54 protein-coding genes, 1 tRNA gene and 4 pseudogenes (1 of these 59 only partly in view) are annotated in these 56583 nt (G+C 60.6%); 34 read left to right on the forward strand and 25 right to left on the reverse strand.

What is annotated here, in order from left to right; translation table 11 throughout:
- Positions 1 to 94: 94 nt before the first annotated feature.
- From istA (B0G83_RS35300) to B0G83_RS35320, 4 genes and pseudogenes are all read left to right on the forward strand, one after another.
- Positions 95 to 1138, forward strand: a pseudogene (gene istA, locus B0G83_RS35300) (IS21 family transposase); the annotation flags it as partial.
- Positions 1139 to 1143: 5 nt separating this feature from the next.
- The gene (istB, locus tag B0G83_RS35305) at positions 1144 to 1932 is read left to right on the forward strand and encodes an IS21-like element helper ATPase IstB (RefSeq protein WP_105511933.1); all 789 of its coding nucleotides are present in this window, start codon (positions 1144 to 1146) and stop codon (positions 1930 to 1932) included.
- A 672-nt stretch (positions 1933 to 2604) separates the two neighbouring features.
- Positions 2605 to 2916, forward strand: a complete 312-nt coding sequence (locus B0G83_RS35310) for a high-potential iron-sulfur protein (RefSeq protein WP_105511934.1) — start codon at positions 2605 to 2607, stop codon at positions 2914 to 2916.
- A gap of 835 nt (positions 2917 to 3751) precedes the next feature.
- A complete protein-coding gene (locus B0G83_RS35320; RefSeq protein WP_146120349.1) occupies positions 3752 to 4036 on the forward strand; it encodes a hypothetical protein in 285 nt (94 codons plus the stop codon).
- Positions 4037 to 4737: 701 nt separating this feature from the next.
- Here B0G83_RS35320 and B0G83_RS35325 read toward each other — a convergent pair.
- The gene (locus B0G83_RS35325; protein ID WP_093642470.1) at positions 4738 to 5073 is read right to left on the reverse strand and encodes an HdeA/HdeB family chaperone; all 336 of its coding nucleotides are present in this window, start codon (positions 5071 to 5073) and stop codon (positions 4738 to 4740) included.
- Positions 5074 to 5737: 664 nt separating this feature from the next.
- Between B0G83_RS35325 and B0G83_RS38385 the strand changes: the two genes are divergently transcribed.
- Positions 5738 to 6118 carry a hypothetical protein gene (locus B0G83_RS38385; RefSeq protein WP_146120350.1) on the forward strand — a complete coding sequence of 127 codons (381 nt, stop codon included), beginning with the start codon at positions 5738 to 5740 and terminating at the stop codon, positions 6116 to 6118.
- Between the two features lie 321 nt (positions 6119 to 6439).
- The gene (gene pal, locus B0G83_RS35335) at positions 6440 to 6943 is read left to right on the forward strand and encodes a peptidoglycan-associated lipoprotein Pal (RefSeq protein ID WP_374954972.1); all 504 of its coding nucleotides are present in this window, start codon (positions 6440 to 6442) and stop codon (positions 6941 to 6943) included.
- Positions 6944 to 7040: 97 nt separating this feature from the next.
- Here the strand turns inward: pal and B0G83_RS35340 are convergent, their stop codons facing one another.
- The 3 genes from B0G83_RS35340 to B0G83_RS35350 form a co-directional block, all read right to left on the reverse strand.
- Positions 7041 to 7280 carry a hypothetical protein gene (locus tag B0G83_RS35340; RefSeq protein ID WP_105511984.1) on the reverse strand — a complete coding sequence of 80 codons (240 nt, stop codon included), beginning with the start codon at positions 7278 to 7280 and terminating at the stop codon, positions 7041 to 7043.
- A gap of 35 nt (positions 7281 to 7315) precedes the next feature.
- Positions 7316 to 9181: a chloride channel protein gene (locus B0G83_RS35345; RefSeq protein ID WP_105511939.1), complete on the reverse strand. Its 1866-nt coding sequence runs from the start codon at positions 9179 to 9181 to the stop codon at positions 7316 to 7318.
- 168 nt (positions 9182 to 9349) lie between these two features.
- On the reverse strand, positions 9350 to 10948 hold the full coding sequence (locus B0G83_RS35350) for an APC family permease (protein ID WP_105511940.1): 1599 nt from the start codon (positions 10946 to 10948) through the stop codon (positions 9350 to 9352).
- Positions 10949 to 11248: 300 nt separating this feature from the next.
- Between B0G83_RS35350 and B0G83_RS35355 the strand changes: the two genes are divergently transcribed.
- From B0G83_RS35355 to B0G83_RS35375, 5 genes and pseudogenes are all read left to right on the forward strand, one after another.
- The gene (locus tag B0G83_RS35355; protein WP_258168468.1) at positions 11249 to 12508 is read left to right on the forward strand and encodes a S1C family serine protease; all 1260 of its coding nucleotides are present in this window, start codon (positions 11249 to 11251) and stop codon (positions 12506 to 12508) included.
- Positions 12509 to 12582: 74 nt separating this feature from the next.
- Entirely contained in the window at positions 12583 to 14211 is a 1629-nt protein-coding gene (gene istA / locus B0G83_RS35360; protein WP_105511941.1) for an IS21 family transposase, read from the forward strand.
- A pseudogene (gene istB, locus B0G83_RS35365) lies at positions 14208 to 14978 on the forward strand (IS21-like element helper ATPase IstB). Before istA (B0G83_RS35360) ends, istB (B0G83_RS35365) begins: the two are co-directional and overlap by 4 nt.
- A 102-nt stretch (positions 14979 to 15080) precedes the next feature.
- Positions 15081 to 15326 carry a PDZ domain-containing protein gene (locus tag B0G83_RS39660; protein ID WP_374954973.1) on the forward strand — a complete coding sequence of 82 codons (246 nt, stop codon included), beginning with the start codon at positions 15081 to 15083 and terminating at the stop codon, positions 15324 to 15326.
- An 86-nt stretch (positions 15327 to 15412) separates the two neighbouring features.
- Positions 15413 to 15811: a carboxypeptidase-like regulatory domain-containing protein gene (locus tag B0G83_RS35375; RefSeq protein WP_258168470.1), complete on the forward strand. Its 399-nt coding sequence runs from the start codon at positions 15413 to 15415 to the stop codon at positions 15809 to 15811.
- 93 nt (positions 15812 to 15904) lie between these two features.
- On the opposite strand, the gene B0G83_RS35380 is transcribed toward B0G83_RS35375, so the two are convergent.
- On the reverse strand, positions 15905 to 16330 hold the full coding sequence (locus tag B0G83_RS35380) for a MarR family winged helix-turn-helix transcriptional regulator (protein ID WP_105511943.1): 426 nt from the start codon (positions 16328 to 16330) through the stop codon (positions 15905 to 15907).
- 254 nt (positions 16331 to 16584) lie between these two features.
- Here B0G83_RS35380 and B0G83_RS38390 point away from each other — a divergent pair, with 254 nt between their 5' ends.
- The 8 genes from B0G83_RS38390 to B0G83_RS35415 all read left to right on the forward strand — a co-directional run bounded on the left by B0G83_RS38390 (position 16585) and on the right by B0G83_RS35415 (position 24089).
- Positions 16585 to 16896 (forward strand): hypothetical protein, encoded by a 312-nt coding sequence (locus B0G83_RS38390; RefSeq protein WP_146120351.1) that lies wholly within the window; start codon positions 16585 to 16587, stop codon positions 16894 to 16896.
- Positions 16897 to 17171: 275 nt separating this feature from the next.
- Positions 17172 to 17792 (forward strand): ubiquinol-cytochrome c reductase iron-sulfur subunit, encoded by a 621-nt coding sequence (gene petA, locus B0G83_RS35385; RefSeq protein WP_105511987.1) that lies wholly within the window; start codon positions 17172 to 17174, stop codon positions 17790 to 17792.
- 440 nt (positions 17793 to 18232) lie between these two features.
- Entirely contained in the window at positions 18233 to 19486 is a 1254-nt protein-coding gene (locus B0G83_RS35390; RefSeq protein WP_105511988.1) for an ABC transporter substrate-binding protein, read from the forward strand.
- Positions 19487 to 19650: 164 nt separating this feature from the next.
- Positions 19651 to 20520, forward strand: coding sequence for a branched-chain amino acid ABC transporter permease (locus tag B0G83_RS35395; RefSeq protein ID WP_105511944.1), 870 nt, complete (start codon positions 19651 to 19653; stop codon positions 20518 to 20520).
- 56 nt (positions 20521 to 20576) lie between these two features.
- Complete coding sequence (locus B0G83_RS35400; protein WP_105511945.1) at positions 20577 to 21470, forward strand: branched-chain amino acid ABC transporter permease; 894 nt, start codon at positions 20577 to 20579, stop codon at positions 21468 to 21470.
- On the forward strand, positions 21467 to 22216 hold the full coding sequence (locus B0G83_RS35405) for an ABC transporter ATP-binding protein (RefSeq protein ID WP_105511946.1): 750 nt from the start codon (positions 21467 to 21469) through the stop codon (positions 22214 to 22216). The genes B0G83_RS35400 and B0G83_RS35405 overlap by 4 nt, the downstream gene beginning before the upstream one ends.
- Positions 22213 to 22983: an ABC transporter ATP-binding protein gene (locus B0G83_RS35410; protein ID WP_105511947.1), complete on the forward strand. Its 771-nt coding sequence runs from the start codon at positions 22213 to 22215 to the stop codon at positions 22981 to 22983. Before B0G83_RS35405 ends, B0G83_RS35410 begins: the two co-directional genes overlap by 4 nt.
- Before the next feature lie 776 nt (positions 22984 to 23759).
- On the forward strand, positions 23760 to 24089 hold the full coding sequence (locus tag B0G83_RS35415) for a DUF1840 domain-containing protein (protein WP_105511948.1): 330 nt from the start codon (positions 23760 to 23762) through the stop codon (positions 24087 to 24089).
- A gap of 764 nt (positions 24090 to 24853) precedes the next feature.
- On the opposite strand, the gene B0G83_RS35420 is transcribed toward B0G83_RS35415, so the two are convergent.
- The gene (locus B0G83_RS35420; RefSeq protein ID WP_105511949.1) at positions 24854 to 26869 is read right to left on the reverse strand and encodes a bifunctional DedA family/phosphatase PAP2 family protein; all 2016 of its coding nucleotides are present in this window, start codon (positions 26867 to 26869) and stop codon (positions 24854 to 24856) included.
- A 325-nt stretch (positions 26870 to 27194) separates the two neighbouring features.
- Positions 27195 to 28007, reverse strand: a pseudogene (locus tag B0G83_RS35425) (GGDEF domain-containing protein); the annotation flags it as partial.
- A gap of 125 nt (positions 28008 to 28132) precedes the next feature.
- Between B0G83_RS35425 and B0G83_RS35430 the strand changes: the two are divergent.
- Both B0G83_RS35430 and B0G83_RS35435 read left to right on the forward strand, forming a co-directional pair.
- Complete coding sequence (locus B0G83_RS35430; protein WP_258168475.1) at positions 28133 to 28870, forward strand: divalent metal cation transporter; 738 nt, start codon at positions 28133 to 28135, stop codon at positions 28868 to 28870.
- Positions 28871 to 29271: 401 nt separating this feature from the next.
- Entirely contained in the window at positions 29272 to 29538 is a 267-nt protein-coding gene (locus tag B0G83_RS35435) for a hypothetical protein (protein WP_374954970.1), read from the forward strand.
- Here B0G83_RS35435 and B0G83_RS35440 read toward each other — a convergent pair.
- On the reverse strand, positions 29513 to 29758 hold the full coding sequence (locus B0G83_RS35440) for a hypothetical protein (RefSeq protein WP_105511952.1): 246 nt from the start codon (positions 29756 to 29758) through the stop codon (positions 29513 to 29515). The genes B0G83_RS35435 and B0G83_RS35440 overlap by 26 nt on opposite strands.
- Before the next feature lie 58 nt (positions 29759 to 29816).
- Here B0G83_RS35440 and B0G83_RS35445 point away from each other — a divergent pair, with 58 nt between their 5' ends.
- Complete coding sequence (locus tag B0G83_RS35445) at positions 29817 to 30119, forward strand: response regulator (protein WP_105511953.1); 303 nt, start codon at positions 29817 to 29819, stop codon at positions 30117 to 30119.
- Positions 30120 to 30428: 309 nt separating this feature from the next.
- On the opposite strand, the gene B0G83_RS35450 is transcribed toward B0G83_RS35445, so the two are convergent.
- The 3 genes from B0G83_RS35450 to B0G83_RS35460 are packed head-to-tail and all read right to left on the reverse strand — an operon-like array spanning position 30429 to position 32905.
- Positions 30429 to 32009, reverse strand: coding sequence for an IS66 family transposase (locus tag B0G83_RS35450; protein WP_105511954.1), 1581 nt, complete (start codon positions 32007 to 32009; stop codon positions 30429 to 30431).
- A gap of 30 nt (positions 32010 to 32039) precedes the next feature.
- Entirely contained in the window at positions 32040 to 32396 is a 357-nt protein-coding gene (tnpB, locus tag B0G83_RS35455; RefSeq protein ID WP_167368694.1) for an IS66 family insertion sequence element accessory protein TnpB, read from the reverse strand.
- Positions 32372 to 32905 (reverse strand): transposase, encoded by a 534-nt coding sequence (locus tag B0G83_RS35460; protein ID WP_105511989.1) that lies wholly within the window; start codon positions 32903 to 32905, stop codon positions 32372 to 32374. Before B0G83_RS35460 ends, tnpB begins: the two co-directional genes overlap by 25 nt.
- Positions 32906 to 33084: 179 nt before the next feature.
- Here B0G83_RS35460 and B0G83_RS35465 point away from each other — a divergent pair, with 179 nt between their 5' ends.
- Positions 33085 to 34620, forward strand: a complete 1536-nt coding sequence (locus B0G83_RS35465) for a diguanylate cyclase (RefSeq protein ID WP_374954974.1) — start codon at positions 33085 to 33087, stop codon at positions 34618 to 34620.
- Between the two features lie 625 nt (positions 34621 to 35245).
- A complete protein-coding gene (locus tag B0G83_RS38395; RefSeq protein ID WP_146120352.1) occupies positions 35246 to 35710 on the forward strand; it encodes a helix-turn-helix domain-containing protein in 465 nt (154 codons plus the stop codon).
- A gap of 144 nt (positions 35711 to 35854) precedes the next feature.
- Here B0G83_RS38395 and B0G83_RS35480 read toward each other — a convergent pair.
- Both B0G83_RS35480 and B0G83_RS35485 read right to left on the reverse strand, forming a co-directional pair.
- Positions 35855 to 36435: pseudogene (locus B0G83_RS35480) on the reverse strand (IS6 family transposase); the annotation flags it as partial.
- Between the two features lie 66 nt (positions 36436 to 36501).
- Positions 36502 to 36587, reverse strand: a tRNA-Thr gene (locus tag B0G83_RS35485).
- Between the two features lie 577 nt (positions 36588 to 37164).
- Here B0G83_RS35485 and B0G83_RS35490 point away from each other — a divergent pair.
- Together B0G83_RS35490 and B0G83_RS35495 are read left to right on the forward strand one after the other, a co-directional pair.
- Positions 37165 to 38724, forward strand: a complete 1560-nt coding sequence (locus B0G83_RS35490; RefSeq protein ID WP_105511957.1) for an AarF/ABC1/UbiB kinase family protein — start codon at positions 37165 to 37167, stop codon at positions 38722 to 38724.
- 161 nt (positions 38725 to 38885) lie between these two features.
- Positions 38886 to 39758 carry a DMT family transporter gene (locus B0G83_RS35495; protein ID WP_105511958.1) on the forward strand — a complete coding sequence of 291 codons (873 nt, stop codon included), beginning with the start codon at positions 38886 to 38888 and terminating at the stop codon, positions 39756 to 39758.
- A 45-nt stretch (positions 39759 to 39803) separates the two neighbouring features.
- On the opposite strand, the gene B0G83_RS35500 is transcribed toward B0G83_RS35495, so the two are convergent.
- On the reverse strand, positions 39804 to 40889 hold the full coding sequence (locus tag B0G83_RS35500) for a L,D-transpeptidase (protein ID WP_374954971.1): 1086 nt from the start codon (positions 40887 to 40889) through the stop codon (positions 39804 to 39806).
- A gap of 283 nt (positions 40890 to 41172) precedes the next feature.
- On the opposite strand from B0G83_RS35500, the gene nadE reads away from it, so the two are divergent.
- Positions 41173 to 42045, forward strand: coding sequence for an ammonia-dependent NAD(+) synthetase (gene nadE, locus B0G83_RS35505; RefSeq protein ID WP_105511960.1), 873 nt, complete (start codon positions 41173 to 41175; stop codon positions 42043 to 42045).
- Between the two features lie 208 nt (positions 42046 to 42253).
- Here the strand turns inward: nadE and B0G83_RS35510 are convergent, their stop codons facing one another.
- The 6 genes from B0G83_RS35510 to B0G83_RS35530 all read right to left on the reverse strand — a co-directional run bounded on the left by B0G83_RS35510 (position 42254) and on the right by B0G83_RS35530 (position 47533).
- The gene (locus tag B0G83_RS35510; RefSeq protein ID WP_105511961.1) at positions 42254 to 42520 is read right to left on the reverse strand and encodes an RNA-binding protein; all 267 of its coding nucleotides are present in this window, start codon (positions 42518 to 42520) and stop codon (positions 42254 to 42256) included.
- A gap of 5 nt (positions 42521 to 42525) precedes the next feature.
- Positions 42526 to 42684 carry a hypothetical protein gene (locus B0G83_RS38820; RefSeq protein WP_181157170.1) on the reverse strand — a complete coding sequence of 53 codons (159 nt, stop codon included), beginning with the start codon at positions 42682 to 42684 and terminating at the stop codon, positions 42526 to 42528.
- Between the two features lie 285 nt (positions 42685 to 42969).
- Complete coding sequence (locus tag B0G83_RS35515) at positions 42970 to 43320, reverse strand: hypothetical protein (protein ID WP_105511962.1); 351 nt, start codon at positions 43318 to 43320, stop codon at positions 42970 to 42972.
- A gap of 111 nt (positions 43321 to 43431) precedes the next feature.
- Positions 43432 to 44088, reverse strand: coding sequence for a hypothetical protein (locus B0G83_RS35520; protein WP_105511992.1), 657 nt, complete (start codon positions 44086 to 44088; stop codon positions 43432 to 43434).
- A gap of 178 nt (positions 44089 to 44266) precedes the next feature.
- Positions 44267 to 45922 carry a S10 family peptidase gene (locus B0G83_RS35525; RefSeq protein ID WP_105511963.1) on the reverse strand — a complete coding sequence of 552 codons (1656 nt, stop codon included), beginning with the start codon at positions 45920 to 45922 and terminating at the stop codon, positions 44267 to 44269.
- A 51-nt stretch (positions 45923 to 45973) separates the two neighbouring features.
- Complete coding sequence (locus tag B0G83_RS35530; RefSeq protein WP_105511964.1) at positions 45974 to 47533, reverse strand: protease pro-enzyme activation domain-containing protein; 1560 nt, start codon at positions 47531 to 47533, stop codon at positions 45974 to 45976.
- 314 nt (positions 47534 to 47847) lie between these two features.
- Here B0G83_RS35530 and B0G83_RS35535 point away from each other — a divergent pair, with 314 nt between their 5' ends.
- Positions 47848 to 48357 carry a DUF1993 family protein gene (locus B0G83_RS35535; RefSeq protein WP_105511965.1) on the forward strand — a complete coding sequence of 170 codons (510 nt, stop codon included), beginning with the start codon at positions 47848 to 47850 and terminating at the stop codon, positions 48355 to 48357.
- Positions 48358 to 48360: 3 nt separating this feature from the next.
- Here the strand turns inward: B0G83_RS35535 and B0G83_RS35540 are convergent, their stop codons facing one another.
- Positions 48361 to 48681, reverse strand: coding sequence for a YnfA family protein (locus tag B0G83_RS35540; RefSeq protein WP_105511966.1), 321 nt, complete (start codon positions 48679 to 48681; stop codon positions 48361 to 48363).
- Between the two features lie 130 nt (positions 48682 to 48811).
- Between B0G83_RS35540 and B0G83_RS35545 the strand changes: the two genes are divergently transcribed.
- Entirely contained in the window at positions 48812 to 48985 is a 174-nt protein-coding gene (locus B0G83_RS35545) for a DUF1289 domain-containing protein (RefSeq protein ID WP_105511967.1), read from the forward strand.
- A 2-nt stretch (positions 48986 to 48987) separates the two neighbouring features.
- Here B0G83_RS35545 and B0G83_RS35550 read toward each other — a convergent pair whose 3' ends face one another.
- On the reverse strand, positions 48988 to 49629 hold the full coding sequence (locus B0G83_RS35550) for a LysE family translocator (protein ID WP_105511968.1): 642 nt from the start codon (positions 49627 to 49629) through the stop codon (positions 48988 to 48990).
- Positions 49630 to 49783: 154 nt separating this feature from the next.
- Between B0G83_RS35550 and B0G83_RS35555 the strand changes: the two genes are divergently transcribed.
- Positions 49784 to 50251: an Lrp/AsnC family transcriptional regulator gene (locus tag B0G83_RS35555; RefSeq protein WP_181157171.1), complete on the forward strand. Its 468-nt coding sequence runs from the start codon at positions 49784 to 49786 to the stop codon at positions 50249 to 50251.
- A 74-nt stretch (positions 50252 to 50325) separates the two neighbouring features.
- A complete protein-coding gene (locus B0G83_RS35560) occupies positions 50326 to 50559 on the forward strand; it encodes a hypothetical protein (RefSeq protein WP_035556356.1) in 234 nt (77 codons plus the stop codon).
- A 27-nt stretch (positions 50560 to 50586) separates the two neighbouring features.
- On the opposite strand, the gene B0G83_RS35565 is transcribed toward B0G83_RS35560, so the two are convergent.
- Entirely contained in the window at positions 50587 to 52152 is a 1566-nt protein-coding gene (locus B0G83_RS35565) for a carbohydrate porin (RefSeq protein ID WP_258168473.1), read from the reverse strand.
- 1116 nt (positions 52153 to 53268) lie between these two features.
- Between B0G83_RS35565 and B0G83_RS38825 the strand changes: the two genes are divergently transcribed.
- Positions 53269 to 53424: a hypothetical protein gene (locus B0G83_RS38825; RefSeq protein ID WP_181157172.1), complete on the forward strand. Its 156-nt coding sequence runs from the start codon at positions 53269 to 53271 to the stop codon at positions 53422 to 53424.
- Positions 53425 to 53554: 130 nt separating this feature from the next.
- Positions 53555 to 55213, forward strand: a complete 1659-nt coding sequence (locus B0G83_RS35570; protein ID WP_105511970.1) for an NRAMP family divalent metal transporter — start codon at positions 53555 to 53557, stop codon at positions 55211 to 55213.
- Between the two features lie 149 nt (positions 55214 to 55362).
- On the opposite strand, the gene B0G83_RS35575 is transcribed toward B0G83_RS35570, so the two are convergent.
- Together B0G83_RS35575 and B0G83_RS35580 are read right to left on the reverse strand one after the other, a co-directional pair.
- Entirely contained in the window at positions 55363 to 55839 is a 477-nt protein-coding gene (locus B0G83_RS35575; RefSeq protein ID WP_105511971.1) for an OsmC family protein, read from the reverse strand.
- Between the two features lie 161 nt (positions 55840 to 56000).
- Positions 56001 to 56324, reverse strand: a complete 324-nt coding sequence (locus tag B0G83_RS35580; RefSeq protein WP_105511972.1) for a hypothetical protein — start codon at positions 56322 to 56324, stop codon at positions 56001 to 56003.
- A 177-nt stretch (positions 56325 to 56501) separates the two neighbouring features.
- On the opposite strand from B0G83_RS35580, the gene B0G83_RS35585 reads away from it, so the two are divergent.
- A protein-coding gene (locus B0G83_RS35585; protein ID WP_105511973.1) for an HD domain-containing protein crosses the window boundary here: on the forward strand, positions 56502 to 56583 show its start. The gene runs 563 nt beyond the window's last position; the window shows 82 of its 645 coding nt (coding positions 1-82); the start codon lies at positions 56502 to 56504; its stop codon lies off the right edge, out of view.

Consider the following 56583-nt stretch of genomic DNA (forward strand, 5'->3'; position numbering starts at 1 on the left):
GTTTCGATCCTGCTGCCTTTGACCTCCAGAGCGTCAACGAACGCCTCTTCGAGATCAAATTCTGATCGTCAAGACGGCCGTCAAATGTCGCTTACTCATGACCCTCTGCTGGTCGCGGCACCAGTATGTCGAGCTCGTGCTCGACCAGACCGTCGAGACATGGCTGGCCTGCCACCGTCGCGCCTTTGAGTGGTTTGGCGCCTGCCCGGGCCGCATAATCATCGACAACGCGAAGTGTGCGATCACCAGAGCCTGCATGTACAGCCCGGAGGTCCAGCGTTCGTACGCCGCGCTCGCTGAGGGATACGGCTTCCGGATCGACGCATGTCCACCGCACGACCCGCAGAAGAAGGGAATCGTTGAGTCGGGCGTCAAGTATGTCAAGAAATCCTTTGTGCCGCTGCGCACGTTCCGCGACCTGACCGATGCCAACCGGCAGCTGCGCGAATGGATCATGCAGCAGGCCAGCACGCGCGAACATGGCACGACACGCGAGCAGCCGCTGGCGCGCTTTGCCATCGAGAAGCCGCTGCTCACGACGCTGCCTGACGTTGCGCCGGTGCTGGCTGTATGGAGCGAAGTCAAGGTGCATACGGACGGACATGTCGTCTACAAGAAGGCGCTGTACTCCGTGCCGTTCACGCTAGTTGGCAAGAGCCTCTGGCTCAAATCGACTGATACGGTCGTACAGCTGTTCCATCACCACGAACTCATTGCAACCCATCCACGACTGCGCAAGGCAGGTGATCGCCACACAGTGCGTGACCACCAGCCGCCGGCGGCGCAGGCGTGGCTCGAACACGATCCGCAGTGGTGCCTGGCTCGTGCCAGGGAGATCGGCCCATCCTGTCACGCGCTGGTTCTCGCGATGTTCAACGACACGGTGCTGGTGAACCTGCGTGGCGCTCAGGGCATCGTCCGTATGCGCGAGAAGTTCGGCGATCAGCGACTGGACGCTGCGTGCGAGCGTGCGCTTGCATTCGCGAGCCCGAAGTACCGCACCGTCAAGACCATCCTCGACAAGGGACTGGACAGCCAGCCCGCCGCAGCAGCGGCGCAAACGTCAACGGCGCCTGCCGACACCTATCTGAACGGCGGCCGCTTCGGTCGTGACCTCCACTCCCTTCTCCTGCATTGAACATCATGAACCCCAGTCCCGAACTGAATACGATCCTCAAGCAACTGCGCCTGTCCGGTGTACTGGACTCGCTCGAGCAGCGCAACCGGCAGGCAATCGATGGACAGCTCGCCTACACCGAATTCCTCGCGATGCTCCTGCATGATGAAGTCGCGCGTCGAGACCAGAAGAAACTCGGCGCGCGTCTCGTGCGCGCCGGCTTCGGGCTAGGCAAGACACTGGAAACCTTCAACTTCGACCGGCTGCCGAAGCTCAACCGCGCACACATCCACGATCTCGCCACCGGTCGTTACATCGACGAGAAGGTGGCAATCCTGATGGTCGGTCAAACAGGCGTCGGCAAGTCCCACATCGCCCAGGCGCTGGGCCACTGCGCTGCGCGTCAGGGGCGGGACGTGCTGTTCGTCACGCAAACCGATCTGATCAAAAAGCTGCATGGGGCTCGCGCCACGGGCCTCTACGAACGCAAGTTCCAGCAGTTCGTTCGCGTGCCGCTGCTGATCGTTGACGACTTCGCGCTCAAACCCCTGCGTGCGCCACACGACGAAGACTTCCACGATCTGGTGGCGGCCCGGTATGAGCGGGCGGCTACCATCCTGACATCCAATCTCGATCTCAGCGAATGGGGCGACGCCTTCCCCGACAACCGGGTTCTCGGCGCCGCGACACTCGACCGGCTACGCCACGGCGCCTACCGCATCGTCATCGAAGGCGAGAGCTTCCGCAAGCCCAAACCGATGCCCGAAAACGGCGAAATCGCCGTTGCAAAATCCAGTAAAAAACCGCATTCTTGAGGCCGTTCGAATCCACGTTTGACACCACTTCCAACTGGCGCCATTACGGCGATCATCCCCGGCGCCTTTACGCCGATCCGTGACACGCGTCATTCGCACTGCGACGCAACGCGACACGGGCTATCATTATCATCGTCTGTGACGATGACCGGGTTTGCATTCGGAGCGGAGCACAACATCGCTATGGGCGTACGCAGGCAGGGCAATTCATCCCTGCGATTTCACCAGGGCCGATCCCGCGTAACCAGTCATGATGTGGCTCGTTTTATTTCTTGTCACAATGTGATAAATATGTCCAACGGGGCTCGCTCCGATCCCATTCAGGACGGCTGTCTTGAATTCATCATGAGATGACATAAACTGAAGGTAGTTTCTCGTTTCGCCGAACCTGGATGTGCCGTCCCCGATACACAGTAGCCGATCATCGCGAGGAATCTCGGATCTGTTGCGCCCCCCTTACCCGTTACATCGACGTCAGGGTTCGGAATGTGGAATCGAAAACTGCGCGTTACTAGTGACGGCCTCTAACCCCAAATGAGGCCATCGATTGGTCACGATACCCAACCGCAAAAACGATACCCGAGATCACGTACCTTCAGAGAAGGTGCAGGTTTTGAGCGGCGCGACGTGTCAGGTGGTAACGGGTCGTGAATCCCGAGAAGGAGCGTTTTTATGCACATATCCCGTCGCCGTTTCATGATAACGGCTGCCTCACTGGCCTCAGCAACGCTCCTTTCCGACGAGTCGCGCGCTGACGTCACGGCGGTCTCCGAGACTGACCCAACCGCTGAGGCACTAGGTTATAAAAGAGATGCGACGAGAGTGGACAAAGCGAAATATCCCAAATACGTCGCTGGCCAGGCGTGTGTCAATTGTCAGCTCTATCAGGGCAAGCCTGGCGCCTCGACTGGGCCGTGTCCAATCTACGGTGGCAAGCTGGTCGATTCAAGGGGATGGTGCAGCGCTTACGTGAAAAAAAACTGAGTCGGTTTTTTCGTCACAACAATATGTTCTGGGGGGCGACATAGTCAATGAGGCCGCGGAACCGACGATTAAGCGCTTCAGGTGCTTACGCAACGTTGTCGACGGGAACAAGTCGCCGGACATACCGTCCCGCGGAACATCAAGAATCACGGTATCGCCCCCGTTCAACGAACCTCGTGTTGAAAATATCTCAGTTCGCCAGCTTCACATGGAGGCAGGCATCCCGACGCACCCGTGAACGGTTCATAACTGGTCTCATTGCGATGAAAAAAAATGGAGGAGCCTGATCGTTCTGAATATGCCAGTACGCGCTGACAAGCGATGTCGATGAGTGTACCCAAGGCTCCTCCGCAGGCTGCGCAGATGTCTTGCAAACCTGACAAATAATCGACTGTGTCGGCCGTCGAGATCAGAAAATTCGCGAGGAGACCAGACAGATCCGTCTCCTGATTTGCCATGCGCGCGGATACGGAAACAATTCCGCAACTATCTGTCGAAGCAGTATGGAGATACTTCAGATTATCCTGCGCGGCAAGCGCGCTAACAAAACGATATCGGGGGATCGACTATGCTGTTCGATTACAAGGGGTTTCACATCGACTGCCGGGCGCGGAGCGTTGATGACGGTGGAGGTTACATCGCGCGGGCCCGAATCACTCGCAGGCCCGGGAGCGACGAAGACCGGGTCGAAACGCATGAATCGGGCGACATTGGTCGGTTCGCTGAGGTGGCCGATGCGATTTCTTGCGCGAAGGCATGGGCTATTCACTGGTGCGACGGAATCTCGAATTGAACGGTGCACCTAAATTCCAAGAACATGGCGACGGAGACCAACATGGCTGAAGGAGAAGAGCAATTTGACGAGTACAACGGCTATACGATCCGTGTCCTCGCCGTTCCTGAGTACTCGCCCCACCCGCCGAACGTACCGTTCGGCTATACCGGGTACATCGCCCGCCCAATGGCCGACGTTCGCTATGGGTCGTCACAGAGGGTGTGTTTTGTTCATCCTGTCGCCGACCTGCTGACTGCCGAAGCTGCGGAACAAGCTGGTTTCGCTGAGGGAAAATCGATAATAGACGGCACGCATCCCGAGCGAATTAACACGAACGGTTTGTAATCAGCCGTCGCAACTTTCATGCGGCTTCTTGCTACACCGGATAATCCGGAACGAGGCGAGGAACCGCTAAAGTTCTTTGACTGATCTTAAAGAAACGAAAGTCAGGTTGCGGACCAACTGGACTACGCCTCACTACCCACAGCAATGGTAACCGTAACCCGCATGCAGTGGAAACAGAACGTAAAGGTCGGGGCCTGCAAATCAATCGGAAGTTTACCTCCCAAAGTACAAGGTGCGTGCCTCATCCGAGCGTCTCAAAGCAAGACGTTTCGGATCTCCGTTGTCGCACGTCAAGGACTACACCTGGAAGTTGTTTCGCCAGGAGGAGAAAACAGTCAGACCTGAGCCGCTATTGGTCCCGAATATGTCACTCTCGGTGGCGTTGGGACGCAATCCTCGCAGGGAATGTCTGACAGACCAAGTACCGGTTGGTACAGAGCCACATCGGACGAAGTCGCTGCGCCTGGAATGAACCTGCCAGATCCGCAGCAGGCACCCCTTCCATGCGTATCCGTTTCCGGAGTAGCCGACTGCCTGCCTGATCAGGGGTGCTATTCAGAACTATAGCGTTCCGACAGCGCTTCATATCGAGGCCGCGCGAATATCCTGGAAACACCGCTGCCAATCAGTGCGGTGATGGTCACGCGTTTGTGAGGTTTCGCAGCGCAAGCCGTGAACGCCCAGTGACGCCTAAGAGTGGTCTAGCGGTGATCGCCATGCTCCAGAACATTGAGCCGGCCCGACCTGGTTAGTTGCCGGACCTTGCCCATGAAAGAGATCCTTGGGTCCTTCCTGCATTCGTCAACAACCAACCCAACCGGGTCTGCTGCATCGACCACGAGTACGTCATTCGTTTTCACGTTCATCCGGTCAACGCCGGCCGTCCAGTACAGCAACGCGGGCTTGTAATTGTCAGCCAGCGACAGGAAATCTTCACATTTCATTTTTTCCGGCTGCACTTTCAGCGCTGGTTGTGCGAACCCGATCTGTGACAGACCCAAGCCCACAACGAGCGTCCCAATCATGATCTTCTTCATCACGCTCCCCCTTCATCGCACTGACTGGAGTCAGTGCAGTTCGACTGGGTGTGCGCAAGGTCGTCGGTCAATTGCGGAGATTAATTCCAACCTGTCCCGAAACGCCCTCGCGTTGATACCCGTGATAATCGCTCCCGGTGCGGTACGTGAGAAATACAGGTCGGTCCTATCGCCGACACGCCAGCCCGCCCGGCCCCAGAATTAAAATTGGATCCGGCTGAGGACACCGGATCCCGCAAAGTCGTCCCTATCCAAAGGACAAGGGACGCCTGGAGGTTCGCGTCCGTGAGCCCGATGCGAAGCCACGACCCACTGTAAGCACCTGTCCTTAAGCGAGACTTAATAAGGGGGTACGTCATGGCGTTTGTTCCAGGTCGTGCTCATTGAAGCGAATATTTCACATTCCTTTCGCTCCTGGCAATCCGGGATGTTCGGGGCGGACGTCGGGCGACCCCGAGAGCCTTTCTGTCGGTTGACAAATCCAGCGGGATTGCACGGCGTTCGTCCACCCCGGATCTTTCAACGATGGAGAACCTGCATGGCCAAGGTGATGTCGAAATATAAGACGCGTACCGATCGCGCAGGTCGAAGGCTCAGCCCAGCAAACCCTAACATGTTTGGCAGGCGGTCAATATCGTAAGCCAATCGGACGCCCGGAGTTGTGATGAGACCCATCACTACGTTTGAAAAGTACCCCCCTTCCAGCATCGCGCCATGGTGCTGCGTGATCCTTTTAGTCGCCGCGCTCGCCATCATCGTGATCGACTTGATGGCAATTTTCCGGGGAATTGACGCTGATACGGACATGGTCGATCAAGAAGTGCCGATACAGATAGGACTCTCCAGAACACCTGGATTCGAGTCGTCGAAAGGCACGCGCCGGAGCGCGTCTGACCCCGAGGAATTCGGGATGCGTAATGCACTCAACGACGAACTGCTGAAAGATAGCGCCAACCAACCTGCTATCGACGACTGGCTCCACACCGAACCTCAAATTCGACCAGGAGATACTGACGTGGCCGTTTGCAGAAGACGCACCTGTTAATTGACGTCTTACCACGTAGAGACTGCGGCATCGGTCGCTGCGGCAACCACCATGATGAACCGGATGCGGCGTTCGAACGACAATCTAAGAGGCTCATGCTGGGAACCCCGAGATGCTGGAAACGAAGAATATCCGCCCATCGAAACACGTCGAGTAACAACCGCTGTCTCCATGACGTTTTTCAAAACAAACTTGAAATCTGACCAGAGGCCTTCTATATCAATTGAACATTGCCGTGCCGAACGTCGCCCCTCGCGCACGTTGGATCGCTAGCGGCATTCCCCAAGGGGACGGGGTTTCACCTCCGATCAGAGGAGACACATCATGACCAGAACTGGACTTTGTATCGCGGCACTGCTGGTGGGAATGCTTGGGGGATGTCATTCAGGGCCCAAGCTGAATCAGAGCGGTGGAGCCCAGAATAACGCGGCGACAAGCCAGCCAACCAGTGTGGCACCCGTGGTCGTCGACGAGCTCAACAATCCAAACGGACCACTCGCGAAGCGTAGCGTCTACTTCGATTTCGACAGCTATACGGTCAAGAGCGACTATCAACCGCTCCTTGACGCCCATGCGCGATACCTCAGAAGCCACCCCAACCGTCATGTGCTGATTCAGGGCAACACGGACGAACGCGGGACGAGTGAATACAACCTTGCGCTCGGCGAAAGGCGCTCGCAGGCTGTGCTCCATGACCTTGAGACACTTGGCGTACCCGACTCCCAGCTGGAAGCCGTTAGTTTCGGTAAAGAGAAACCAATTGCTCTGGGCCACGACGAGGCATCGTGGGCACAGAACCGGCGAGCGGACCTGGTCTATCGTTGAGGGCTCAACAGAGGAGATAGCCCCTTATTTCCCGAACCTGCTCGTCAGAAAGGGGCGGCGAATGCTTCCGCCCTGCACACTCGTGTGCGGGTTCGGTTCAGAGGCCGATGAAATAAGTCTGTACGTCCATCTCTTCAGCCCAGATCTGGACGTCGAGCATCTCGCCAAAATCGATAGCCACCCCGCGATAGACGCTGCAGAATCCCTGCGCCGTCCGGTAAACGATCACCCATTCAGGATCCGCCTCCGTCCTGGTGGACGAGCCTTTCAGGGCATCGAGGTGAAGCACTTTGCCGATGCGTTTGCAGGCAGCATCCAGCCCATGTCCCAGTCTCACTTGACGCTCCACTACCGGGGAGTGCGCCTGACGGCCTACCCCGGAAATATCGTGATGCTACTCGCCACAGCATCCGCAATGTGCTCTTTCGCAATCACGCCGAGCACGCGCGCCGGACCTCGTCCCTCATGTCGCCCCACGACAACTGCCATCACCGCACGCTGCTTGCGGAGCCGGGTGATTACACCAAACGCCACATCGTTCTCCTGCACGACAATAAAATTACGCTGCGCCAGTGCCCCAAGCGTAATCTCTGAGTCGCTCTGGCTGACCGCGCGGCGCAAGCCAGTGTTGATGCGCAGTACGCCGTAGATCTCATGCTGCTTCGTGACCACAACGTGCCGGAAGGCCGGTCCTTCCGAGTGAGGAAGCAGGTCGCGAAAAGGTACCTGCGCATCGAGCACGAAAACGTCTGTCTCCATCACCTGAGCCGCACTCTGGACGAGAAACATGTTCGCGTGAAGCGCATTTGGAATCTGATGACCGCGCCGCACGAGCTTGAGCGTATAGATGCTTTCGGGCGACAATAACCGGCGCGCACCAAGACTGAACGCCACCGCGATGATCATCGGCAACACGATGTCATAGTCCCGCGTCATCTCAAAGATCATCGCGACAGCAGTCATCGCGGCGCCCGTGCCGCCCCCTACCATCGCGCCCATGCCGACCATCGCAAACGCCGGCGCGCTGACCGGAGCCCCAGGCAGTGTCATGGCAACCAATGACGAAAATGCCGCGCCGAGCGTCGCACCAATGAAGAGCGACGGCGAGAATACCCCGCCCGATGAGCCCGACCCGAGACTGACCGACGTTGCCAATGTCTTGCAAAGCGCCAGCATCAGCTGGAATGCCCCACCCTGCAATTGACCATAGAGCGTGGCCTGAATAGTCGAATATCCGACACCTTCGACGTAATAATGCCCCGCATAGCGAAACAGCAAATACATGGTCAACCCGACAATCAGCATCCCGACTGCGTGGCGCTGGTAACGCCCCGGTATCCGGTCGAACGCATCTTCGGCCCAATGCAGCGCACGGATCAGCAGGGCGGCTGCCGCACCCGCCACGACGCCGAGCAGCGCATACAGAATCAGCGTAAACGCACTGCCCGGCTGGTTTGGAATCGCGCCCAGTTGGGCGGGAACAAAGAAGGCGGGCGCTGCGCCAAAGAAGAGCCGGCCAATGAAGGTCGCGGTGCCGGTGGCGATCGCTACCGGCAGGAAGGTGTTGACACTGATCTCCGGCATCATCAGTTCAGTGGCGAAGAGCACGCCACCAATCGGCGTGTTGAAGGTCGCCGCGATGCCTGCACCTGCCCCAGCGGCCACGAGCGTGATGCGTTGTCCGGCAGTCATCTGGACGATCTGGCCGAGCGTCGAGCCAAGGGCAGAGCCGATCTGGATGATCGGCCCCTCGCGCCCCACTGCGGCACCGGAACCGATTGCCAGCGCCGACGCAATCGACTTCACGACCGCCACGACCGGCCGGATCACGCCGCGCTTGTAATAGATCGCATCCATGACCTCCGGTACGCCGTGCCCCTTGGCTTCCGGAGCGAAGGTGCTCACGATCCAGGTGACCGCGAGACCGCCGACGACGGGCACGAGAATCACCCACACGCCCCACGGCGCCACCGGCGTGAAATGGCTGGCATCGTACAGAAACGAAAACTGACCGAGAAAGAACGCGTTGTGTACGAATCCGATCAACCCCCGGAACACCACGGCCCCCAATCCCGTGACGATTCCCACGACGAACGCGAGAAAGCACAACCAGTACATGGCGATCGGGACCACGGAATCGTCATCCGGATGGACGACCGCACGCGGCTGGAGCGGCGCAACCTTTACATGGTGTGGCCCGTCTGCAGCCTTATCTGGCCGGTGGGAATCACCCGTCATTGTCTGCTGTCCTCAGAAGGACTACTGGTCGGCCACTGTCATTCACCGTTTCGACTCCCCGACCACTTTCTCCGGTTCAGCCGGCTTCAAGGCTTCGCCGGGGAAACGCATCGCACGTTGATCAACAATACGCTCCGAGCGCATCACACCCCTCGGATATCGGCTTCCTCAACTTGTACCATCCATGCGCTGCATCATCATGGCGGTTTCTGCAGGTCCCAGCGCGCAGCGCATCGCAAGCAGCATGACGACCACGCTCCAGACGGACACAAGGAGAACGTCCCAGCCGAAGCCGATCACGTTACGTCCGCCACCAATATTACCGAGCCACGACAGCACCCAGATACCGCCAAACCACGGCAGCAGCCACGCAATCTGCCGCCATCCAAACTGACGGGTCGGCCTGCGGGCAATGAGATGGTAGTAGACAGCGTAGGCTACGAAACCGATCGCGACCAGCGAAAAAAGGAACGAGTTGGTCTTCAAACCAGTCCAGTAGATCACGAGATTGCTGCAGATGAAAGCGAGCGGCGCAAAAATCGACGCGCCGGCCATACGAAACGGCCGCTTCAGCTCAGGCAGGTTGCGGCGCAGCACAAGCAGCGCGATCGGGCCGAGTCCATAGGTGAGTACCGTCACCGATGTGATGTAACTGACCATTTGTTGCCATGCGGGAAATGGCAGCAGGAAGATCGCACCGACGACCCACATCACGAGCACCGCAACCCACGGAACCTTGCTGCCATTGAGCTTCGTCAACACACGCGGTCCCGCGTCCGTTTCGCCCGCGGCAAACAGGATGCGCGAGCCGCCGGTCACGTACATCAAGCCGGTGCCACCTGGCGACAGATACGCGTCGATATACAACAAGGTCGCCATCCAGCCAAGCCCGAGCGTTGCCGCGAGGCCCGCGAACGGCCCCATCTCGCCCTTGAAACTCAGATTGGCCCAACCATGCGCGAGGTCAGCCGGCGCGAGCGCCCAGATAAAGGCCACCTGGAGCATGACGTACAGCGCCGCTGCCAGCAATACCGAGCCGATCACCGCGAGCGGAATGTTCCGGTGCGGATTGGCTGTCTCACCGCCAAGATCGATCGCCGTGCGAAAGCCGAGATAGCTGAACACGATCCCCGCCGCCGGGAGCGCCGTGAACATGCCAGACATCTTGTAGGTACCAGGCGCCGCGCTCATCACGTCCCAGTGTGTGCTGGCTGCCATCAAGCCGATGATTGTCAGCACGGGCACGAGAATTTTCCACCATGTGATGGTCGAATTAACGTTGAGCAGCCATCTGACAGCCATCAGGTTCAACAGCGCCGTCACGCCTAACAGTGCCGCACAGGTGATGAAACCCGCGGTGGTCAGCAGCCCTTCGTTGCCGGGCCGGATGAAGTACGGCAGATAGTTGTTCGCATAGGTGACGATGGCTTCCGTTTCAACTGCCGGCACCGGCACATAGGCGAGAAAAAGCAGCCAGCACCAGATGCGTCCCAGGCCCTCGCCGTGACTTGCATGGCTCATGTGCACCAGCGCGCCACTGCGTGGAAACAGCGTGGCCAGTTCGGCAAAGCAAAGCGCAATCAGCATGATGATGATTGCGCCCAGCACCCAGCTTCCAATGCTCAAAGGACCGGCGATTTTCGCCGCGTGATACGAACCGAATAGCCAACCCGACCCAACCATACTGGTGGTACTGGCAAACAGGAGACCGACGACGCCCGCATCGCGACGCAATTTCCCCGATAAGGTTAGTGAGGTTGTGCTCATGACGAACTCCCATCCGATCCTGCGCTAAAGCGCCGTTGCAGTTCTCCGGGTTGCCTCGGCAGCATCGCCTTACCCTCTGCGGACGCACACGAAGGCATCCCTGCATGGCAACTTGGACGGGGTCACAGGCCAAAAAAATCCCACGGGCAGATTAGGGACAACGCGTAGAGACCGTTCATTTAAGACTCCTTTAAGTCTTGCAACCTATGTTGAATAGGTCGCATTGTGAGGTACCGGCATGGCGCCCGGACGCATTATTGACACGTCGCGCCGGCACGCTCCGCATTCACGGGAGGCATCATGCCAGTCGCACAGTGGATACCCATACTGGTGACCGCATGCGTGATGACGGTCACGTCAGCTGGTTGTTCAGCCGGATTGTCGCGGCCGTCGCCGACACCTGACTTTGCCGTCGCCGCGAAGGCGCAGCCGGTCACCGCCCCCGGCTTCGTCAACAGATTCTCAGCGCTTGTTCAGCAGAGCGGACCCGCTGTGGTCAATATCAGTTCGATCCCGAAAAAACAGGTCACCAACGCGGAGTCCCTGTGGCCGCCGGCCGCAAGTGAACACGATCCCTTCCTGCAGTTCTTCAGGCAATTCTCGCCCAACTCGCTCCCTGACGCGGGCGCTACGCCGCGCAACGTCGGCTCGGGTTTCATCGTACGGCCAGACGGCTATATCCTGACTGATGCCCGTCTCGTCGCCGACGCCAAAGAGGTCAACGTCAAGCTGACAGACCGCCGTGAATTCAAGGCGTCGGTTGTCGGCATCGATCAGCCGAGCGGGATCGCGCTGCTGAAAATCGATGCGCACGGCCTACCCACAGTGAAGATCGGCAACCCTTCCGACATGAAGTCAGGGCAATGGGTCGTCGCAATCGGTGCGCCATACGGGTTCGAAAATACGGTCACCGCAGGCATCGTCAGCAACACCGCGCGCCTTCTGCCACAAGAGACATACATTCCGCTGATTCAGACGGATGTGACGGCCACCACTGGCGACGAAGGCGCTCCCCTCTTCAATCTGACCGGCGAGGCCATCGGCATCACGCTGGTCGCGCCATCCCCGGAAGGGGTGCTAGAGGGAATTTCCTTTGCCGTTCCGATCGATGCCGCCATGCGGATCGAGCAGCAATTGCTGCTTCACAGGCGAGCCGAACACGGTCATCTTGGTGTGACGATTCAGGACGTCACCTGGCCTCTTGCACAGTCTTTTCGCCTGAAAAAACCAGTCGGGGCACTGATCAGTTCGATAGACCGCAATGGTCCCGCAGCTCGATCCGGCCTGCGAAGTGGCGATATCATCCTGCGACTCAACGGCACCGATATCAACGACTCGTCCCAACTACCCGTCGCGGTGGCTGATCTGCGTCCCGGCACGTCCGCGCACATCCAATACTGGCGCGATCACGGCCCTCATGAGGCCGTGGTGGTACTCGGCGCGATGCGCGACACCACGCCGGCTTCGACCGGCCCTGACGCCGCGACGTCCCCCGGCGGTCGGTCAAATTCCTCCGGGTATGGTCACTTCAAATTCCCCCACCTGACGACCGTCGGCTGAGCCACTAAAGCCGCCGGGAGAGGTGTTGCAGGACGTCTATCTTCGTCTCCTTCGAACAAGAAGGAGTTCAGGGAGTGAACGTCTTGAAGCCGCACCTGCAAAGCACCGTATTCACATTACTCGAGCGCAACAAGAGCCAGCGCCAGATCCAGCGGCTCACGGGCATCGACCGCAAGACGATTCGTCGCTATCAGGCGATGTTCGAGTCGGAGAAGTCCGCTTCGGCAAACTCCCCCATGGTGACCACCGGCTCTGAAACGGCCGTCACGCAAACTCCCCCACCGCCGCGACCACCGGCTACCAACGGTTCCAGCAAGACCACAACGTTCAATTTCGCCCGCTCCGCAAGCGAACCGCATCGCGAATGGATCGAACAGCAGGTCCGCCTGAGGCGCAACGCGCAGGCGATCTATCAGGATCTGGTCGATCAGTTCGCATTCACCGCGAGCTACGAGAGCGTCAAGCGTTTCGTGCGCGCCTTGCGCCACATTGATCCCGAGCAGTTCGACCGTCTCGCGTTCGCCCCCGGCGAAGAAGCTCAAGTTGATTATGGCGAAGGTGCACTGACCCGCGATCCGGAGACCGGCCGCTACCGACGCCCGCGGTTGTTCGTGATGACCCTGCGGTACTCGCGGCGCAGTTTCCGGCGCGTGGTCTGGAAGTCCAGCAAGCAGGTCTGGGCCCAGCTTCACGAAGAAGCCTTTCGTTACTTTGGGGGAGCGGTCAGCTACGTTGTGCTCGACAACCTCCGGGAGGGCGTCATCACGCCCGACCTGTACGAACCCGAGATCAACCGGCTCTACGAGGCGATGCTTGGGCACTACGGTGTCGTCGCCGATCCGGCACGTGTGCGGGACCCGAATCGAAAGGGGACCGTCGAGAACGCAATCCAACATACGCAGGGCACCGCGCTTGCCGGCCGCCGTTTCGAGTCGCTCGAAGCCCAGAACGAATTCCTGATGCACTGGGAGGCAAACTGGGCGGCCAAACGCATCCATGGCAGCACCCGGCGACAGGTCGAGGCGATGTTCCAGGAGGAGAGGCCGCATCTGCGGCCGTTGCCGACCACCGGCTTTCGCTACTTCACGGAGGTCGTGCGTACCGTCTGGGACGACACCACGGTCAACATCGATCGCAGCAACTATGCGGCACGACCTGCGCCGATCGGCAGTCTGGTCTCGGTGCGCATCTACGATTCCACCATCGAGATTCGCGATCGCCGTACGCAGGCGTTGCTGCGCACTCATCCTCGTGCGCTGCAGGCCGGTTCGCTCGAACTGCCTGAAGACGAACGCCCCTTCAATCCGTCCCGCCAGAGCGCCTTCCTGCTCGCGAGCGCCGGCGACATCGGGCCACAAACAAAGGTGCTGTGCCAGCACATGTTCGATAGCGAAGGTCGCGTCGGCCATCGCGCCATGTGGGGCATCGTTGGTCTGGCGAAGAAGTATCCCGCCCGGCTCGTCGAGCAGGCCTGCGATCACGCGTTGCGTCATCACGTCTACCGCTACAAACAGGTGCGCGCGATCGTCGAACGGCTGTTCGAACAGGCACTCGAGCGTCTCGATCAGGCACCACAGCTAGAGCTGCCTCTTACGCAGGATCACCCGCTGATCCGTCCTGCCGCCGAGTACGGCGAACTCTTTACCCTCGGTGCGCAGCACGGCGCCGAACCTCAACCTCCAACTGGAGACACACAGGCATGACCATGACGTTACCGGAAATCGAACGGGCTCTCGGACAGCTTCGCCTGTCTGGCGTGCGCGACACACTCGAAACGCGCGTGTTGCAGGCCCAGGGCTCCCAGCAGCCGTTCCTTGAAACCTTCGCACTGATCCTGCAGGACGAACTGGATCGCCGCCAGTCCCGACTCATCGAACGCCGCTACAAGCTCTCCGGCCTCGAAGAGAAACTCACGCTCGCCGAATTCGACTGGGCCTTCAATCCCAAAGTGCCTCGCTAGGCCTGCTTCCAGCTGCACACGCTGAAGTTCATCGCCGCTGGCGACAACGCGCTGATCATCGGTAAACCAGGCACCGGCAAATCGCACGTTGCGAAGGCCGTCGCCTACCAGGCCGTCTTGCAAGGCCACAAGGTGCAGTATCTTGAGACCGACGACTTCTTTAACCGTTACGCGCTGAGCCCGACTGCCCAGCGCGAAGCCCGGCTGCGAGCCATCCTCGAGAGCGATCTGCTCGTGCTGGATGACCTGTTCCTGTCGCGTACGATCCCCGACGCCGCCGGCGCGCTGCTGCAAACGCTGATCCATCAACGCTACAAACTGCATCGAAGCGTTGTCGTCACGTCCAACCGCGTTGTGCAGGATTGGGGCGCATACCTGGGCGACAACACGATGAGCACCACGATCCTCGACCGGCTCATGCATCACTGCCACCTGCTTGAATTCGACGGCCGCAGCTACCGCCTCAAGGAAGCCGCTGAAACGCTTGCACGGAAATCGAAAACCAGCTAAATAACCCTTAGTCCTGCTTCACAGGGTGGGGGAATTTGCGCGACCATAAGTGGGGGAGTTTCAACTGACCGTCCGGGGACGTCGGGCAAATTGGGCCTGGTGGTGCGCCGCCTGACATCCGACGAAAAACACCGTGCCGAAGTATCCGGCGGGGTCCGCGTGGAACAGAGTACGGGCCCGGCCGCTCTGGCTGGCATCCTGCCCGGTGACATCGTTCTGCAGGTCAACCATGTGCCTGTGTCGGATCCAGCCCAGCTCCGCCAGAGAATAAGCGGCGCCCGGAACACGGTTGCGTTGCTGGTGATGCGCGATGGTCAGCAGATGTTTGTGCCGCTCGATCTGGGATAAGCGCGTCCGTACCGGACGTCTCATCAAACCTGATGTATTCGATGGAGATTGAGATGAAGCCATGCTCGATAGTGCTACGCACATCCGTGGCCGTGCTGGCCGTCTGTGGTAGCCAGTTCGTACTGGCTGCCTCTTCGGGTCTTCCGCCCACGCACAAGGAAGGTGCCATTTCCTACCTGTCCGGCGGTATCGGAAGCGACCAGTCTTCGGCCATCAAGAGCGTGATGAATGCGTACCCGCTCGTACTCGAGTTCGTCGGCAGCACGAATGCCGGAAATGATTATCTGGCAGACGTGCCGGTGCAAATCTCCGATTCGCACGGCAACGACCTACTGAACACGCAGTCGGACGGCCCGTTCATGCTGGTGTCGTTGCCGCATGGGCGGTACAACTTGACCGCCACCTACAACGGAAAGACCGAGCATCGACGAGTGAACGTTACCGACACGACGCACGCTCATGCGATTTTCATGTGGCCGATGTAATCGGCGAGACAAGTGTGTCACGCGGCCATGACTGCGGGCAGGCGCGGAAGTTTCGTGAGTTGCCTCATCCTGCGGCGGGGCGCTCCGGGACGTTCATATGGAGTCCGCGCTATTGCGGAACGCCCAGCCAAATGACTGGATCTCCGACTTGTGCAAGACTGCCAGCCTTGCGAGGCAACGCTCGCCCTTGGCGAGCAGATGCACTTCCACCTGCCGACGGTCGTGCGCACTGGATTTTCGTGTGACAAGCCCCGCCGCCTCGCATCGGGACACGAGCGCAACGGTTCCGTGCGGCGAAGCCTGCAGACGCTCGGCCAGTTCGCCGACAGTGGCCCAGTCCCGGCCTGGGAAACCCTTCACGTGCAGCAGCAACATGTACTGCAGAGGCGTGATTCCCTCCGCATGCACAATCGTCTCGGAAAAATGCAGGAAGCGCCGCAATTGATAGCGGAACTCGGACAGCTCCTCCAGTTCCTGCTTGGTCAACCCGGCATCTTTGGAGCGATTTCTTGTGCCCATAGCCTGCTTTCTCTGGAGTCGCGTTCAGCATTGGAAGAATGTCACTTCATGACCTAATATAAGTGGAGATCACGTGAATCGCAAAAAACTTTCAAATGAAAAATTTCGTGCACCGCGGTACACGGGCCCGCGGTCGCGCTTGACCGTTCCGGAAAAGGGGTTCGAGATGGGGCTTTGCACGCCGGCCCTGGACAGGTCGTGGTTCACGCAGTGGTAGACGCCGCATGGGATAGTCGAGGTACAGGACAAAAGGGATGAAAAACGGTCTGATCGCGTGGCTCACAATCTTTGCTACCTCATTGACAAGCAGTGCCTTGTACGCCTGTCCGGACGGCTGTGTCGACGTTGCGATGGTGCGTCCCCTGGATGCACGCTCAACCATCCTGGTCAGCGGCATGCCAGTGCAACGCGGTGAGCTTGCGCATGTTACCTACGTGCCGTCATCGCCGACCCGCGTTTGGTCCTCCTACCCTGCGCTCCCGAACGCTGAAGGGTACCGTGACGGGCGACGCACACGTTTACGCGGCGGCAGCTTCGAATGGCCGCAGCGCGATGATGGCAAATAGCGCCGGACAGAAACGCACAACCTGCCGCATTATCATCCCCACTCCATCCCCCTTTCCTGCATCGCGCGAATTCGCACATTGACTCGATTTCTTCAGTCCGTCGCGCAACGCGGATCCGGTAGTGTGCATGAGCACAGCACACCCGCACGTCCTGGTACCGAGTGCCATGAAGCAGCCTCACGACCACACTTCATGAACAACGCCGTGAGCGTCAAGAACGCCTGCGCAGATTCGAACTCAAACGTATATGGACTCGCGAATGCATGGAGTACGAGATGGCGCAAATCGTGCGGGATCGCATGGACGATGGTCGCCGTAGGTGGCTGATAGCAACCTCCGTTGCAGGAAGCGTTGCAGGCGTTGCCACCCTTGTGCCGTTTATCGATTCATTCGCTCCGTCCGAAAAGGCCAAGGCGGCCGGCGCACCTGTTACTGCGGACATCAGCAAGTTGCAACCCGGGGATATGATGACCATTGCGTGGCGCGGCATACCGGTGTTTGTGGTCAATCGGACAGGGAAGATGCTGGCAGACGTCGTGACCGCTGACCCCATGGTGGCCGACCTCGCCACCAGACACCCCTTTTCGATACCACTGCCACCGTACTGCAAGAACGAGTACCGGTCCCGCACAGATCATAAAAATATTCTCGTTGTCGTCGGCGTCTGTACACATCTAGGCTGCACACCTCGACCTCGTTTTCAGGAAGGTCCACAGGCTAACCTTCCCGACAACTGGCCAGGTGGCTTTCTGTGCTCCTGTCACGGTTCTACGTACGATCTCGCTGGCCGTGTGTTCAAGGACAAACCGGCACCGCAAAACCTGGATGTGCCACGCTACATGTTTGCGTCTTCTACGAGCTTGCTGGTTGGGGAAGATGAACATGGAGAAGCGTGAGTGAACGCATCAAACAGCTTTTTCGCGTATTCGGCCGCAACCCTTAGGTAATCCATCGAAGCAGCGTTAACCCCAGCATGGACCACAACTCTGCGTAGCTTCCGAGCTGAATGAGCAAAGAACCAGTGTCCTCAAAAGTCCGACAACAACTGCGCCAGGCGCTCGTGAAAACCCCTAGCGACTGGAGGCGTCAGGAAAAATTATTTAGGCGGTTCATCACCTATATTTGAAGCACCAGCGAACCGGAATTGTGCGAACTCGCATCTCCCTATTCTCCAGAAAACATCGTTCTACTAACATGAAAAACGACCACAAATTGCGAAGCAGGAATACGCCTGCAGGCGGCCCACATCCTGCTAAATACCAGCGATCGAACCTCTCAAAGGAGGGGTAAACCAGAAACGCCGGGGTGTATGACCACAGAAAGGGGACACAAAATGATGGAGCGATTAGCTAACGGAAACCGGCAGCGCCGGATCGTTCTCAAGGCGGCGGCAGCGGCTGGCATCATGCAGGTCGCGGCTCCGTTCATTATCAAGGCGCGCGGCGATGAGCCCATCAAGTTCGGACTCAACGACCCGCTCACTGGAACATATGCAGAGCTTGGCAAAAATGAGCAAGTCGGCTGTGAATACGCATTGGAACAGATCAACGCCAAGGGTGGCATCCTCGGGCGTCCGGTGCAACTTCTGGTTGAAGACTCAACAAGCGCCGACACCGGCACCGCCGTTCAAAAAGCCCGGAAGCTGATTGAGCGCGACAAGGTGAATTTTCTGCTGGGCAACGTCAATTCCGCGATGGCGCTGGCGATCGGGCAAGTGTCGAACGAACTGAAGACGCTGCACATCGTCACCGGCGGACACACCGATGCCGTGACCGGCACCAACTGCCACTGGAATGTCTTCCGGGTCTGCAACACGACCCGAATGGAAACCAATTCCGTCTCCAAGGTCCTGTTCGACAAGTATGGCAAGAAGTGGTTTTTCATTACCCCGGACTACGCGTTTGGTCACACCCTGCAGCAGGGATTTGAAGCCAGTCTCAAGAAATTCGGCGGCACCGAGGTTGGGGCGGCCTTGGCGCCACTCGGAACAACAGACTATTCTTCATATCTCATCAAAGCCCAGTCTGTGAACCCTGACGTCATCCTTTTTCTTACTGCGGGCGAGGATGCCGTCAACTCGCTCAAGCAGGCCGTCCAGTTCGGCCTCGACAAGCATTTCCATATCGCGGGTGCCCAGCAGGAACTCGAAGTACTCGAAGGTCTCCCTCCCAACGCCCGCATCGGCACGTGGGTATTCGAATGGTACTGGAATCAGCCCAGCGTCCCGCATGTGGCGGAGTTCGTCGCAGGCATTCGAAAGAAGTCCGGTCGCGTACCGACCGCCCGCCACTGGTTTGGCTATGTCGCAATGTGGACCATTGCGCTCGTCGCCAATCAGGAAAAAACGCTCGATGCGGTCAAGCTAGCGAAGGCGCTCGAGGGCTTCAAGTTACCGCCTGAGGTGGGGCTGATGCCGGACACCCCCTTCTATCGCGCGGGCGATCACCAGTTGATGCCTGATCTTTATGTCGGACACGCTGTCGAACAGGGCCCCCAACCGGATGACCTCTTCCACGTCGACCAGGTTGTCAAGGGCGTTGATGCGGCATTGCCGGTGGACGAGACCGGTTGCCACATCAAATGGTCCTGAACCTCGTAGCGAGTGCCGGATAAACAGATACTTCCCCTGAGCATTGAAGCGTGGCGGCGCTCCTTAAACGCGCCGCTAACGCATGAAAAGGACCCATCGAACCACGGCAGGCAGTCCGCCCAGCCTCGCTGCGCGGACTCTGTGAGAATGCCCACGGCGGTGCCATGACACAGCTGATTTTATTTAACGTTTTTAACGGGATCATCATCGGTGCATTCTATGCGCTGATGGCGCTCGGGCTTTCCCTGATACTCAACCTGAGCGGCGTGATCAATTTCGCTCACGGAGGGTTCCTCGCGGTTGGCGCGTATCTCGCGTACACGCTGATGCCCTACACGGGTTTCTGGGTCGCACTGCTCCTCGCGCCTCTTCTGACGGCTGCGCTCGGTGTGGTCATCGAGCGATTGCTGATCCGCCGGCTTTACGGTCGAGATCCGTTGTATAGCCTGCTCCTGACGTTCGGACTCGCTTTCATGCTGCAGGACGGTACGCGCTATATCTGGGGGCCGCAAACGCTGCCTTACCAAATACCCGCGTCCCTCAACTCGCCGCTAAGCAACACATTCTTCTTTCTGACTGGCTACAGATTGTTTATGGTGGCGCTGGTCGTCGTAGTGGTCGCAGGTCTTTTCCTGATTCTCAACCGGACCCGGCTTGGCATGCGAATCCGGGCCGGCACAACAGACCTGGAAACCGTGTCGGTGCTCGGCGTCAATGTGCGAATGCTGCGGACCCTGAACTTTGGTCTCGGGATTTTCCTCGCAGGGCTCGCTGGCGTTCTCGCCGCGGGTATGCTTGGACTGGAGCCAACAATCGGCGACTCGCTCATCATGCCGAGTTTTGTCGCGATTATCGTAGGTGGACTTGGCAGTCTGCCAGGCACGCTGCTTGGCGGAATCCTGATTGGGGTTGCATCTAGCGTGACCTCTGTCTTCCTCCCCTCGGCGACCGAGGCCGTGATCTACGTCATGATGGGACTCGTGTTGCTCGTACGTCCGCGCGGTCTGTTGGGCGAGGAAGGGAGGGTCCAGTGAGCGAAGCACAATATGGATTGGGCCGCACACTCGTGATCTGGCTAGCGTTGCTCACTATGCCGTTGTGGATCAACTGGATCGGCGGCTATACCGCGCTGGGCACGCGCCTGCTTGTCATGGCACTTGCCGCCATGTCGCTCAATTTCCTGCTCGGTTTCACGGGCGTGCTGTCGTTCGGACACGCCGCCTATTTCGGGCTCGGCGCCTATGGCGTGGGCATGACGATAAGGTACCTCGTCCCGAGTACTCCGCTCGGCATGCTGGTCGGGGTAGCCGTCGGCACGCTCGCGGCAGCCGTGATTGGTGCGCTGATCGTCCGGCTACGTGGGGTGTACTTCGCGATGGCGACCATCGCGTTCGGGCAGGTGTTCTATTTCATTGCGTTCAGGTGGAATTCCGTCACAGGCGGCGACGACGGGCTCTCGGGATGGCACCGCATGCCGATCAATCTGGGGCTTGGGACGGTTGATATCCTCAGTAACGGGACGGCATTCTATTACTTCGTTCTGGCGTGTTTCGCGATCTCGGTCACCGTCATGGCCGGCCTGCTGCGTTCCCCATTTGGACGCACGTTGCTGGCTATTCGGGAGAACGAGCGACGCGCTCGCTTTCTCGGTGTGCCCGTTGAACAACATATCTGGCTGTCCTTCGTCATCTCCTGCTTCTTTGTCAGCCTGGCAGGCACGCTCTACGCATTGCTGAACAACTTCTCGGATCCGCATGGCCTGCGCTGGGACCAATCTGGCGAATTCGTCATCATGTCGGTCCTTGGGGGTATGCGCTCGCTGTGGGGTCCGCTGGTTGGCGCAGCGATTTTTGTCGTCGTGCAGGACTACATCTCCAGCCGGACAGAGAACTGGATGTCGTTTATCGGTCTGCTGTTCGTACTGGTTGTCCTGTTCTTTCCGCGCGGCGTGTTCGGCTTGATACGGAAAAAGGCGAATCCATGAGCTTATTGTCGGTGGAAGGCGTCTCGCATCACTTCGGTAACCTGCGGGCCGTCAACGACGTATCGATGAAGGTCCAGACAGGCGAACTGAGGGCGGTCATCGGACCCAATGGCGCCGGGAAAACAACTTTCTTCAATCTGATTAGTGGATTCTGTCACCCCACGGTAGGGCGTATCCTGTTCGACGGGAATGATATCACCAGCCTTCCTCCCCATCGGCGGGTGGCCTTGGGCATGGCGCGCACGTTCCAGATCACTGAGGTATTTCCAGAACTCTCGGTCCGCGACAACGTGCGCATCCCCGTCGAAATCGAATCCGGCTACCGGTTGAGTCCGTGGCTCTCGCGTGCTGCGGCGGTAAAAATACATGATCGGGTTGACGAACTGATCACGATGGGTGGACTTGGCGCCAAGGCAAACCGCCTTGTGGGGGAGCTATCCCTGGGTGACCAGCGCTCTACCGAGATCATCATGTCGCTTGGACTCAGACCGCGACTGCTGTTGCTTGACGAGCCGACCGCAGGAATGGGCGACCAGGAAACCTACGACATCACGCAACTGATACACAACCTGCACAATGATCAGGCGCTTACGATGGTGCTAATAGAGCACGACATGCGGGTAGTCTTCCAACTGGCCCAACGCATCATGGTGCTTGCCGAAGGGCGAGTGCTCGCGGAAGGCACGCCTGTCGAAATTGCCGCGAATGAGGAGGTTCAGGCGGCCTACCTTGGAAAAACGGTATGAACGTTCTGGATGCCGAAGGACTGCAGACCTACTACGGGAAAAGCCACATCCTGCATGCGGTGTCGCTGCACGTACGTGAGGGGGAGATCGTCGCTCTCCTTGGCCGCAACGGTGCCGGCAAGACGACGACACTGCGTAGCCTGATCGGATTGACACGAGCTCGGGAAGGTGCCGTGCGCATCTTCGATAACGCCACGACCGCTTGGCCACCCTATCGAATTGCCGCACTGGGTGTTGGATATGTACCGGAAGGACGACGCATCTTTCCAGGGTTGACCGTTGAAGAGAACCTCCTGGTACCCCTCGGCCGCCCTGGATCCTGGACAATCGAACGGGTCTATACGCTGTTTCCCCGTTTGGAAGAGCGTCGTTCCAGCAAGGGCAGACAATTGTCAGGAGGCGAGCAGGAGATGCTCGCGATCGCACGAGCCCTGATGCTCAATCCCAAACTTCTGTTGCTCGACGAACCGTCTCAAGGTCTCGCGCCGCTTATTGTCCGGGAGGTCTTCGAGGTAATCGCCGGAATGCGCGGTGAAGGTATGTCCGTGCTTCTCGTCGAGCAGAACGTGAGGGCAGCGGTCGACATCGCCGATACCGCGTGCGTTCTCGATGACGGGCGGGTCGTCTTCATGGGCTCAGCCAGAGAATTCGGGAGCGATGAAGCAAGGGTACGCGCGCTGGCGGGTGCAAGCGTTGAGAATTGGGACGTTCCGGACGCAGGTCGCGCGGACCACGATCGTTCGCGTAAGAACAACGGTCCTCCCTAGCTCACAGATGTCCGTCCGGAATGCGACTCGCCATTCCGGTATTGACCAATAGTGAAGGCGGTTTGGTCCGACAATCCATCGCGGTTCGCCGATGCTCTTGAACTCGGCCCTGAGTTCGAATGTCAGCCGTGTCGGCGAATGAATGAGAAGACGCGAGCCTGCCAGCCGTGCGACCGTCATTCTGGTGGAAAACGGCATCTTCGGCCAAGGCATGCCAAACCGGATAATCGGTCCGTCGACAATCCACAGATGCTCCGCGAAGAGCGTATTCAATGGCGGATAAGTCGCGTTTGAGGTGTCAATCATTCTTTGTCAGGAACCGCAATCTTCGGTGGATATTTGATGACATACCACCGCATCTCGACAGCAAGCCCAGCTCGCCCGAATCAAGTACGCCGTTGGCTACAAAAGGCCCACCTTGAATCTGTCATTATGTGACATAAAATATAGATGGGCCTTCTTATGACTGGACTTGGACCAGGGGCAACCTGAAGCAGCACGCCACCATGAATCTAGAAGACTGCGTGCGCCCGTGGAAACACCACGTTCTGCCTCCGACACACAGTAGCCGGCCATCCGGAAGGCCCTCAGCAATACGTCACTGGCGCCATCTGGCCGTCGCGCATGGCAATTCCGGGACGATCGCAGATCGGTCTACAGCGACCGGGTGCATTTGATGCCCTTCCGTCCAGCTTTCGCGGGCACACTTCGGTTTGGCGCAAAAGCGGCTTTCGTGCACACCGAAGCGCTGCGGACCATATACAGGAGGTTACATCATGCTGGTCACTTTCCAATCGCCCGCCGCGCCAGACGTTGTCATGCTCAGGAACCTCGCTGAATATCTGCTGACCCTCATTGGCAAGCACCTCGGTGCACGCGGCGTAATTCAGCATGACGAATTGCCTCACGCAATCGTTCGTCTTGAAGCAGCGATTACCGAAGAAGCTCACGCGGAAATCGCGCTCGAATCGCTCTACCATGTGCCGAATGGGGGCAATTATGACGTGAACGATGATCGCGGTGGACTTGCACGGCGGGCATGGCCGCTGCTCGATATGATGCGCGAGGCCCGTCGGCAAAACGCGGACATTATCTGGGGCCTTTAGCCAGTCTGTGACGACGTGACACGACAACAGGTGCGCAAGGGTCGAACTGCTCGCGTAGAAAGATGGGTTGCCAGGTAGGTCTGCAATTAGTAGTCCAGCAATGCCGGAATGCGGTAGTTCGCCAGCAGTCGCCTGCGATCCGCAGTGAAGATTTTAGTCTGACCCCATTCCCTCAGTTTTCCAGCCAGCGGGCATGTATCAGGATTGAAAGTCACTCGTAGCAATGCTGACGCTGTCTTTTCGAGAGCACGTATAACAATACTTCGCCATACCAAGGGGGAGTGTCTGAATTGGGAGAATGGCGTCGAACCAAAGCTTATCTGTGAGTCAAGCCTCATCGCCTGTGATGAAACGCGTCCCACCGCTTGCTACGGCCCAGCCGACGGAAAGTCCGCTCGCGGACATGTTCACGCCAATGGTGTCCAGCAAGCAGCAAAGCGGAAATTGCCAGCGCAGCGATGCCCATTAGGGTCCCTGCGAGTTCCGTCATTGGGGTACCTCGCCTGTCTGTCTGGTTTGCACGCTGCGAATCCCATCCAGAAGTCACCGGCAAATTACAACGTGACCAGAGTGACATTGTCGCCCAATGCGGAGCCCGACTCAAGCGCCCTGCTCTCCCCTCCGAGCATAGCGATTCCTTCCAGCGTATCCCGGCCTCTGGCCCTCTCTCATGTCGTTACGTCAAACAGGAATAGAACTGAGAGCCGAACTTGTTGAAGCCACCTTGGCGAAGGATCTTAGCCAGCGCCTCGTCCGTCTGATGTTCAGTTTGCCGGTGAAATGAGGAGCAAAACGGGAGTTCCGCGACAGTCCAGTCTCGTCAGTACCTCTGCCCCACTGCTTTCCGGCCACGCGTCTCCAGCATCCAACTCGGGCGCCGCCGCGTTCTTGGCACGCAGGATGTTCAATGGCCACGACTGGCGATTCAGGCGCTCATGTTCAAGGGAGCCTACCCAAATGGGTACGGGCGCGGTGCCGCGCTCATTTTGCACCGCATAGCCACTTGGCCAGAAGCGTAGGACATCACGTTCATCGCGCGCGTTGCCTGGACGAACAAAAACAAGCGGCGACGGTACCCCGTCGTTCAGTTTCGGCAGTACCGGAAGCGCAATCGCCGCGGCCTCCGGCGAGACGACAGAAAGCAGGCTGCGCGCAGAAACCGAGATCCCTTCGATCCAGGTTCTGCTTCGAAGGCCGCTTCGTATATCGTCTGCGTTTGCGGACCACTGAAAGGCCATAGGCTCTCTCCGGTCCCCTGACATGTCGGCGCGATAACACGGTAACTTGTTCGATAGCGAATTGATCCAATGTGACACCGTCGTCAGCATGAGCGTTTGGGTCGCGTTGCCGCTCAGCCTTGGTACTGGAGGGGCAAAGGCGAGTTGCACTGCAACGCTTACACACACAACGCCAAGCATGAGGGCCGGCATGAGCCTTCGCGATGGTGGCACTCTGGGGTGCCGCCACACGGCGGTTAATGCTACGACAGAAATCCACACAGCCGCGAGCGCGGCGCCGCCGATTGCATCAGAAAACCAGAACTGACCGAAGTAAAGTCCTGCCAGCGCAATGAAGAGGACAACAACAGCACTCACTGTGGCAACGAAAACACCTGCCAATGAACCCACCCGGCGCGTCAGCAAAAATGCGAGAAAACCATAAATGATGACCGCAGCGGCAACATGAGTACTCGGAAACACGTGTACGTCGGACTGGAGCGAACCTGGCGGAGTTCGGCGTATCGCCAGATGAATGGCAAATATCAATAGCTGGGAAAAAGCAACGGCGCCCAGCCAGTACGCCAGGGTGCGCCAACGACGTTCCCATATCATCCAAAGCGCCACTGTCACAGCGAGCGCTGCCAGCGTGGCAATGCTACCCAACGTTGCGAGACCCGACAGCGTGATATCACCCCAAGTCGTGCGCATGGATTGAAGAAAGTGATAGACCGACACGTCAATCCCCACCTTCGGATTGCCGTGAATTGCCTCGTCGAGGACGTCGAAGAAAACCCAGGCGGAAAAAAGAACCACTGCCGATGTCACAACCATAAAGCCAGCGACCGGACGCTCGGGGTCCAAGGCTCGCAGGACGAAGCGACCCGGCTGTGTCCTGTGAGCACCGGCCCAATTCAGAAGGCCGTGGCGCATTGCACCGCCCCAGGCGTTGATGTGCGCCAGAAGAAAGCGAGCGCCACGAAAGCCCAGCCACACTATTGAGACCACGAGCGTGATTGTGACAACAAGACGGAAGGACACTCCGCTCACCAGTTGGACCGACGCACCGAATACGACGCCCAACAGGATGTAAGCGGATGCCCAGAGCAATGCCGACAAGACATTCACCCCATAAAAACGCGCGGGCGTCATCCCCGCCATTCCCGCTACCACCGGGACAATCGCGCGTACCGGCCCGATGAATCTTGCGAGCACCACACTCTTGGCGCCATGCCTGGCGAAAAACACGTATCCCGCGTCGAGCAACTGCGGGTGAGCCCGAAAAGGCAACAGGCGGGAGATTCTGGTCCTGTAACGGCGACCAAGCCAGTAGCTGAAGCCATCACCCGCTACCGCGCCAGTAATTGTGCATGCGAAGACCCATCCAAGACCCAAGGTTCCAGTTCCCACAAGCGCACCGGCCACGAAAATGGCCGAGCTACCGGGAATGAAGGTACCTACAACGGCGATGGCTTCAAGAAACGCGGCGAGGAATATCACCGTAAGCGTCCACACCGGATGCCCAGCAAGCAGATGCAACATGTGGAAATACGCGTGCTCCATCTACATCTCCCACGTCCATGCGCAATCTGATGCCATTGCCTACAGGATAGCGCCGGATTCCGTCAAGCTCCCGGGGACAACTTTGATTTGAGGATTGTGGTGATTGAGTTCGCCGGAAATACCGCAGCCTCGCCGCAGGGATTCAGTCCAAATTGCCGGTTCCGGTCGGGACAATTCTGGGTGAACGTCGACAGCTCTCGCTGGTGCATACCTCGGGTCGATCAGTGACATGTGCATCGCAAGTATCCCGTGACGGTAGCTACCGGCGAACCTCCCAATCTTAAGGGTCCCCAATCGGGTGCTCGCAGGTGCCGGCGTAGCCCGCTCACGCAGAGGAGAACGGCGAAACCCTGTTCCGGCCGGTGGCCTTGGCATTGTATAGCGCTTCATCAGCAGCCCTGATCACCGCGGATACATCGTCGTCCTGTTCCGGCTCCCAGCTGGCCATGCCGATGCTGGCGGTCACGCGTCCGTATTCGCTGCCTGCATGTTCAATGGCCAGTTCGCTGATAGCCTCGCGGATCTGTTCGGCGATCTGCGCGGCACCCGCGGGCGGGGTGTCCGGCAGTACCACGACGAACTCCTCCCCGCCGTAGCGCGCCGCACTGTCCATGGGTCGCCGGATGTTATCCCCGATGCAGCGTGCCACCGTAGCGAGCGCATCGTCGCCCGCCAGGTGTCCGTAGGTGTCGTTGTAGGCCTTGAACCGGTCGATATCGACGAATAGTAGCGAAAACATGCTGCGCATGCGTCGGGCCCGACGCCACTCCTGATCGAGAATCTCTCCCAGCGTGCGGCGGTTGTTGAGGCCGGTCAGGCCGTCGATTCTCGCGAGCAGTTTCAGTTCCGATTCGGCACGCATCCGGCGCCGCAACTGCGCGCCCAGCATGAACGACAACGCGACGAAGGCGAGACTGAACGCGACCATTAGTGAACCGATCGTCATCGCGCGTCGTCACCAGGCCGCATAGATATCCTTCTCGGCCTCGGCCACCATGATGATCAGCGGGAGATCGGGGAAATTCCTGAAGAAGTACAGTCGGCGCACCCCGTCAATCGAGGCGGTGTCAGAGAAACTGCCTTCCGGTGCCGACCTGAAATGGCGGAACGTGCTGGCCTTGCTGATATCGCGGCCGACGTCGTCGCAATGGGTGTCGGTGCACAACTCGTCTGGGGCGGATCGGTACCGCTGTTCGCCGCCGCGTCCGGCGTCCTGTCGATGGCGCTTCAATTGTTCGTACCTTATGCGCGTATGCACGGATTCTGAAATGGCTTGCGGTGGGCCTGTTTGCGTACGCCGGGGTGACGGTAGTCAGCCATACGCCATGGCAGACGCTCGCCCTAGGCGCAGTCGTGCCGCAGATCACATGGAGCGAGGACTACTTCACGATGCTGCTCGCGGTGCTCGGTACGACGATCAGTCCGTATCTGCTTTTTTCCCAAGCCGAACAGCAGATCGAAGAGCAGCGACCACCATCGCAATTTCAATCAAGAACGGGCGACCCGGCAAGCCATACGCGCAGCCCACATTTGAAAATAATGCGCTGCGACACGCTGACCAGAACGGCCCTCTCCAACGGGGTTGGCCTGTTCATCATGGTAGCAGCCGCAGCGACATTGCATGCAACCGGACACGGTCTCGCCAATCCCAACGACGCCGCAAGCGTACTTCGTCCGCTTGTCGGTGACTACGCATCACATGTGATGGGGATTGCGTTCATCGGCACCGCCCTGCTCGCGCTGCCTCCGCTCACCGGGTCGGCCACCAATGCAGTAGTGAGCGCGCGCAACCGACTCACGGGCAAACAACACAACCGGCCGGTTGCGCGCGCCCTACTCGTCGTGATGGCGCTCGGCGTGTCGATCGGAGTGGCGCTAAAACTCGTAAATGTCGAGCCGATTCGCGCGCTTTACTGGAGCGCTGTGCTCAATGGAGAAACAAAGAGCGGCGCCGCCGGCCTGGTGGCGGGACGCCGCCTGAATCACACACCCGCAGGATAGGACACCGCACGAGTGACCCGAAAATACCGTTCGCCGTTGCTCGTTTCAAGACGAAAAACCTTCGTTTGTAACAATGGCACAAGCATTATTTACATCATCAAATCTGGTGATTTTCACCACGCGACCGACCGCGCCGATCCTTCGGGGTGGCTGCATGACGGTCGCGTTTTCGTGAATTTACAAATCCGAAAATTTCTTACAAAAAGCTGCTCATCGATCGAATCCGGCTAATACCGTGCTCGAGCTCACCGTGTATGAGGATTTCCCCGATCTTAAGATTTCCTTCAGTGCGCCGATGTAACCCGAGCCGCAGGCTACAATCCCCCTCGGTACAAATTTCAAGCAACCGTAAGTGCTGGTGTGCGTCTACGACCAATAAAGAGGGACGACGGATGTCGCGCGTGAAAACTGACGGCCCCCCCATCGCGAAAGCTCGCGCAACTTACCTGCTTGAACTGGCGCGAGGGTGTTCATACGTCGATAGTACATTGAGCCCAGACACGGGCGATCGCGCCATCGCAGAAATAATCAGCGAATTTCGCGAATTGTATGGGGATCAGGAACTCGCGATTTTTCGAAAACTGCTTGCCGAAAATCTGCGGCGCAGGGGCAAACAGGACGCCGCGTCTGCCGTCGTCAACTTCAAACTTGCCGGTCAGCTCCGGTGACTAACATCGCGTGTGGTTGCTGTGAGCGGATGATGTTGGCAGGCAATTGAAAATAGAACAAGGTGCGGCGACCTGCAAAGCCGTTTTGGCCGACTGAAAAGTGCTCTTCGAGTGCGTCACGTGAAACGGTGCCTTCGACCTCGCGGCCGCGGACTGACAGCAAGGAAACCACGGCGCATCCGTCCGACGAGACGGCGGTCGCGCGATCAGGAACTTCCATGCCGCATCTCGAAGATATCATTCGCAACGTTCCTTTGTGCGGAACTGCGCAGCGATAAATCTACCAGAAGTCAGAATCGTATTGTGCGGCCAACGGCGCTGAGGCTTTTGGCCAGATCAGGCGCCATCTGCCGGATCTCATTATCACCGACTGGATGATGCCGGGCATGGACGGCGCGACGTTCTGCCGGCTGGTGAAATCGCAGCCTGATCTGGCACACATCCCCATCATTGCCCATACGGCGACAGCGATCACGCGTGCGCATGGCACGGCGCCGCCATGGGCCGTCTGCCTGCGCAAGCCCGCTGCACCAAAACTTTTCCTGACGACCGTCGGACGCTTCTGCAAACGATCCGGGTGAAGGGCTGCCTTATCCCGCAGCCAGCTTTTTCGCACCCGAACCGTCCGTCGGCAGGCCGCCGACCTGTCAAACCAGCTTGATCAGATTTATGCGCTGACGGTACATCGCGCGCAAGCGCGCAATGCAGGGACGTGATACAGGTGCAGACAGTAACGCCCTTTCGTTGCGATTGAATGTTGCCCAGCCCGCACGGGTATCATTCAGACAAATTTGGAGCTTCGCGTGGAAGGACAGGTAAAACGTATGCGGTCCACGAACGACGCCACTCAGGGGTGCTCTGAGGCGTAAATTGTGTGGTAGGGAGAAGGGTCAGCGGAGATTGGCGGGCATCTTCCACGGCAACAGCGCGTCGTAGTCGTCGACGGTCTTCGCCAGTGGCAGACGTTGGAACAGCCAGGTGAGGTAGCAGTACGGGTCGATGCCGTTGGCTTTTGCTGACTCGACCAGCGAATAAAGATTCGCACTCGCATGTGCGCCAGCAACTGTATCGGCAAACAGGAAGCTTTTGCGTGCGACGACAAACGGGCGAATGGAATTTTCACAGGGATTGTTCGATATGGGCCAGTTGCCGTTCTCGACGTAACGGATCAGCTTGGGCCACTGCCCATGCAGATAGGTCAGCGCCTTGCCGAGTAGACTTTGCGGCACGACGCCGGGCGACTGTTCAAGCATTAGTTTTTCGATGGCATCGAGTACGCGCGCACTGTATCGTCGTCGCAATCGCTGTCGTCGTTCAGCCAGCCACGTTTCACTGCGTGCCTCCGCCGCAAACAGCTTGCTGATCAGTTTGATGAAGCGTGTGGCGAGCAGACTGGGGGAGCGGGCTGCCTTGGGCACGTTATCTTCGGCCTTGACCAGATACCGTCTCGCATGAGCCCAGCATGCGAGATGCACGAGCTGATACTGTTGCGCGATGCCGTTGTAGGGCTCGTATCCGTCGGTCATCAGAACCGCACCCTTGCGAATGCCGGCGAACAGTTTGTCGGCCAGCTTCGCGCCGCGACCAGCCGTATAGGCGAAACAGCGGATGGGCGTTCCCGATCCGCTCATTTGCGCCCAGAGATAGCTTTTCGTTTGCGGCTTGCGCCCTTCTTCCTTCAGGACCTGGAACGTCGTCTCGTCGCAGTAGATCACGTCAGCATCGAGCAACGCGTCACGCATCAGGTTGATAACGGGCTGCGTCGCGAGACCGACACGGACCATGCTCGCGGCGAGCGTGTTCGACGAGATGTCGCCACCGAAACGTCGCAGCAGGCCCGCCTGGCGATAGATCGGCATGCCGAACTGATACTTGCCAGTGGCGACCCACGCGAGCGCGGATTCCGTCAGCAGTCCACGCGGGATGATGCGCAGCGGCGCGGGCGTGACCTTGATGCCAAGATCGCAGCACGGGCAGGCATACTTGACGCGCCGGTGCTGGATGACGCGAAGCTGTTCGGGGATCACGTCGAGTTGTTCGCTCGTTTCGACGCCGATCTCGACGAGCGCATGGCCGTCGTGGTTGCAGAAGCGTTCGGCCTCGGGAAGTTCGTGCCGAACGACTTCGCGCGGCAGATTGGGATCGAGGGGTTTGCGATGACCGCGCTTCTTGCGCGTGTGCGCTGCGATCGTGCCTTCGGGAGTATCTTCCTGCGCGGGTGTTGCGTTCGCGCCGAGCACTTCGGCTTCATTGAACAGACCGGGCTGCTCCGATGCGCGAGCTTCGCTCTTCGCGCCGAACAACTCGCGCCGGTAAACGCGCAGTCGTTCCTCGGCCAGGTCGCGCTCCGCAGTCACGAGACGCAGAGCGCTGCGTAACCCGTCGCGCTCTGACTGAAGGGCGTCATGCTCCTCACGTATCGCGAGAAGCGCCCTGAGTTCGTCAGCGTCGATGGTCACGTTGATCGGCATGCCACTTAGACCGGCACACCGATGCCGTGTTCAACTCACGCGAGCATAATGGCGTTTCGGATGCCGCTGAAGAGCAGCAATGTCGGCACCTTCGAGAAGCCAGTGCAGCAGATCGACCGTCAACGTCACGACTTCGGTTTTGCTGTCAGGCCAGACGAAGCGATCATTGGCCTCAAGTCTCTTGAGCATCAGCCAGAAACCGTTGTGCTGCCAGCCCAGGATCTTGACGCGATCGCATCGTCGGTTGGTAAAAACGTAGAGCGAGGAATCCATCGGATTCAGGCGCATCGCCTGTTCGACGAGAATCGACAGACTGTTCATTCCGTACCGGAAGTCGACGGGATCGCGGTGCAGGTATACCGTCAGCTTTTCATCGAACCGGAACACGGCATCCTCCCGAACATCTGGATCACGGTGCTCAGTTCGTCGATGCTCGCTGCACTCAGATCGAGCTCCACGCCGTTCGACAGACATACGTGCAGTGAGAGCGTCATCGGCGGTGCCGGAGATACGGTCGGTGGCGGCAGTGCCGGTGGTAGTGACACGACAGGAACAAATGCAGGGGAGGATTCTGTCGGCGCGGGCCGCTTACGTGAATCCGGCATATCGATGGCTTTGCCATCCATCACTTCGACTGCTGGTGGTGATGGGCCGCGCTCGTCGGCCTCGTCCTTCAGCAATGCCAATGAGATGCCTTTCTCACGCTCCATCAGGTACTTCGTGGTCCATTTGCGCAGCAGGTTAGCGTTGATCCCATGCTCTTGTGCCAGACGGGCTACCGACACGCCCGGGCGCAATGCAGCCTCGACCAGCGCGCGCTTACCGTCCTCGTCATAGCGACGGCGCCCGTCGCGGCTTAGACGAACTACTCTTAACCCTGAGTCATTGCCAGCCATAGGTGTCCACCTCCACGTAGGTGGACACCTATGCTCCTCGCTCATACCGCCAGCCGATAGACGTCGAAGATGGACCGCTTACGGTAAAACGCGCGCTGAAGCACAATGAAGCATTCTGGCGCAACGCACCTGTTCCAGTCAGCAGGTCGGGCAACGGGCCGGAAACCGGCCAGACAATCATGGTGGGAACCTTGAACAATAAAAGGAGCGAACCTTCGCCGCTGGCAGGCAGTGGCCGCGTGTGGCCGTGGCTGACCACGCCGCTCGCCATCGTCTCAGGTGGCGCTCTCATTGCCCTCATCATGGTGGGCCTGTGTGCCGCCTCGCTATATCAGGGGCGGCTCGATGCGATGACGCGTGCACGGGAGACTTCACGCAATCTCGCCCTGCTTGCCGAGCGCGACATCGAGCGCAATTTCGAGCTGTACGCGCTGTCGCTGCAGGCAGTGGTCGACGGGATGAGCGAGCCCAACGTGCTGGCACTGCCACCCGATCTGCGGCGCCAGGTGCTGTTCGATCGCGCGACCACCGCGAAATATCTGGGCGCCATGCTGGTACTGGATGCCGCCGGCAATATCGTGATCGACTCCGCAGGCGACGTCCCAAGGAAGGGTAACTTCGCTGATCGCCAGTATTTCAGGGTGCAGCGCGACCATTCCGACGCCGGTCTTTTTATCAGCGATCCCTACGTATCCCGGTTGCGTGGCGGCTCGCCCAGCATCGCGCTAAGCCGCCGGCTCTCGCACCCCGACGGTTCGTTTGCCGGCGTGGCGCTGATCGCCATCAATCTCGAGTATTTCCATACGCTGTTTGCGGGCCTGTCGCTCGGGCCGCACGGGGCGGTGTCGCTGATTGGCAAAAACGGCAGGATGATCATGCGCCAGCCGTACGCCGATCATGTGGCCGGACGCGACATCAGCCAGGCCAGTACCTTCCGGCAGTTTGTCCGCGCGCCGGACGGCAGTTTTGCCGATACCTCGTCAATCGACGGGATGCACCGGCTTTACTACTTCAGGAATTTTCCCGATCTGCCGCTGATCATCATGGTTGCTGAGGCGGAGCCGGACATTTACGCCGCGTGGCGCCGGCGCGCGCTGACGATCGGCTCACTGATTGTGGCCTCCGGCCTCGGATTTGTCACGGTGTCGGTTCTGCTGTCGATGCAGTTGCGCCGGCGCATGCGTGCCGAGTCGGAACTGCAACTGCTGGCTCGCACGGATGGCCTGACCGGGCTGAACAACCGCCGTACGCTCGGCGAAATCCTTGATCAGGAATGGCGCCATGCACGCCGTACCCGCAGCATGTTTTCGTTGCTGTTCGTCGATATCGACCGCTTCAAGGTTTACAACGACACCTATGGGCATCAGGCTGGCGATGATGCGCTGGCCGCCGTCGCGCGGTGCATCGGCGCCAATATCCGGCGACCAGGCGACAGCGCGGCGCGCTATGGCGGCGAAGAGTTCGTCGTGGTGCTGCCCGATACCCCGCCTGACGGGGCATCCCTGGTTGCCGAGACGATCCGTGCGGCGATCGCGGAACTCGGCATCGAGCACGCGGGCAGTGAATACGGGCGTGTCACCGCCAGCATCGGAACGGCCAGCTGGGACCCGGAACGCGGCGGCGACGTGAGCGCCGTCATTCAGGCCGCCGATGAGGCCCTCTACAACGCCAAGGCGAGCGGCCGGAACTGCGTCGCGCTGTTTCATCGGGCTTGATGCACCGCCGTCCCAGTCAGCCCTGGAAGCCGCTCGGCCTTTCCGCGACAGATAGCGGATGCGAACGGTGAGATGGCGAGACTCTGGAGAATATTTCACTTAACGCGCTACCCCGTCGTCCGCTCGCAAGGTAGCGCGGCCGGCCGTGTGTCCGCGATCGGAGAAACGGGACGCCATGACCTCGACGGCGCCCCGCTCGACGAAACAGCCCTCTTCGCGGAGAAAATCGACGTAGCGGCAAACTGGCTTGCACTGACTGGCACGCTGGCGTCTGTGACTGTCCATGCCATACAGCTGCCTCCTTCTCACGTCAGGAGCTCTCGGGCTCCCGCTCATCGGCGGCAAAGCAGACTCTATCGCGGACTGCCACTACCAGTATGGAACCTGGGCGACCCAATAGTGATTCCGACTGTCAAAGGAGCAAAGAAAATGCCCATCCAAACCGAGAACGCATGCAAGGGCACTGTGGATATTCGCCAATACCGTGCCACGGGCAGCCCTTCGTTTGTTGCCGCTCGCCGACATTCTCAGGCGGCCATTCGAGCGTCCGTTCAATCCAGAGTCTCTGGTGCGGCAGAATGCGGGGACGTACTGTTTCAGTTGCGTGTGTGCGGAGGGATGACTAATGAGCGACAGTCAGAGTAATGAGAAGACACCCTGGTTCCCTTCCACAATCAAGCCCGTCCGCAAAGGCTTTTATGAGAGTCACTGGTTGATCGGATCGAACAGTAGATTGCGCTATTGGGATGGAGAACTGTGGCTCGAAGATGGGCAAGCCTGCGGCAAAAAGGACTACACGTGGCGCGGTCTTGCTCACCCTGACCAGGATCAGGTCGACGACCGCGTCGCCACTCATATCGCCAGGCGCCGACCGATTCCGCATGAGGTCGTGAACGCGACCACGGACGGCATAACTCCGACTCGAGCATGGCGACAGTACCTTGGGCTCAAGCAAGCTGAAGTCGCTGCGCGCATGGGCATCAGTCAACCAGACTACTCGCAATACGAAGCGAAAGTGCACCTGAGCGAGTCTTCGCGCGAAAAGATTGGGGCCGCACTCGGTATCACAGCTGATCAACTGGACTTTTGACCAACGGGGAACGGCAAGTCACTGCAGATTTTTCGAGAGCTGTCCGCGCTATATATCTGGGCCATTTTCTGCAAGATGTCTGGCAAAAGGGCTCTGTCGCGGTAAGAGCTTTGGAAAAGGCCGTTTTTACGTGATGCGGATTGCTTACGTTGCCAAGGAGTAGGATTGTTCAGCGGCGTCTTGCCGGTGGCGCCGCTTTTCATTTGCCCTTTTACGTTCATGTGCATGATCTCGACACCGGCGAGAATGATACGCGCGCAACGAAAATTCTTGAAGCCCGTCATCGGTCGGGTGCGGCGTTTGATGGCGCGGTGGTCCTGCTCCACAATGTTGTTTAGATACTTGTTCTGCCGAATTTTGATCGGTTTTTCACGTTCAGCGTTAAGAGCCTGCAGCGCGGCCAGATTCGACCCACTTTTATCGATCGTCACGATCTCCGGCTCGCCGTTCTGGGCAATTGCCTTTTCGAAGTAGCGTCGGGCCGCCGCCTTGTCCACAGCGCGGCACAGATATCGCCATTCACCGTTGGCCCTGATGTGGGTTTCGTCCATCATCCCGCTCTTGCCGACGGTCCGTTTGAACCGCCGGAACGCTTTTTCCATGACCGGCAACAGCTTGAGTGCCCATCGGTGCACGGTTGAATGTTCGACTGCGATCCCGTGCTCAAGCACCATTTCTTCGAGATGCCGAAGGCTCAGCGCGTATGCGACTTACCACCGAACGCATAGCCTATACGTAGCCTAGGTGGATTCTTGGTTTAAAAGAAAATGGCTGAAAAACGCCGAAATCCTTGGTGGGCCGGGTCGGAGTCGAACCGACGATGTCCTTTCGGAGGCGGATTACGAGTCCGGTGCTATGCAAACTGAGCTAACGGCCCATCAGTCCGCTCGCGCCCCGGAAGCTGCATACCGCCTGCCTTACGACAGTATCGCTAGCCGAATCAATATTACGGCCCGGCGACTGCGCCGGCCCCAGTTTCGGCACAGTAACCGTCAGCACGCCGTTCTCGAACTTTGCCAGCGTGCGGCGCCCCCGTTCCGAAGCATGGGTATCGTACGCATGAAGGTCCGGCACGCGCGCTCAAGGCGGCAACAACCATCCTCTTCACATCCTGCTTTTTTTCGCCGCGCTACACGACCGCCCCATCCTCGGCGCTCACGCTCGGGCGTCTGTCCACTGCTGACGCTTTAGCCAGCGCGCGAAGCCTGGGCGTAGGTTCCAGCGTAGGTTTTGCAATGGAAGCCTGTGAGCTAAAGGGTTGACGTTGTTCTGCGAGCATCGGGTGATGGCCGGGAGCCGGCGCACTTGGGTTTCGCCACGGTTGGAGAAGGCCGGCGTATTGTATTACGCGTGACGCGGCGATGCGCCAATTGGCGCGCCGACCTGCTAACCTGATCACCCTGGCCGCGCGCCGACGATTGCCGAACCCGCCTCGTCCCTCCACTGAACTGCCGATGCCGCCACTGCTTCGCCGCCTACTGCTGCTGTTCCACGCGCTGCGCTACGGCGCGCGTCTGATCTGGCTGGCCGCGCCTCCCGACCACAAACTGCACTGGATGATCCAGCTGGTCGGCCGCGTGCAGGCGTCCGGCCGCAGCGGCGCGAGTCTGCACGGCGTGCTGCCGGCGCTCGGGCCGCTCGCCAGCCGCTTTGCACAAACGCTCGCCGAACGGCCCGAACTCGCCACGGGCACGTTGCACGACGCGATCGACGCCATCGATCACATGGAAGCCCCGCTGCCGCCGCAAGAATCCGAAGCGGCGCTGGCGCGCGCATTCGGCCGGCCGCTCGCCACGCTGTTTAGCGCTGTCGATCTCACGCCGGTGCGCGGCGGTTTCGCCGAGCAAACGCATCTGGCACGGCTGCTCGTGCCGGTCAACGGTCATAGCGAAGTGGCGATCAAGCTGGTGCGCGCCGACCAGTTGCAGCAGATCGGCGACGAACTCGCGCTGCTGCGCTGGGTGGCGCGCTGGATGGAAAAACTCTCCCGCCGCGCACGCCACCTGCAATTGCGCGCACTCGCGCAGAGCTTCACCGACGACATCCAGCGCCGCTTCGATCTGCGCGCCGAAGCCGCCAACCTGAGCCAGACCGGCCATCATTTCGACGGCGACAAACGCATCGTCGTGCCGGACGTGATCTGGGATCTGTGTACGAATCACACGCTCACCATGCAGCGCATCAGCACCTTGGCGGCGAACGATCTGCCGGGGCTGCACGCGCATCGTGTCAAGCTGGCGCCGCTCGCCGCGCATATCGTCGAGGTCGTGACCGAGCAAGCCTTCGAGCATGGCTTTTTCCACGCCACGCTCGACTCGCGGCGGGTGCGCGTGAGCATCGAGCCGGACACGCTGGGGCGCCTCGTGCTGGCGGAATTTTCGATCATGTCGAGTCTGTCGACCGGCGAGCGCGAGTTCTTCGTGCATGGCGCGAGCGCACTGTTCGACCAGGATTACGGACGCCTTGCCGCGATGCATCGCGATGCCGGGCACGTGCCGCACGACACGCGCGCGGAAATGCTCGAAGCCGAATTGCGCACGCGCGCCGAGGCGCACTTCGCGGCGGCGCCGGAAGACCGCTCGGCGGGGTCGCTATTTCATCATCTGCTGCATGCGGTGCATCCGTTCGAAGGCGCGGTGCCGGGGCGGCTCGCCACCGCGCAACGATCGTTCCAGCAGGCGGAAATGCTGGCGCGCGCGCTGCATCCTGGCGTCGATACGTGGAATATCACGCGGGGCGTGCTGGCGGAGATCGCGCGGCGCGATCTCGATCATCGCGGCTGGATCAAGCGTCTGTCGCGCGAATTGCCGCATCTCGCGCATATGCTGCCGCGCGTGCCGCAACTGGCGGTGCGTTATCTGCAGCATGAGCACGACCGCGCACGGACGCCGCGGCAGAGCGCTCAACTGATGGCGGATATCGGTCGCGAATATCGGCGCACGCGGGTGTTGCTGTGGGCTTGCGCGGTGTGCGGCGGGGTGTTGGGGGCGGGAACGGTTTTGTTGATGTGGTGAGATGGGGGCATGCGAGGCGGGTGCGGGTGCGGGATGTGAGGCAGACGTGGGCGCTTGGGTCTATGCCCACCTGTAACGCCTACACCCATCATTGCAGCTTCGAACAAGACACGCGTCGTGTACCTCGACAAGATGGCGGCTTTTCCACATCTCCTTTTCCGATGCTCGCTTCGTCAATCGCCGCCCTGTTCGTCGTGTTGTGGTCGACCGGTTTCGTGGTCGCCCGCGCGATTACGCCCTACGCCGATCCCAACTTGTTTCTACTCGCCCGCTTCGGCGGCACGGCGCTGATCTTCGCGCTCGTCGCGCTCGGGGCGCGCGCCACATGGCCGCGCGGGCGCGACCTCGGCAAGCATCTGCTGGCGGGCGCGCTGCTGCAAGGCGTCTATCTCGGCGCCGGCTACTGGGCCGTGGCACAAGGACTGAGCGCCGGCGTAATGGCCTTGCTCGGCGCGCTGCAGCCGCTCGCCACCGCCGCCGTCGCGGCGCCGTTGTTCGGCGAGCGCCTGTCGCGCCGTGGCTGGACCGGCATGGCGCTCGGTCTGGCCGGCGTCGCGCTGGTGCTCGAACCGAAGCTGGCATCCGCCGCCGTGCCCGCGGCGCATGGCAACGCCCCGTCATGGCTGGTGGTATTGATTTCAGTGGTCGCGGTCGGCGCGATTACAGCGGGTACGTTGTTTCAGAAGACGTCGCTGGCCAAGGCCGATATCCGCAGCGCGAGCGCCGTGCAGAATTTCGGCGCGGCGCTCGTTGCGGGTTTGCTTGCGCTCGGACTGGGTGAGCATCGCTGGATCGCCTCGACGACGTTGTGGGCGTCGTTGGCGTGGGGCATCGTGATGCTGTCCGGCATCGGCGTCACGTTGCTGGTGTGGATGGTCAGACGCGGAGACGCGGCGCGCGCCACCGCGTTGATGTTTCTCGCCCCGCCGCTCGCCGCGCTCGAAGGCTATATCGGCTTCGGCGAAACGTTGCTGCCGGTGCAGATCGCGGGGTTCGGCGTCGCGTTGGTGGGGGTATTGCTGGCGCGCTCGTGAGCGCTGGGCCGCGAGGGCGCTCGTGGCCTGAAAAGATGCGGCGAATCAATCCGCCGTGTCCGCCGCGGCCGGCACTTTCGCGCGCGCCTTGCCGCCCGGCAGCGGCGACCACGCCGGGCGGCTCTTACGCCCGGAGTCCACCACGACGATGTAGCGGCCTGCCCACGGCGTGACCTGACGATCGCTCTTTAACACCCACAGCGATTTGCCCGATTCGACCAACGCGACATAGTCGGCATCCAGAATGCCGTAGTGATCGAGAAAGGTATTCAACGTCGCGGGAATCCGCACGCAGCCCTTCGAGTGACGAATGCCGAGCACCTGCTCGAGGCGGTCGGGATCGGTGGCGTGCATCTGGAAGCGCATCTGCGAAATGCCGCCCTTGCCCCAGCCTCGTTCGCCTTGCGCCCAGCCAAGGTCGAAGATACGCATGTCGCGCTTGCCATAGCCGCGGATATGGTTTTCGTTCTGCGTACCCTCGGAACGGAAATCCATATTGGCCGGCGTATGTTCGAATACACCGAGCGGCGTAATGAAGTGGTCGTATTCGCCAGGCCGGCCGGTGGAAACCGGCGACGCGCCGATCATCTGCCAGGCGTCGGCCGGTGCGGCGCGGAAGTAGATGAACAGCGCCTGCACGTTGGCGTTGCGATCGACCATCACGACGTATTGGCCCGAGAGATTACCCAGCGCGTGTTCGGCGAGCGCCGATTGCAGGCGCTCGGCGTAGACGCGCTGTTCGGCGGCCGGGACTTTCAACCGGCGCGTGACGTCTTTCGCGAACATGTCACGCAGCAGTAACGCGCGATGCGGGTCGACGACGCCGGCCGCGTCGGGTACGGCGACGGTGGATGCGGTGGATGCAGCGGCAGGCATCGAGCGGTTCGTGGCAAGAGACGCCGAAGCTGGCGCCGATGACGAGGCCTCTCTCGAAGCCGTAGCCGCAGCAGAAGCCCCCTCCGACTTCGACGCCGCCGCAGACGGCGCAGCGGAAGCAGACGCCGCCACAGGCTGCGCCGCCACCGCAACGCCACACGACAGCGCACACAACACCGCCCCAACCGCACGCGTCAGACGACCGAGACAACGACCCGCGCCACTCGCGCGCGAAACAGAAAAGAAAACCAGCATACCCATCACTTCTTTTACATCGTGCCGACACGCCGTCGATACGGAGGTCAGGCGATCGGAAACAGGCTGGCCAGGCCGATTGGAGTAGTTCATCGCGTGTTTGAGCAAACCTGATTATTATTGACAGCTCGCCGGCTCATGCGGCGCTCGGAACGAGAATGTTACTTAGCGCATTGCGATCTGTCGATCATGTCTCGCGGGCCGGCCCGCCATCCACATTCACCGGCGCGCCAGCGCCAACGCTTCAACATTGCGCAAGCGCGCGAGGGAGCAGCAAAGAATCATGACGCAACAGGATCCAGTCGCACGTCAAGCCGGCATTGCCGCGGAAATGCACATGGGCGCCGGGTTCGACGCCGCGCAGGAGATCGAGCGCCGGGTCGCTTTTCTGGCGAACTATCTGCGCGGCAGCAGCCTGAAGACTTACGTGCTCGGTATCAGCGGCGGCGTCGACTCGACCACGGCGGGACGGCTCGCGCAACTCGCCGTCGAGCGGCTGCGCGCCGAGCATTACGACGCGCGCTTCGTTGCGGTTCGCCTGCCCTACGGCACGCAAAAAGACGAAGCCGATGCACAGCAGGCGCTGCGCTTTATCCGCGCCGATGAAAATCTCACCATCGACATCAAGCCCGCCGCCGACGCCATGCTGGCCGCGCTGCATCAAAGCGGCGTACCGTTCGCGGACGATTCGCAACAGGATTTCGTGCACGGTAATATCAAGGCGCGGCAGCGCATGATCGCGCAATACGCGGTGGCCAGCTCACGTGCGGGCGTGGTGATCGGCACGGATCACGCGGCCGAATCGCTCATGGGTTTCTTCACCAAGTTCGGCGACGGCGGCGCCGACGTGCTGCCGCTCGCCGGCCTGAACAAGCGTCGCGTGCGCGCGGTGGCCAAAGCGCTGGGCGCCCCCGAGGCGTTAGCGCACAAAGTGCCGACCGCCGACCTCGAAATGTTGCGTCCGCAACGACCCGATGAAGACGCCTACGGCATCCCGTACGACGACATCGACGATTTTCTGGAAGGCAAGCCCGTGAGCGATGAAGCGCGTCGCGTCATCTTGCGCTTCTACGAGGCTACGCGTCACAAGCGGGCGTTGCCGTATACGCCGTTCGACTGGCCGGTGGCGGTGTCGGTCTCGGCAAAAGGGAAATGACACCAGGAAGTTAGCGAACGAAGGCCAGAGTACGGCAGGCGGCGGAGCGCGGCGTGCGGAAAAATACATGCACCCGTTTCGCCGTCGGCCGCAAAACAGGTCAGAACAAAAACAGACTTAACAACGCCACGCTACACGCACCGCCTAGACGGACGACATACGCTACATACGCGACGTCGGCCGAATCGCCCAAAGCCGCTTGAGCCGCTCAACGAGCGCCCGGCGGTTCGTCGCCGAACAGATCGGCGCTCGCCTCGAGTGTCTGGCCGTGCAACTGCTTGCCGTGAATCTCGCGCGCGATCACATCGCCCACGTACGGCACTTCGGCACTCAGTTCGACCGTGGCGTACGCGCTCGGCTTACCGGCGTCGACCACCTCGATATGCTTCGCGTAATGCCCGAGCTCGCGTTTGAGGAATTCCCGCACCTCGTCGGCGCTACAGGATTCCGCAATGTTGCGCACGATCAGGTTCATGCGGCCTACCCTCGGCGCGCGCCGCGCGCGGAATCACGAGCCGCGCTTTGCACGCGCACGGGACGCAGTGCCGCGCGTTGCTTCGCCTGCGCGGCCGCGAGTTCGCGGATCAGCGCCGCGCCGGCGGCGCCCAATGCAGCCAACGACAAATAGAAGGCAATCATTTAAATCTCCCCAGCGAAATTCGTCCTATTTTCAGCATAGTCACAATCGACCACGAAAGCGATGCGACACAGTGTCGTCAAAGATGAACTTTTTAAGACCTGCCTGAATGCACTGTACCTGAATAAGGCGGTTCGAAAATAGCAAAACAGCGGTTCATTTAACGATGCGGACCCCGTCATGCGGCCGACGTCACACGTCGTTTGCAAAAAACGGGCCTCGATGTGCAATGCCGCAGTATCTGCCGGGGGACGTACGCAACGCGCGGGCTGATCGCGGGGATCCGATCAGTCCGCTGCTTGCACGTTGGCCGCGCTCACCCACCACGCATTCTTGCCGTGCGGCTGCTGAACCAGTACCGCCGACGGATCGTCGACGCCGTCGTCCGCGACCTCGCACACCGCGAGACCGTCGGGCAGGTGCTTGATCTCGCCAGCCTCCTGGAACAGCGCGACCCGTTGCGCGTTCAACGGTCGCAACTGCTTGTACACGTCGAAGCTGATGGCGGCGGGCACGTCGCCGCGAATCCGCAACGCGTCGGCTTTACCGCACAGCACGGGTTCGGCGGCCGATGCGGCGACGCTGGCGAACAGCCAGCTAAAAGCAAGCGTCGCGGCGGCAAGACGTGAATGGTTCATGGTGACTCTCCAGAAAAAAATGGGGCAGCGCGCCGCCCTCGACAAGCAAAGCGGCGCGATTCGATACGCGTGAATGAACGAAACCGGTACCGCGCGCGAAGGCGCGGGGTCTCACGGTGGACTGTCGTGCCCGGCGCCGCGCTCCGCGCTTTCGCCGGTCGCGACGTCGAGCCGGCTAATGTCGCAAGACGTTTGACTGAAACCCGAATAAACCACCGACCAATTGCCGACGATCGCAGCCTGCGCCTCGGCAAGGCTCAATTTGCCTTCGCACACGCAGCGCTTGAGCATGACCGCCGCGCGCGCCTTGCGGCGCTCGCCCTGCTGGCCTGCCCACGGCAGAAGATCGAGATTGGCAGGCGCGTTCGGCGAACCGCCCAGCACGATAGGCACGCGCCGGTCGATAGCGAACGCCGCGCCGTGATCGGCCTCGATGCCGCGATCGGCGAGCAACCGCTCCTTGTGCGCCATCAGTTCGCCGAACGGCGGCGCCACGGTGTCCGCATAACCGGCCCGGCAAATCGTCTCGCTGACGGATTGCTGCGTGACGCGTTCGTCGAGCATGCCGGCATCTTGCGCGCGCGCCTCGCCCATGCGTACCGCGAGTGCCACGGTGAAGCCGAACAGCAACGCGACGCGCGCCCCGCAGCGCAAACGCGCCAAGCCGCGACGGCGCGTTTGCACCGGCGCAACGGCCTCTTCGTATGTACCGCTGGTCGGGTCGCTGGAAGGGTAAGAGCGACGCCCGTTTGCAATGCCTGCGTTCATCGGTCGGCGCGCCGGCAGCGGCACGCAATAGTTCAATTCGCGGACCAATTAGAACACATTCAAAATGCTTACGTAAGAATGTGTGCCTCACGCTTGTCCATGGACAAGCGTGAGTGCCCGTTCCTTCGCGTCACAACGCCGCTTGCTTCGCGGCTTATTGCTCCGCGTGCTGCGCCGCTTACTTCGCCACACGAGCCTGCAACGCGCGAATCCGCGTGAGCGCCTGCGTATTCGACACGGTCGTGTCGTACATCTTCGCGAGATCGGCCTTCAGCGCGGTGCGCGATGCGCCGTCGAGATACACCATATGCCCCGACGGATAGAAACGCGCCGACAGGTTCTGCCGTACCTGCGCACTGACTAGCGGCATTTGCTGCAGATCGAGCACGGTTTGATAGAACGGCGTGACGAAATCGTAGAAGCCGTTTGCCGACAGCACCTTGAGATCGGGATTGAGCGCCATCACGGCGGCGAGATCGCCGGCGGTGTAGAGAATGATGTTGCCCTTCGCGTCCTTGCCCTTCTGCGCGCCGGTCGGATCGATATGGCTGAAATCCCAATACTGGAACGCCTGATCGTTCAGATCGGTGAACGACGAATTCGACGTGTACTTCAACTGCTCGTTCAGATACACGTTCCACATTGTCGTGTAGACGCCGGTGACAGCCGTCATGGTCGGATCGTTGCCGCCGGAGTTCGGGTCGATCTTGCCGGCAATGCCCGTTTCGATCGCCGTCACGCGGCCGTCATACTCGCCGAGCGCGAGACCCTGCGATTTCAGCAAGGTGGTCAGGAACAGCGAATTGCCGCGACTGTCGTACGACGCGATGTCGAGGCTCCACGCTTGCAGGGTCGCTTTGTCGATGCCGGTGTATTCGCTGAGTTTCTCGACCGTCGCGGCGTCGGTGGTCGGAAATTTGCGCAGCGCGGCCAGATAGTCGGTCCGCGCGAATTGCGCCACCTCTTCGGCGAACGTGCCGAGATCCGTGGGCCGCGGCGCGATGCCGAGTTTCTTGTGATACCACGCGTCCGCCGCCGCGGTGGGCAGCGCGCCGACCGGATTGCCGGATTGCGTGTAATCGAGAATCGACGATTGCAGCGTAATGCCGTTCAGGTCGACGCCGTCTTCGTGCAGCCGGTAGGCCAGCACGCAACTGCGCGCCGTGCCGTACGACTCGCCGTAAAGATACTTCGGCGAATTCCAGCGGTTGTTCTTGGTCAGAAAGCGCTTGATGAACTGCTTGAGCGAATCCGCGTCCTGGTCGACGCCCCAGAAGGCGCGATTGGTTTTCGGCGCGATCGCCGCCGAGTAGCCGGTGCCGACCGGATTGATGAAGACGAGGTCGCTTTTGTCGAGCAGGCTGTCCGGATTGTCTTCCATTGCATACGGCGCGGGCGGCGTGAAGCCCGGCATCGACGTTTTGATGCGGCGCGGCGCGAACGAACCCAGCAGCACGAACACCGAAGACGACCCCGGACCGCCGTTATAGAAGAACGTGACCGGGCGCGTTTCTTCCTTCTGGTTGTCCTGCGTGAACGCCACATAGAAGAGACTGGCCTCGGGCAGCGAACTGCTCGGGTCGACGATCACGAGGTGGCCCGCGGTCGCCGTGTAATCGATCTTGTGGCCGCCGATCGAGATCGAATGATGGGTGACCGCGGCGGTCTCGGCGGTATTGGTAATGGAATCGTCCGGACCATTGCCGTAGGCAACCGGATCGAAGAACGGCTGGTCGCCGCCCTTGTGCGCTGCGCCAGCGGCCCCGGCTGCGGCCGAAGCATGCGCATTGTGCGACGACTGCGGACTAGCGGAAGCTGACTCGGTGTTCGTCATGATCGCTCCATGGATACGTTCACGTCTGGTTGGCCGTCTCTGCAAACCAGACTATAGTGCGCCGGCTACCTTCTGACCATTGGGACTGCCGAGTCCCGTACAGGCGTCCCAGCCCACGGACGCCTCGTAACTCCCGTTATTGCCTTGGGTGATGTCGTTGCACACGCCGGCCGCCTTGTACAGCTTGGGGTTGATAAAGCCGACCGGCTCGCCTTTCGCCGCATTGATCCGCGCGATCAGCGCGGCCCACAGCGGCGCGACCGCGCTGGTGCCGCCGACCACCGTCTGCGTACCGTCGATCAGCACGCTGTAGCCGGTCACCGGCGAGGCGTCGCCCGCCACGTCCGGCACGCCGCGCCCGCTGAGCACCGTCTTGACGCCCTTGGCGGAGGTCGACGACAAACCCTGCTGCCACACCGGCACCGGAAACGCCTTACTTACACCGCCGCCGGTCGCACCGCCTTGGGAGCCGTCGTTCCAGACCACCTCGTGCGTGATCGACGTGCCCGACGCGGTCAGATTGGTGCCGCCGCAGGCCAGTACATACGGACTCGAAGACGGAAAGTCGACCTCGTTGCCGCTGCTGACGCCGTCGCTCGACCCGCTGTCGCCCGAGGCCACGCAGACCGTCACGCCAAGCGCCGCCGCGGACTGCAGCGCGCTGTTGAAGGCCTGCAGCGACTGGCTGGTCCAGTTCGACTCCGGGCCGCCCCAGCTGATCGAGATCACCGACGGCTTGTTGGTCGTGTCGTGGATCGCGCGGCTCACCGCGTCGATGAAACCGGCGTCGCTGTTCTGCGTGAAATACACCGCGACCGTTGCGCCCGGCGCGATCGAACCGACGATCTCGATGTCGAGCGTGACTTCGCCGTCCGGACCGGACGGGTCGCCGCTCGGCTGATTGCTTCCCTGGTCGACGCCGACCGATTTCACCGTGGGCGAACCGACGCCGAGACTCGCGAAATAGGATTTGAGGTCGGACGCGTTATAGCCGCCGCCGAGTTCGACGATACCGACGCACTGCCCGCTGCCATCGCCCTGCGGATACTGATAGAGCGCCGCGATCTGCGGTGGCGTGAACGACACCTGATGCCCCTTCGCCGGCTGGAACGGCGGCCGGATGCGGAAGTGCGGCCGCGCCGGCGGCCGGTTGTCGAGTCCGAGTACCGCTTCGACCACGCCGTGCAGGTCGTCCGGCACGCTGATCGTCCCGGTGCGGCCACGGAACTGACCGGTGGTGTGATGTTCGTAGTGCTCCAGCTTGACCGCGAACGCGCTCTGGAACTGCGCGATCGTGCCACTGAGCAGAACCGAGCGCGCCGCCGGATCTTCACGCACCACCGTCAAACCATGCGCGGCGGCGAATACCTTGACCTTGGCCAGGTCTTCCGGCGCGGCGCCGTAGTCTTTGGCAAAGGTTTCGCGCGACAGCGGTTCGACGCCGGGGTCGCCCGCTTCGATACGGCTCATCAACGCATTGAACTGCGCCTGCTGCCGACGGCGCACCATCACGAATACTTCGATCCGCTCCGACGGATCGCATTGCCCGACGACTTTCGAATCTTGCTCCGCCGTTCGCTCGCTGCCTGGCAGCGGGTGCTTATTGACCATGGTGTCGACTCTCCTGTTGGCATGACGGCGCGGGCCGCAAAGCGGACCTGACGCACCGCACGCGTCGCTACAAGCCCATTGCCGCACGAGACGGACTCGCGCGGCACCGTGCTGATTCAAGGACTTCGCCAAACCGTCCGACCAATGCATTCGACCACAGTTCCGGCGCGCGCGGCAGTTAGCCGAATGGCCAACGCCGCGTTGCACCGATGCGCATGTCCGACTGCCCGCGCTATGATGCTGCTGCGGCAATCCAGCCGTTACATTGCCTCGCGCGCCACCCGCGCGCACGATCAAAGAATCAGAGGAACCCCATGTCAATTTCGATGTATCAAGCTTCCCTGCCCGTGCTGATTCGCGGCCTGACGAACCTGCAAGTCATTCTGGGCAAGGCTCAGGCGCACGCGGCGGAAAAGCAGATCGAGCCGTCGGTGTTCACCAACGCACGCCTCGCGCCGGACATGCTGCCGCTGGTCCGCCAGGTGTATATCGCGAGTGACACGGCGAAGGGATGCGCCGCGCGCCTGGCCGGCGTCGAAGCGCCGAAATACGAAGACGTCGAATTGAGTTTCGACGACCTGCATGCCCGCCTTCAAAAGACGATTGATTACCTGAAGGAATTCAATGCGGAACAGATCGACGGTTCGGAAGCGCGCGAGATCACGCTGAAAATGCGCACAGGCCCGATCGAGTTCACGGGCCAGTCGTATCTGCTTGGTTTCGTGCTGCCGAATTTCTTTTTCCATGTGACGACGGCGTACGACATCCTGCGTCACAACGGCGTCGAACTCGGCAAGCTCGATTACCTGGGCGGGATCAAGTAATGCTCAAACGCGTGGCTGGAAAGTGATGATGGCCATGCCGGCCAACGTGAACGCGACGCCCGCCGCATCCCACAGCGTGGGCCGCACCTTGTCCACGCACCACAGCCACAGAATCGCCACTGACACATACACACCGCCGTAGGCCGCATATACACGGCCCGCGGCGGTGCCATGCAAGGTCAGCAGCCACGCGAACAGCGCGAGACTGAGCGCGCCCGGCACCAGCAGCCAGATCGAGCCGCCCTCCTTCAGCCAGCGCCACGGCAAATAGCAACCGACAATTTCAGCCACGGCGGTCACGGCATACAACAGGAAAGTTTTCATCTTGATTGGCGAATAAGCGTGAACCGCATCCCCGTGCGCGGTTCTCTATCGGCTGTATTAACACAATCAGTTGGCGTGCGGGCACGGAGCGTGCGAGAGTCCTGCTGTCCTTTACCGATCGCTATCCATCATGAGCACCGAGTCGCCCTGTATCGACATCTGCAAGTTCGACAACAAAACCGGTCTATGCATTGGTTGTTTGCGCACGCGCGACGAGTGCAAAAGCTGGAAGAAGATGAAAGACAAGCATCGCCGGAAAATCATCGAGGACCGTGCGCGCCGCGAACATAAGCTGAGTAAATAGACTCAATCCAGCGAAAGCCGCAGCGCGAAACCGATCAGCGCCGCCGAGAATGTCCAGCGCTGCAAGGTCTGGGCGAGCGGATGCGCCCGCATCCAGCCAGCAATGCGCGCCGCGCCGACCGCGAACGACACGTCGAAGCACGCGCCGACCGCGAGCAGCACGAGGCCCAACTCGACCATCTGCAACGCCACCGGCCCCGCTTCCGGGCGCACGAATTGCGGCAACAGCACCGAACAGAACAACAGCGCTTTCGGATTCAGCAGGTTGGTCAGCAAGCCCTTCACGAACGACGCCCGCAACGGCTGCGACTCCACACTCGCCACGGCTTCCGCGGCGCCCGCTTCCGGCAATGCAAACACCGGCGAACGGAAAATCTGAATCCCGACCCACGCCAGATACACCGCGCCGCCGTAACGCACCACGTCATACAACCACGGTGCGTTGCGCAACAGCGCGGCCACCCCGCAGGCTGACAGCGTGACGTGCGTGGCACGCGCCAAACCCAGGCCGCCGGCGGCCGCGAAACCGCTGCGTACGCCGCGTCCAATACTGGTTTGCAGGACCAACGCCATGTCCGGTCCCGGCACGGCATAGACGACGAACAGCGCAGCAATATAGACGACCAACAGGTGTGCGGAAATCATAGAAGCCTCTTGTTTTGAGGCCTCTATCTTGCCGCTGCCGACGGAGGGTTTGCTGGCGAATTGCCGGACCACCTGCCTCAAAATTGGAGGAATACGCTAACATCTGGCCTCCCCGACATGATTCGCCCTAAGCCCTTCGCATGCCCCCAAAATCATGACAACCGACCTCGATAAAACCGACCGCGCGATCCTGGCCGCGCTGCAGAAAGACGGCCGCATGTCGAATGCGCGTCTGGCCGATCTGGTGGGCTTGAGCGAGACGCCTTGCGCGCGTCGCCTGAAGCGCCTCGAGCACGACGGCTATATCGACGAGTACCGCGCGGTGCTGTCGCGTTCCGCGCTCGGTCTCGGCGTGGTGGCGTTTGTCTACGTGCGCTTTGCGGTGCACGACCGCGCGGTCGCGACCCGCTTCGAGCGCGAGGTGCAGGCGATTCCCCGCATTCTGTCGTGTCACAACGTGTCGGGCAGCGCCGACTACATTCTGCAGGTGGTGGCGCGCGATCTCGACGATTACGGCACCTTCATGCGCGACGAGATGCGCAGTTTGCCGGGCGTGACGTCGGTGGAATCGGCTTTGTCGTTGCGCGAAGTGAAGGCCCACGGCGGCTTGCCGCTGTTCTGAACGCGCAGCACGGATCGTGGCATAGTCACCCCTTTGATGCGGCGCGAGCCGCCTGAACGAGCACGGAGTTTTTCATGGAACACGACAAGGCGCGAGCCGAAGAAGCCGCCGCGATGGAACGCGTCCTGACCGCAACCCAGCGGGTCAAGACGGCGTTCACGTCACTGCAATCGCAATTCCCGCCGGCGGGCAGCGGCCAGCCGTCGCAATTCGCGCTGACCACGTTCGACGCCGCGCTGCAGGAACTCGAAGACGCCCAGGCCGCGTTCGACGAACTGCTGGGCGATTTGCTCGACGGCAATCGTTGAATTGAGCGGGTTTGCGGCCGTACCTGTTCAAAAAACGATATTGGTCCGCAACCCCACGACCGCCTCGTTGCCCACCCGCTGCGCCGGATTCAGCGGATCCGGCACGCCGCCGGCCGGCCGGAACACGTACTGGATATCCGCCTGCAGTTGCCACCACGGCGCGACCTGATACTGATACGTGGCCTCGACCACGGTCTCCGCACTTCGCGACGGATAACCCGGCGTGCCCAGCGCCGCGGTATCGCTCGCGAGACCCTGCGCATGCGCGCCGATCTTCGCGTAGCCGACCGCTAATCCGGCAACATCGTTGTCACGTCCCTTGAACGGCGCCTTGAGCGTCACGCCCGCGTTCACGCCGAGGTCCACCAGATTGCGATCGCCCGGCGCGCCCATGATTCGCGCGAACACGCCCACCGATTGCGGGCTGTCGCCGCCGCGCTGCCAGACGGTCTGATCGGCGACCGCATAGAAGCTGTAATCGCCGCGGTGATTCGCCGCCACACCGCTGCTCGCCGGGTTCGCGAGCGAGAGCCCGGCGTTGTCGAAACGCGGGTCCGCGAAACGTTGCGTGTTGTACCAGAAGCCGAGTTTGTAGGTCCCCGGCAATCCGTTCGAGTCCACCGCCGACCCACTCGCCGGCGGCTGATTGATCGCGTACTGCACTTCGCCGATAAACAACGCGCCGCCGCGCAAATTGAAATTCGTGCCGTGACGATTCTGCTGCTGCGGATCGCCGACGTCGCTGCCCGCCGGATTGCCATTGAACACGCCGGCCAGCAAGGTCCACGCGTCCGAGGGTTTGGCGCGCACGCGCACCCCGAGCGACGAAAGCGGATACGCGGGCCCACCGGCAGGCAAATCGATCGACGGCAACACCGGCCAGCCGAACGTCGCGTTGACGAAGGGCACGGCGAACTGACTCACCATGAATTCCTGGTCGAGACTTTGCTGCCCGACCTTCACGTCGACCTTGCCGGCGAGCAGCGCTTGCTGATACCAGAGTTCCCACAGCCGCGTGGTGCTATCCGCCTCGATACCGCTCGCGCTTTGCAGTGTCTGCAGATTGCGCGTGCTGAGGTTGGTGCCGTGAATCTGCAAGCCCGACACGTTGAAAGTGCCGCCCGGCAGTCCGAACGCTTTGTCCGTATCGACCACGAGGCCGAACTGGGTCAACCCGTCGTAGGCGCCGCCGCGTTTCGTGCCGCCGCTCAGGTTGTTCAGATACTCGCTGGTTTCCTGCAGGCTGAAGGTCACGCCGTAATTGCCAAGCCAAGGACGTAATCCACCCATGTCGCCGAGCAGATTCGAGCGCTCCCACAAACCGGTCGGCGCGACCGGCGTCGAGTCGGGTGAAGACACCGGCGCGGGCACCGGTGCAGGAACCGGCGCGACAGCGGGCCCCGCTGTCTGCGCCAACGCCGAAGGCACGATCCCAACCGACAGCAACAACGTGAGTCCAACCGGAATGCCGGCCTTCCATCGCCCTGCTTTTCCGGATTGACCGGAATTGCCGGTGTCGATTTCCACCGGGTCAACCCGCACATTGCGCGCACAGCGCGCCACCCCACTCACCGACGACATTTTTACGAACATAAGCTCACTCCCATCGAGCCTGGCTTGAACCGGGCGATGTAAAGACGTGATCGTCCCTCGCAAGCGACGTTGCGATAGCGATCAAAAAGAGGGAGCGTGCGACTGACTGACCGGCGCAAACCGGTCACTGAAGAAGCGCGCTAACCCGAACGGAGCGAGTTAGCGGCGAAGGAACGATCCTGCTGCTAACCCGCGGATACTGCGCCGGCGTAGACCGGCGTCGGACTTCCACTACTAGAGCATGTGTCCACGAGGGACTCCATTTGACGAGACGGGCGGATTGTATTCGGCACGTCTGGAAAATCGCAAGTAAAAATCGTGCAAAGGCCGCGTAAAAGATATCGCACTCCGAATCCCCGTAATGAACGCGCAAGCGCACGGACCCGAGCGCATTGAACCCAACCCAGGATTCCTTCATCGGCCTTGCCTTCCTGTCGCTTCTGAAAGACTTCATGGCCTTTTTGCAACGCGTCGTGCGTGATTCGCGGGACGGCCAAAGAATATTTGCTTCGCTTAACGAAGCATGTTGACTTCTGCTTGCGGGAGTGCATAAAATTCGCCCGTCTTCACAAACGGGGCCAATGCCTTGGACTCAAGCAGTAGTCGATCTTCGAACAGTTTCACTGCCTGACCGCACGACGCCCGCGCATTCTTTTCTCAGCCGCCGTCATGCCAACAGGCAGACGGTGCGCGCCGTAGTAACCCTCTCCGTGCACCTTATTAACTAGCGCCATTCGGGCGCGGCGTGCTTTCGCACATCCGCATTCCGTCTGGCACCGCGTCGCGAGCTTCGGCTCGCGGCCTCGCTGGCTCACGCCGGTTCGAATCGGTTGTTTCGTTCGAATCGCGGCGTGGCTCGGCGTGGCTAAACACGTGGGTGCCGAGTGCATCGGGCAGGTAGCCGCCCGCACCGACACGCACACCGCAAATAAGGAGCCGCCATGACGGACAGTGACAGTTATCCCATATGCCGATCCATCGTCATTCAGTTTTCGTTTTGCCTAAGGAAAGCAGGTAGACGTATGCCGCCGCGCGCCTAGCGCCGCTGCTCCGTGTCTGCCGGCTTTCCGCACACCGCGTAAAGCCCGCGTGAAACAACACGCACGGAGAAAAAACATGTACATCGCTATCCTCGTTCCGACGCTGCAACAAACCCACATCCACAGCGACGCGGCTCTCGCGCTGCACAGCATCAAGCCGCACTGGCTGGCCGTGTTCTGGCATCGAGTCAAAGCGCTGGCTGTCCACGCCGCGTCGTTCTCGCTGTCGTAATCGACTCACCCCTACCCGCAGCACGCCTCCGCGATCCGCATGATCGGCAGTCGTTCGACGACTGACGCCCAGCGGATCCTGAAGGCGCGCCGCATCCGTTCAACCACTCGACAAAATCAGGCGACACACCATGTCCACTCCCATCAACGTCTCACCGCCACGCAGCGCGGTGCTCGACGAGGCACACCTCGGCGATATCAAAGGCGCGCTGGGCACCATCGCCCATCACGACATCGCGCCGCGCCACACCTGGTGGGCGCGTTTCCGTACGCTGCTCGCGATTCTCGGCCCCGGTCTCATCGTGATGGTCGGCGATAACGACGCCGGCGCCTTCGGCACTTACACGCAAGCGGGCCAGAACTACGGCACCACGCTGCTGTGGACCATGCTGCTGCTCGTGCCCGTGCTGTTCGTCAATCAGGAGATGGTGCTGCGTCTGGGCGCCGTCACCGGCGTCGGCCATGCACGGTTGATCTTCGAACGCTTCGGCAAGTTCTGGGGTGCGTTCAGTGTGGTCGATCTGTTCATTCTGAATGCGCTGACGATCGTGACCGAGTTCATCGGCATTACCTTCGTGCTGGATTTTTTCGGCATTCCGAAGGTGGCCGGCGTCTGCATCGCCGCGGCGGTGACGATGGCCGCGGTCAGCACCGGCAACTTCCGGCGCTTCGAGCGTTTCGCGGTCGTGCTGTGTCTGCTGAGCCTGCTGCTGGTGCCGGTGCTGGTGTCGATTCATCCGCCGGTCAGCCAGATGGCGCAAGATTTCTTCATTCCGAACTGGCCAGCTCATTCGAAACTCAGCGACGTGATGCTGCTCGTGATCGGCATTGTCGGCACCACGGTTGCACCATGGCAATTGTTCTTCCAGCAAAGCTACATTGTCGACAAACGCATCACGCCGCGCTTCATGAAGTATGAAAAGGCGGACCTGTGGATCGGTATCGTCTTCGTGATGATCGGCGCCGTGGCGATGATCTCGTTCTGCGCGGCGCTGTATGCCGGCAAACCGGAATTCGGCAATTTCACGGATGCGGGTGGCGTGCTCGCCGGCCTCGAGAAATACGCGGGACGGACCCCCGCCGTGCTGTTCGCGATCGCGTTGCTCGACGCGTGCATCATCGGCGCGGCGGCGGTGTCGTTGTCGACCGCTTATGCGATCGGCGACGTGTTCAAGATTCGTCACTCGCTGCATCGCGGCGTATCGGACGCGAAAGGCTTCTACCTGGTCTACTTCGGTATCATTGCCGCGGCCGCGACGCTGGTGCTGATTCCCGGCAGCCCGCTCGGCCTGCTGACGGAAGCGGTGCAAACGCTCGCGGGCGTGCTGTTGCCGAGCGCGACCGTGTTCCTGCTGCTGTTGTGCAACGACCGCGCGGTCCTCGGCCCGTGGGTGAATTCGAAGAAACTCAACTTCTTCACCGGCGCGGTGGTCTGGGTACTCGTCATGCTCTCCATCATTCTGACGGCGTCCGTCATGTACCCGGACATTACCGGCGAAACGATTATCGAGGTACTCGCGGGCGGCACGCTGATGGCGGTGGCCGGTTACGCGGCGACGCTCGTGGTGCGCAAGCGCCGGCTCGACGCCGCTAACGGCATGGCGCGCGACACGGAGCCGACCTATGCAAAGGATGCACGCGACACGTGGCGCATGCCGCCGCTGGAAGATCTGCCGGCGCCGCAATTGACGATGTCCAAACGCGTGTGGATGGGTGTGCTGCGCGGCTATCTGATCGTGGCGGTCGCGCTGGTGATCGTGAAGGTCGTGCAGATGACGTTGCTGCACTAAGTAACGTTCGCCGGTTTAACGTTTCGCCGGTTGCTGACGTTGCCGCACGGCGCGAAGAATCAGCGGTTGCCGCGCTCGCGATGGTTCGGTGCGGGCGCGGCAGCCGCATTGCGTGCGACCACGCTGCGTCAGTGCCGGTGCAACGCCGCTTAAGGTGCGTCGGTCGAAACGGACGGCTCGCAGAGAATCGGAAAGTTGACCGAATTCGCGACGTAGCACTTTTCATGAGCCGTGTGATGCAGGTGCGCGGCCAGTTCCACGTCGCCCCCCGCCCGGATCACCACATGCGGGCGCAACACGATCTGTGAGAAGCGGCCCTGCTGAGGATCGTCGAGCATGGTGCCTTCGGCGTCGTCGCGATAGTCGAGCACGACGATGCCGGCGTCCGAGCAAAGGTGCAGATACCAGAGCTTGTGGCAGGCGCTGGCGGAGGCGACCAGCAGGTCTTCCGGATTCCAGCGGTCGGCGTCGCCGAGAAAGGCCGGATCCGCCGAGCCGGGAATCGCCGGCTTGCCACCCGAAGTGATCACATGATCGCGACCATAAGCGCGATATCCCGAGGTGCCGCTGCCGCGGTTGCCTGTCCACTGCACCGATACGTCGTATTTGTGCTCGCCGTGCGCCATACCTTTCTCCTTGTCGGTTGAACCGGATTCGGTTGTCGGGACGTGCATTCTATCGGGGACTGTCGGGCGGCGGCGTGGCGGCCGGCATGGGGCATCCGTGCCACGGCGGTCGGCCGGTGCCGCGCGCTAGCGTGACGGCGCGGTTCGGCCGGCGTTACGCACTAGTGCGATGGTGGCGCGGTCCGTCCGGCAAGCCCCGGCGCGCGCGGGTCCGGATTCGCGTACAGACTCGTGCCATTGGCCCGCGCGGCGCTGGGATTGGCGCCTGCGCCACCCGTTGCACCCATCGCGGGCGTGGCGGGCGCTGTGCTCAAACCCGGCATTGGACTTGGACCAGGATTTGGACCCGCCCCCGGCGTCACGCCAAGTCCCGGCAGGCCCGCATTATTCGCGCCGCCCGACTGCGCAGACACCGCGCCGGCGACCCCCAACAGCAGCGCCGAAATCAACGCCGACACCGCGAACCCGCCCGTTACGATCTTCATCGCCCACTCCGTTACTTCGTCGAACTACTCTCACCCGCTGCGTCGCGCCTAACGCGACCGCTCAAAGAGTATGACGACGCCAAACCCGCTTTGTTCAGCGTCGCCGAATCTGCAATCAGCATCAGCAATCGTCGGACGATGCGCGATAATCGCCGGCTTTCCTCACGGACCGCACCGATGACCGCCACCGCTTTCGCCCCCTTCCAGGACCTCGCGCAGACCCTGCTGCCGCACGCTGACGACGACAACGGCGACGGCT

The sequence above is a fragment of the Paraburkholderia sp. BL21I4N1 genome (assembly GCF_002973525.1).
Classification (GTDB): domain Bacteria; phylum Pseudomonadota; class Gammaproteobacteria; order Burkholderiales; family Burkholderiaceae; genus Paraburkholderia.

What these genes read in the sequence shown, in the direction of transcription:
- B0G83_RS35420 (WP_105511949.1), bottom strand. Translation starts at nt 26,869, where the DNA reads ATGGAGCACGCGTATTTCCACATGTTGCATCTGCTTGCTGGGCATCCG.
- petA (WP_105511987.1), top strand. Translation starts at nt 17,172, where the DNA reads ATGGCGCAAATCGTGCGGGATCGCATGGACGATGGTCGCCGTAGGTGG.
- B0G83_RS35540 (WP_105511966.1), bottom strand. Translation starts at nt 48,681, where the DNA reads ATGAAAACTTTCCTGTTGTATGCCGTGACCGCCGTGGCTGAAATTGTC.
- B0G83_RS35575 (WP_105511971.1), bottom strand. Translation starts at nt 55,839, where the DNA reads ATGGCGCACGGCGAGCACAAATACGACGTATCGGTGCAGTGGACAGGC.
- istB (WP_105511933.1), top strand. Translation starts at nt 1,144, where the DNA reads ATGAACCCCAGTCCCGAACTGAATACGATCCTCAAGCAACTGCGCCTG.
- B0G83_RS35510 (WP_105511961.1), bottom strand. Translation starts at nt 42,520, where the DNA reads ATGAACCTGATCGTGCGCAACATTGCGGAATCCTGTAGCGCCGACGAG.
- B0G83_RS35320 (WP_146120349.1), top strand. Translation starts at nt 3,752, where the DNA reads ATGGCTGAAGGAGAAGAGCAATTTGACGAGTACAACGGCTATACGATC.
- B0G83_RS35440 (WP_105511952.1), bottom strand. Translation starts at nt 29,758, where the DNA reads ATGGAAGTTCCTGATCGCGCGACCGCCGTCTCGTCGGACGGATGCGCC.
- B0G83_RS35465 (WP_374954974.1), top strand. Translation starts at nt 33,085, where the DNA reads ATGGTGGGAACCTTGAACAATAAAAGGAGCGAACCTTCGCCGCTGGCA.
- B0G83_RS35350 (WP_105511940.1), bottom strand. Translation starts at nt 10,948, where the DNA reads ATGAGCACAACCTCACTAACCTTATCGGGGAAATTGCGTCGCGATGCG.
- B0G83_RS35550 (WP_105511968.1), bottom strand. Translation starts at nt 49,629, where the DNA reads ATGATTTCCGCACACCTGTTGGTCGTCTATATTGCTGCGCTGTTCGTC.
- B0G83_RS35355 (WP_258168468.1), top strand. Translation starts at nt 11,249, where the DNA reads ATGCCAGTCGCACAGTGGATACCCATACTGGTGACCGCATGCGTGATG.
- nadE (WP_105511960.1), top strand. Translation starts at nt 41,173, where the DNA reads ATGACGCAACAGGATCCAGTCGCACGTCAAGCCGGCATTGCCGCGGAA.
- B0G83_RS35565 (WP_258168473.1), bottom strand. Translation starts at nt 52,152, where the DNA reads ATGTTCGTAAAAATGTCGTCGGTGAGTGGGGTGGCGCGCTGTGCGCGC.
- B0G83_RS35570 (WP_105511970.1), top strand. Translation starts at nt 53,555, where the DNA reads ATGTCCACTCCCATCAACGTCTCACCGCCACGCAGCGCGGTGCTCGAC.
- B0G83_RS38820 (WP_181157170.1), bottom strand. Translation starts at nt 42,684, where the DNA reads ATGATTGCCTTCTATTTGTCGTTGGCTGCATTGGGCGCCGCCGGCGCG.
- B0G83_RS35310 (WP_105511934.1), top strand. Translation starts at nt 2,605, where the DNA reads ATGCACATATCCCGTCGCCGTTTCATGATAACGGCTGCCTCACTGGCC.
- B0G83_RS35515 (WP_105511962.1), bottom strand. Translation starts at nt 43,320, where the DNA reads ATGAACCATTCACGTCTTGCCGCCGCGACGCTTGCTTTTAGCTGGCTG.
- B0G83_RS35395 (WP_105511944.1), top strand. Translation starts at nt 19,651, where the DNA reads ATGACACAGCTGATTTTATTTAACGTTTTTAACGGGATCATCATCGGT.
- B0G83_RS35415 (WP_105511948.1), top strand. Translation starts at nt 23,760, where the DNA reads ATGCTGGTCACTTTCCAATCGCCCGCCGCGCCAGACGTTGTCATGCTC.
- B0G83_RS35525 (WP_105511963.1), bottom strand. Translation starts at nt 45,922, where the DNA reads ATGACGAACACCGAGTCAGCTTCCGCTAGTCCGCAGTCGTCGCACAAT.
- B0G83_RS35450 (WP_105511954.1), bottom strand. Translation starts at nt 32,009, where the DNA reads ATGCCGATCAACGTGACCATCGACGCTGACGAACTCAGGGCGCTTCTC.
- B0G83_RS35490 (WP_105511957.1), top strand. Translation starts at nt 37,165, where the DNA reads ATGCCGCCACTGCTTCGCCGCCTACTGCTGCTGTTCCACGCGCTGCGC.
- B0G83_RS38395 (WP_146120352.1), top strand. Translation starts at nt 35,246, where the DNA reads ATGAGCGACAGTCAGAGTAATGAGAAGACACCCTGGTTCCCTTCCACA.
- B0G83_RS35560 (WP_035556356.1), top strand. Translation starts at nt 50,326, where the DNA reads ATGGAACACGACAAGGCGCGAGCCGAAGAAGCCGCCGCGATGGAACGC.
- B0G83_RS35325 (WP_093642470.1), bottom strand. Translation starts at nt 5,073, where the DNA reads ATGAAGAAGATCATGATTGGGACGCTCGTTGTGGGCTTGGGTCTGTCA.
- B0G83_RS38390 (WP_146120351.1), top strand. Translation starts at nt 16,585, where the DNA reads ATGAAAAACGGTCTGATCGCGTGGCTCACAATCTTTGCTACCTCATTG.
- B0G83_RS38385 (WP_146120350.1), top strand. Translation starts at nt 5,738, where the DNA reads ATGAGACCCATCACTACGTTTGAAAAGTACCCCCCTTCCAGCATCGCG.
- B0G83_RS38825 (WP_181157172.1), top strand. Translation starts at nt 53,269, where the DNA reads ATGTACATCGCTATCCTCGTTCCGACGCTGCAACAAACCCACATCCAC.
- B0G83_RS35555 (WP_181157171.1), top strand. Translation starts at nt 49,784, where the DNA reads ATGACAACCGACCTCGATAAAACCGACCGCGCGATCCTGGCCGCGCTG.
- B0G83_RS35390 (WP_105511988.1), top strand. Translation starts at nt 18,233, where the DNA reads ATGGAGCGATTAGCTAACGGAAACCGGCAGCGCCGGATCGTTCTCAAG.
- B0G83_RS35580 (WP_105511972.1), bottom strand. Translation starts at nt 56,324, where the DNA reads ATGAAGATCGTAACGGGCGGGTTCGCGGTGTCGGCGTTGATTTCGGCG.
- B0G83_RS35460 (WP_105511989.1), bottom strand. Translation starts at nt 32,905, where the DNA reads ATGGCTGGCAATGACTCAGGGTTAAGAGTAGTTCGTCTAAGCCGCGAC.
- B0G83_RS35410 (WP_105511947.1), top strand. Translation starts at nt 22,213, where the DNA reads ATGAACGTTCTGGATGCCGAAGGACTGCAGACCTACTACGGGAAAAGC.
- B0G83_RS35535 (WP_105511965.1), top strand. Translation starts at nt 47,848, where the DNA reads ATGTCAATTTCGATGTATCAAGCTTCCCTGCCCGTGCTGATTCGCGGC.
- B0G83_RS35400 (WP_105511945.1), top strand. Translation starts at nt 20,577, where the DNA reads ATGCCGTTGTGGATCAACTGGATCGGCGGCTATACCGCGCTGGGCACG.
- B0G83_RS35500 (WP_374954971.1), bottom strand. Translation starts at nt 40,889, where the DNA reads ATGCTGGTTTTCTTTTCTGTTTCGCGCGCGAGTGGCGCGGGTCGTTGT.
- B0G83_RS35530 (WP_105511964.1), bottom strand. Translation starts at nt 47,533, where the DNA reads ATGGTCAATAAGCACCCGCTGCCAGGCAGCGAGCGAACGGCGGAGCAA.
- B0G83_RS35405 (WP_105511946.1), top strand. Translation starts at nt 21,467, where the DNA reads ATGAGCTTATTGTCGGTGGAAGGCGTCTCGCATCACTTCGGTAACCTG.
- B0G83_RS35545 (WP_105511967.1), top strand. Translation starts at nt 48,812, where the DNA reads ATGAGCACCGAGTCGCCCTGTATCGACATCTGCAAGTTCGACAACAAA.
- B0G83_RS35380 (WP_105511943.1), bottom strand. Translation starts at nt 16,330, where the DNA reads ATGGGCACAAGAAATCGCTCCAAAGATGCCGGGTTGACCAAGCAGGAA.
- B0G83_RS35520 (WP_105511992.1), bottom strand. Translation starts at nt 44,088, where the DNA reads ATGAACGCAGGCATTGCAAACGGGCGTCGCTCTTACCCTTCCAGCGAC.
- B0G83_RS35345 (WP_105511939.1), bottom strand. Translation starts at nt 9,181, where the DNA reads ATGACGGGTGATTCCCACCGGCCAGATAAGGCTGCAGACGGGCCACAC.
- B0G83_RS35495 (WP_105511958.1), top strand. Translation starts at nt 38,886, where the DNA reads ATGCTCGCTTCGTCAATCGCCGCCCTGTTCGTCGTGTTGTGGTCGACC.